Origin of the sequence: Pseudomonas sp. MYb541 (genome assembly GCF_037479595.1) — a bacterium.
GTDB lineage: Bacteria > Pseudomonadota > Gammaproteobacteria > Pseudomonadales > Pseudomonadaceae > Aquipseudomonas > Aquipseudomonas canadensis.
The window spans coordinates 1-57,671 of the sequence record NZ_JBBGYS010000041.1 but is presented as its reverse complement, the minus strand read 5'-3'; the positions used below and the strand labels follow the sequence as shown (position 1 = coordinate 57,671).

The following is a 57,671-nucleotide window of genomic DNA, read 5'->3' as shown; positions in this document are numbered from 1 at the left end:
AGGCCATAACCCTGTTCCGTAGGAAATAGAAAATCCCTGCCAGGCTTTACCGTGCTTGCTCGCCCACCATGCCAGGTAGGCGCCGCCCAACAAACCGAGCGATGCCAGTTCGTGCTTGTAGAAGGCTACTTCACTGATATCCCCGACTATCCAACGTAGCCAGGCAACAGGGTGGGGCAGGCTTGCGACCATCTCGGCGTAGCCTGGCCAGGACCATTGGTTGCTGAGCGCCACCCACAGCACCAGTAGCACACTCGCTAACCCCAGTATCACGACGGTGAGATCTGCCCTGGACCGGTTGGACCTTGTTTCGGTAATGAGTGTTTTCATAGCACACCCTCTGATCAGCGTGGAAGGGCAGGGTGTTGGGAGTAGCCGAGCATTTGATCGTAGAGATCATTGCGTCGATCACGCTGCAGGTCATTGAGGCTGTTCCAGATCGGAGCACTGCGGGCGCTGGTGATATCAATGTCGGCGAACAGGATTTCCTGACGATTGGCTGAAGCTACCGCGCCAATCGGCCAGCCGTTGGTTCCGGTAATCAACGAGCATCCGAGGTAACGTGCTTCCCGCTCTTCGCCAATGCGGCTGGCGGCAGCGATAAACACGTTATTGACGTGGGCGGCGGTCATCGTCAGGTACGACGCCATGCATTTGCCGGCGTCATCGAACAGGGGAGGGGGCGTCCACACCCAGTTGTTCAGGCTGCAAATAATATCGGCGCCCTGCTGGCTGAGAATACGTGGCACCTCCGGGAACCAGATATCCCAACAAATCAGCAGGCCAATACGGCCTATCGGGGTTTCAAATACTGGAAATCCGGTATCGCCAGGCGTGAACCAGAGCTTTTCCAGGTTCCATAGATGCGCCTTGCGGTATTTGCCGATAAACCCATCGGGGCCTAGCAACACAGCCGTATTGAACAACTGCATACCGTCTATTTCACACAGGCCTGCCACCAGGTACACCTGGTGCTTACAGGCAAAATCTATCCACGCCTGCACACTTTCGCCGCCTGGAACCAGTTCGGCATGATCAAAGGCGTCCTGGCGACTGCTGAAGAAATACCCGCAATTGGTAAGCTCGGGCAGTACGATCAGGTTCGCTCCACCGTTTGCGGCTTCGGTCGCCAGTGCAAGACTTTGACGCAGATTGTTGGCTCGGTTGTTCATGCCAACCTGAGGGTCCAGTTGGATGACTGCTACGCGTGCGGGGCTTGCTGGTTCGCTCATGGCGGTGACCTCTTATTGTTATACAACCGTGATTCGGTTGGGCGTTTATAAGAGGCGAGCAAGCGTTTAATTAAAAGTCAGGTGATTCCCGTTACGTTGTAGTCTCTTTCTTTTACGGTTCGGCTTTATAGGTTGGGTAGTCGTCCATAGTAAAACCTCCGTTGAAAGCGGCTTGCGTTCTATTACAAATGTTTATCACGGTATCGATTGCTCCCCTGAAGCAGGGCTCCGTCCAGCCCGCATCTACAGAGAAGGATTCACCACAGAGGTACAAGCCTGACTTGTGAGAAAAGTCTCGATTGTATTTCAGTAGTTTCATGGCGTCGTAATAAGTACCTGCACGATAAAGCTTTGCGCAGCCAAGCGAGTTTTTATCATTCATCCATCGTTGAACCACCGCGTGATTACGTCCGATGTAGGGTGATATTTTTTCTTTGATATTGGTAGATTTCAAAAGGATTCTGTCGAGGTCTTCGATGCATCTATCAACGAGTTCTTCATCGGTGAATACCGATAGCTTTGTGGCGTCGTCTTCCCATGTGTAGCTGAGAAGAATGCAGTCGTAGGTGTTGTTAGGGTTGTAGCGGTAGGTATATACATCATGAACCAAGCTATCCGTCACGATGGCTTGAGGGATTTTTTTATTGTGAGAGAGAAACGTTTTTTTGAGTGGTGCGTACACTTTACAGCTGGTTTCCCAGTGAGCTGTTTTGTAGGCTTCTATGATTTCAAAGGGGAGCATTTCCGGGTTGAAGTTTTCAATTGATATTTGCGTTTCGATCAGCCATGAAGGTAGTGTTATTACTACAGAGTCATAATCGATGAATTCTTTTTTTACGTTTTCTTTTTGTGTAACGTTCCAATCGAAATAGACGCGTGTTTTCCCGCTTTTCAGTTTCTTGATCTTTGTTACTGCACAATTGGTCATGAGCCCGGAATGACTTTTTATGAGATGCTCGTATAAAGACTCATGTGCTTCTTCGGGTTTGATGAAGAGTATGGATTCGGCCAGGGATCCAAGTCCGATGTAGTTGGGTTTTTTGAAAGCTAGACCTCTCGAATCCAAGAGCTCGGGATGGTCTAAGTAAGGCGACGCCATCGGTGTGCCGTCCGCGTTCACACGCCCGTGGATTAATTGCAGATGACTGCTGAATCCAAATATCGCCGTGCGCAGGGGGTAAAGTGAACATACGTCATAGAATGCTCCCCAACTGCCATCACCAATGCCGATGGAGTAGAAAACCGCGGATTCCTGTGCAGTCATGCCCATGCCACCGAAGTTTCCAGGGGCACTTGATTGCCAGCTATCGATGCTTGGCATTTTGACCAAGTCGCGGAAGGAAACACTTTCGTATTTTTTGACTATTAAATTCCATATGTTCTCCCAGCCTTCAGTACCGTAATGTTCGGAGACGATCAACGTCATGCGCTCGGCGAAGGCTTTCCATTTTGCGAAAACATTGCCCAGTGTTTGACCTGGAGGCGGTGTTTTTCCATCCGTGTTTTTCCAGATAAGCATGGTGGGTTCTGCGCTGTCATCGACGCTCCCTTCTCGTAGAAATATACCTGTGGATCGCACCGCAGGGCTGCCTGGATTGGGGAAGTCTGTGTGGCGCAATTCGAATTCGTTGGCGTAATAGGCCATGAGTGAACGCCCATCTTTAGGCGGTTCGTCTGATGTGTTGAAGAACGGCATTCTCATTGCGCCCATCTCGAAAGGCGGTCTGCCAACGGTGTGGGTATTGTTATTCCCAAGAGCGGTGAGGTGCCTGCCGCCAATACGCTTTGACTTTTCAATTAACGTAATATCTGTGAAGCCGCACCGGTGAAGTTCACGTGCCGTTGTTAAGCCTGTAATGCCAGCGCCAATAATGCATATTTTATGATGGGGCTCAGTAGCCTGGGCAATTCCATTGACCTGCTCCACGAGCGCGCGGTAGTCGAAACACAAATCAGGTGGATTGGGGAACCTGGCTGCCCATTTGCTCTTGTTGGATCGCTTTTTTCGATGGGGGTGTTGGGCTGTGTCTGCGGGGTAATTGAAGTTGGAACCGATGGTCATTCTGATATTCCCAGTTCAGAGTTAATGGACTCGGAACAGGATGGCCATGAGTGTTGCTAGCCAGAAATAGGCTAGCGTTGGATTTTGGCACAGTAAATTCGTATTTTTTCGTAGGGGCAGTGCAAGCGATTAAAGTGGGGAACATGCTCCCTCACTCTGAGCGACATTGTGTTAGCTCGGCTGCATACACTCCAGCGACCGATCCACCCTCACACTGGCCATGTCCACCAGGTGCATGACCGACAGCACCAACGTGCGTGAAGTCCCTTCCAGTTGATCCCCGGCCGTTTGCGCCGCAACGGCGGCACAACGCAACACGCTGCTGGCGTGGGCCAGGGCGTCTTCGAAGCTGAGGTCTGGGGTGGTGGTGAAGAATTGCAGTTCTGAAGCGGGTGGCGCGGGGACAGGTTTGTCCATGGGTTCAACTCCTAATCAACGTTAGAGAGCCGTTACCTTCGCTACTAAACGGGGCGGCGGCGGGGTGGCGGCCGTACGCAGGTTAGTAGACCGGTGATTAGGACCCGGCGCACGCGAAGGTGCCCTGCGCACGGCCACCATAACGCAGGGCCGAAAAAAGGCGCCTTGCATAAGGGGGCGCTTGGCGCCTAATCACATCGTGGGCTACTAAAACCGGTCACTGAATGGGCAGTGACCGACGAAGACTAGCCACGTGATTTGAGCGGCGCAAGCGGTTGGGATTCTCTCGGAGACGTCCTGCGAGTTAAAGGGAAATGTCATCGCAGCGACTCTTCCTACACTTGCCAAACCTACCCAATTCTGGGAAAACCCCACCCTTTGTACCGTCAACGAGCGCCCTATGAGCCCCGAAGAACTCCAAATCACTGACATCCGCCCCGGCACCGGCAAAGCCGTGGTCAAGGGCGCGTTGATCACCACCCAATACACCGGCACCCTGGAAGACGGCACGGTGTTCGATTCGTCCTGGGAGCGCGGCAAGCCGTTCCAGTGTGTGATCGGCACCGGGCGTGTGATCAAGGGCTGGGACCAGGGGTTGATGGGCATGCAGGTGGGCGGTGTGCGCACCCTGTTTGTGCCGGCGCATCTGGCCTATGGCGAGCGGTCGATGGGCGCGCATATCAAGCCCAACAGCAACCTGCGTTTTGAGATTGAGTTGCTGGAAGTGCTGACGCGGGACGATTGAGGACGATGGACATGGACGTTGATTCACACGGGTTGCCGGCGTGTTCCGTCGTGGGCATTCAGGTCGTTGAGCTGGGTGATCGCGATGAGGTCGAGTTGCAGCGGTTTTTCGAGCGGGCGCCGGATTACTTCATGGCGGTCAACGGCGAGCCGGCCACTGCGACTGAGGCGTATGAGGAATTGCAGGGACAGTTACCCGCAGGGTGGGCATGCCGCCGCCTGTATTGGCTGGGTTACCGCAATCAGGAAAACCAGCTGGTGGCGGTGGTGAACATTGCGGCGGACTTGCTGGCTGTTGGTGTTTGGCATATCGGGCTTTTGCTGGTGGATGCTCGCTTGCATGGCACCGGGCTGGCGCGGCAGTTGCACGCGGATCTTGAGGTTTGGGCCGCGGGCAACGGCGCTCAATGGCTGCGTTTGACGGTCGTCATTGGCAATGCCAAGGCCGAACGTTTCTGGCCTAAGCTTGGCTATGTGCAGGTACGCACCCGCGAAGGGATCACGATGGGGCGTCAGGTGAACAGCGTATCGATTCAGGTCAAGGCCCTGACAGGTGGGCAGGTGGGTGATTACCTGGCGTTGGTGCCGCGGGATCAAGTGGATGCAACTTCCTGAACCCATCCTGAAGAATCTTCTTATTCCCCATACGGAAACTTTCCTACGGTTTACTCTCTCATCATCGGGGCGTAAGCTTCGCGCGTTTTCATCAATAGCGGAGACCCTCAGTGGGTACTTGTTCGAGTGACAGTAGTCGGCCGGTTTCGGTAACCGGCACAGGCTTGGCAAGGTAACGCGCATTTTTCCGATGCCGTTGTCTCGCCACTAAAAGCGAGAAGCGGCATCCCGGCAGCGCCAGTCCTGGCACCTGCCCGAATCCCTCTCATCGACGCTGACCAGCACCCGCCTTACCTCGGGATGCTACGGACGCGCCTGTCTTTTACGACAGGCGGGCCAAGCTGGCTGTGCCTATAAAACGGGCGCGGTGCAGACGGCGGTACCTGCACGACGGTTTTTTCCTCGCGCAGGAGTAACACCATGAACCTGACTCTGTTGAAAGAGTTCTTTGCCGGCTTCCTGCGGACCCGGCACATCGCCCGGCATTTCCGCCGCCTGGCGATGCTCGACACCGTGACCGACGCCAGCGTCAGCCGCGAAGTCCCGCCGACCCTGGCGCAAACCCTGGTGGTCTCGGCCAACAGCAGTGCGGTGCAATTGCTCGGCACCCTGGGCAGCCATTCCGAGGGTTTGACGACTCAGGAAGCCGATGCCCTGCGCGTGCAATACGGCCTCAACGAAGTCGAGCATGAGCAACCGCTGCCATGGTGGGTGCACCTGTGGCACTGCTACAAAAACCCGTTCAACCTGCTGCTGACGTTGCTGGCGGTGATCTCCTGGCTGACCGAAGACATGAAGGCCGCCACGGTGATTTTCTCCATGGTGGTGCTGTCGACGCTGCTGCGTTTCTGGCAGGAGGCCAAGTCCAACAAGGCGGCCGATGCGCTGAAAGCCATGGTGAGCAACACCGCTACGGTGCTGCGCCGCGATGAAGCCAAGCGCATCGAACTGCCAATCAAACAACTGGTGCCGGGCGACCTGATCGTACTGTCCGCTGGGGACATGATCCCCGCCGATTGCCGCGTACTCAGCGCCAAGGACCTGTTTGTCAGCCAGGCGGCAATGACCGGTGAATCGATGCCGGTGGAGAAGTTCGCCCAGCAGCAGGACGCCAAGACCCGCAACCCGCTGGACCTGGAGAACATCCTGTTCATGGGCACCAACGTGGTGTCCGGCGCGGCGACGGCGGTGATCCTGACCACCGGCAACAGCACCTATTTCGGCGCCTTGGCCCAGCGCGTGACCGCGACTGATCGCGCCACCACCTCGTTCCAGCATGGCGTGAACAAGGTCAGCTGGCTGCTGATCCGCTTCATGTTCGTGATGGCGCCGCTGGTGCTGTTCATCAACGGTTTCACCAAGGGCGACTGGACCGAGGCACTGCTGTTCGCGCTATCGATTGCCGTGGGCCTGACCCCGGAAATGTTGCCGATGATTGTCACGTCCACCCTGGCCAAGGGCGCGGTGTTTCTGTCGCGTAAAAAAGTCATCGTCAAGCGCCTGGATGCGATCCAGAACTTCGGCGCCATGGACGTGCTGTGCACCGACAAGACCGGCACCCTGACGCAGGACAAGATTTTCCTGGCGCGTCATGTGGACGTGTGGGGTGAAGAATCCGATGACGTGCTGGAAATGGCCTACCTCAACAGCTACTACCAGACCGGCCTGAAAAACCTGCTGGACGTGGCGGTGCTGGAGCATGTGGAGGTACATCGCGAGCTGAAAGTCGGCACGGCGTTCCAGAAGGTCGATGAGATCCCGTTCGACTTCAACCGCCGCCGCATGTCCGTGGTGGTCGCCGAGCAGGGCCAGCCGCACCTGTTGATCTGCAAGGGTGCTGTGGAGGAGATTCTGTCGGTGTGCAACAACGTGCGCCATGGCGACGTCAATGAAGCACTGACCGATGACCTGTTGGCACGTATCCGTCAGGTCACCGCCGCGTTCAATGAAGAAGGCCTGCGCGTGGTCGCCGTGGCCGCGCAACCGATGGCGCCGGGGCGTGACACCTACAGCCTGGCGGATGAGAATAACCTCACGCTGATCGGTTACGTCGCGTTCCTCGACCCACCCAAGGAAAGCACCGCGCCTGCGCTCAAAGCCCTCAAGGCCCATGGCGTGGCAGTGAAAGTGCTGACCGGCGACAACGAACTGGTCACCGCCAAGATCTGCCGCGAAGTGGGCCTGGAGCAACAGGGTCTGCTGATGGGCAACGACATTGAGGACATGACCGACGCCGAACTGGCCAAGGCCGTGGAAACCACCAATGTGTTCGCCAAGCTGACGCCAAGCCACAAGGAACGCATCGTGCGCTTGCTCAAGGCCAATGGGCATGTGGTCGGCTTCATGGGCGACGGCATCAACGATGCGCCGGCGCTACGGACCGCCGATATCGGCATTTCGGTAGACAGCGCTGTGGATATCGCCAAGGAAGCTGCCGACATCATCCTGCTGGAAAAGAGCCTGATGATCCTGGAGGAGGGTGTGCTGGAAGGCCGGCGCACCTTCGCCAACATGCTCAAGTACATCAAGATGACTGCCAGCTCCAACTTCGGCAACGTGTTCTCGGTGCTGGTGGCCAGCGCGTTCATTCCGTTCCTGCCGATGCTGCCAATGCATCTGTTGGTGCAAAACCTGCTGTATGACATTTCGCAGATTGCGATCCCGTTCGATCACGTCGACGACGAGATGCTGAGTAAACCCCAGCGCTGGCAGCCAGGAGATGTCGGCCGTTTCATGCTGTTTTTCGGGCCGATCAGTTCGATCTTTGACATCACCACGTTCGCACTCATGTGGTACGTCTTTGACGCCAATACCCCCGACCACCAGACCCTGTTCCAGTCCGGCTGGTTCGTGGTGGGGTTGCTGACCCAGACGCTGATCGTGCACATGATCCGCACCCCGAAAATCCCGTTCCTGCAAAGCCGTGCGGCGATGCCGTTGATGGTGATGACCGGCGTGATCATGGCCGTGGGGATTTTCCTGCCGATGGGGCCGCTGGCGCATTACTTCAAGTTGCAGGCGCTGCCGTCGCTGTACTTCGTGTTCCTGCCGGTGATTCTGCTGGCGTACATGGCGCTGACCCAGGCGGTGAAGGGCTACTACATCCGTAAGTTTGGCTGGCAATGAACAGGGAAGATTTCCTATGCAAGCAATCAACAACATCAACCTTGAATCCCTGGTCGACACTCTGGTCAGCCTCACTGCGGCCTTTGTCCTCGGCGGCTTGATCGGTTTCGAACGTCAATACCGCCAGCGCACGGCGGGCCTGCGCACCAACGTGCTGGTGGCAGTGGGCGCGGCGATTTTCGTCGACATGGCTAGCCGACTCGGCGGCGCGGAAGGCGCGGTGCGGGTGGTGGCCTATGTAGTCTCGGGCATCGGCTTTCTCGGTGCCGGTGTGATCATGCGTGAAGAGGGCAACGTGCGTGGGCTCAATACGGCGGCTACCCTCTGGGCATCGGCGGCGGTGGGCGCCTGCGCGGGGGCCGACCTGGTGCTCGAAGCGCTGCTTGGCACGCTGTTTGTGCTTGCGGCCAACACCTTGCTGCGACCGATTGTCAACAACATCAACCGTCAGCCGTTGGACGTGGTGTCGGCAGAGGTCACCAACATCTTGTATGTGATCGCCCGGCGTACCCAGCAGAAAGCCGTACTGGCTTTGCTGGAAGCGGAGCTGGCACGTTGCAACTACCCGGCCAGCGATGTGGACGTGCGTCCCTTTGGCACGGAAGAAGTGGAGATCGAAGCCACCTTGGCCGTGACGTCGGTGGACGGTGACGAACTGGACGCGCTGGTGGCGCGAATTTCGATGTCGACCCTGGTGGTGCAAGCGTTCTGGAGCCCAAGTACTACCGAGTAATCCCCGGCTGTCTGGGATTGTCCCGCGCAAAGCTGACTATGCTTTTGCGAGGAAAAGTCCTACAAGCAATCGAGACTATCCCTTCATCTGATAAGCCACACCGTTGTTAACGTTGCGCCCTTGCGCCTTAGAAACCAAGGCGCATCTGACCGTATTGACAGTGTTTTATCAAAAGGAGGGGTCTGTCCTACCTGAAGTGTCATGCAGAGTAATCAGTACCGTTTGTCGGAACTGTTACTTTTCACAGGTAGATGGGTCCCGTGTGATATGTAAGCGTACTGATCCCTCGGGGGAGTCTTATGAGCAAAGCTTTAATTGTGGATGATCACCCTTTTATCCGTGCCACCGTGAAGTACCTGTTGAAGCAAGAAGGCTTTGTTGAAATCTATGAAGCGGGCAACGGCGCCGACGCCATGCAGTGCGCGCGTGAGCAGCGCCCGGACCTGATCATCCTCGACTTGGCCATGCCCAAGCTCGGCGGGCTGGAGGTGATCAGCCGGATCAAGTCGCTGGAGCTGCCTTGCAAGATCCTTGTGCTGACCTCCTACCTGGCGGTGTTCTTTTCCACCCGCTGCATGCGCGCCGGGGCCATGGGCTTCGTGGCCAAGACGGGTGAACTGGACGAGTTGCAAAAGGCGATCAGGGCGATCCGCTCCGGCTACAGCTGCTTCCCGAGCGTGGCCACCAGTTCAGTGCGCCGTGACGATTTGCAGACTACCGAGCAAGAACTGGTCGAAGCGCTGTCGGACCGCGAATTGACGGTGCTGCAAAAGCTGGCTCTGGGCCTGAGCAATAAGGAAATCGCCGAGGATATGCTGCTGAGCCACAAAACCATCAGCACCTACAAGACGCGACTCAAGGAGAAGCTGCGTATGTCTTCGGTAGTGCACCTGTCCAAGTTCGCCCAGCGCAATCGTCTGATCTGAAATGGCCACCTCCCGGCTGTTGAGATTCACGGCCATCCTGTTGATCGGGTTGTTTTCCCATGCAGCGATGGCCCTGGATGAGCCGCACTCCCTACGGCTCCTCGGTCACGCCACACTTGAGAACCCAGGCGTGGCGCTTGATGAAAGCGACTGGCGCTGGTTGCGCCAGCGGCGCACGTTGGTGATGGGGGTGTCGGCGCCGGACTACGCGCCTTTCGACCTTAGCAACAACAATGATTTTGAAGGTATCACCGCTGACTACGCGTGGTTGATCAGCCTTATCTTAAGCGTGCCCATTGAAGTTCGACGCTATGACACCCGCGATGAGGTGATCGAGGCACTCAAGCTGGGAGAAGTGGATTTAGTAGGGTCGGCCAATGGCTACGAAGCCGCCGACAAGGACCTGATACTGTCTCGTTCCTACGCCAATGATCAACCTGTGCTGGTAACCCGCGCGGGTGACAGTCATTTGCTGAGCGCCGACCTGGCCGGCAAACGCGTGGCGATGCTCTACCACTACATGCAGCCTGACGCGGTGCAAGCCTATTACCCAGCGGCACAACTGCTGTTGTACGGTTCGACCCACCAAGCCATCGGCGCCGTCGCTTTTGGCCAGGCGGATGTGTACCTGGGCGACGTCATCAGTACCCGTTATCTGATCCAAAAGAATCACCTCAATAATGTGCGCGTGGCCGACTTTTCCGGGCTGGAGGTCAACCCGTTCGGGTTCGCTTTCTCCGGGGATAACATCCGCCTGCTGAATATCATCAACGCAGCGCTGGCCGTGATCCCGGCCAACCAGCAAATGAGCATCCTGCGCCGCTGGAGTGCCGGAGACAGCGGCTTCCTGGAGGCCGACCGTTTGCGCCTGAGCGACAGTGAGCAGCGTTGGCTGGAGAAGCATCCTCGGGTAAAGGTCGCGGTGCTCGACAAGTTCATGCCGCTGTCATTCCTGAATGAGCAGGGGCAATTCGCAGGGCTGAGCGATGAGGTGTTGTCGCGGATCAGCTTGCGCACGGGTTTGAAGTTCGAGATGGTCCACAGCAATTCTTTACCTCGGCAAATTGACGAGGTCAGCAACGGGCAAGTGGACATGCTTGCGGTCATTACGCCTAGCGTCGAGCGTGCCGAAAAAGTCCGCTTCACCCGACCTTACCTGTCCAACCCCTATGTGCTGGTGGCGCGTGCCAGTGATGAACGGCTGCTCACCCTGGAAGACATGCCCGGAAAACGGCTGGCGTTCATTGGCGGCAACAGCCTCGGTGCACAGATAGCCCGGGACTATCCAGGTATCAAGTTTGTCGACGTCGAGAACCCCGAGGCCGCCATGGACCTGGTCGCCAAGGGGAGTGTCGATGCGACTATTGTTTCGTTGATCAGCGCACGCTACATGATTGCGCGCAATTATCGAGACCGTCTGCGTATCACCACCACGATCGGCACGGAACCGGCGCGCATTGCCTTCGGTGTCAACCGCAGCCAACTGGAGCTGTATTCGATCCTCGAGAAGGCGTTGTTGAGTATCACGCCTGAAGAAATGGACGAACTGACCAACCGTTGGCGCAGCGAGATCATCATCGAAGACAGCTACTGGAGCAGCCACCGCAATGTGATCATCCAGGGGTTTGGTCTGGCCGCGTTGCTGCTGCTGGTGACGCTGGGTTGGGGGCTCTACCTGCGTAACCTGATACGCAAGCGCGCCCAGGCAGAGCGAGCCTTGAGCGACCAGATGCGATTCATGAGCGTGCTGATCGACGGCACACCCCATCCGATTTACGTGCGCGATCGCCAGGGCCGGTTAATGGCCTGTAACAATGCTTACCTTGATGTGTTTGGCTTCAGGTTGGAGGACGTGATCGGCAAGACTGTGGTGCAAACCGACACGGGCAACCCGCCGCAGGCCCAGTCGTTCCATGCCGATTACCTGGACCTGATGGAGCGGGGCGAGCCGCAGATCCAGGATCGCGTACTCAAGGTGCCAGGTGGTGGTGTGTTGACCATTTACCAGTGGATGCTGCCGTACCGTGACAGTAATGGCAGCGTCGTGGGCATGATCGCCGGCTGGGTGGATGTCAGCGAGCGCCAGCGCCTGCTTGGCCAGTTGCAGGAAGCCAAGGAGGAAGCCGACGCCGCCAACCGTGCCAAGACAACCTTCCTGGCGACCATGAGCCATGAGATTCGCACACCGATGAATGCGGTGATCGGTATGATCGAGCTGGCCCAGAGAAACGCCGAGCAGGGCCGTGTCGATCAGGACGCGCTAGAGGTGGCGTCGATGGCGTCCCGGAGCATGCTGGAGTTGATCGGCGATATCCTCGACATTGCACGGATTGAAACCGGCCACCTGTCCTTGAGCCTGGAGCAGGCCAATCTCCATGAGTTGTTGGCCTCCGTGGCGCGCGTTTTCGAGGGGTTGGCTCGGGATAAGGGGCTGCAGCTGCAAGTCGAGCTTGATCCGCTGATCGATCGAACGGTGCTGATCGACCCTTTGCGTTTCAAGCAAGTGGTGTCCAACCTGCTGGGCAATGCCATCAAATTTACCGCCGCCGGGCAGGTGCGTATGGGCGCTCAGAGCACACCGGCGTTGGTCGGTGACCACTTGGACCTTCGGTTGTTTGTGGAAGATACGGGGATTGGCATCAGTGCCGAAGATCAGCAGCGCTTGTTCAACCCGTTTATCCAAGGCAGCAACAACGACCAATCGGCGCGCAGTGGCTCCGGCCTCGGGTTGGTGATCAGCCGCAACCTGTGCGAGATGATGGGCGGCGAATTGCATTTGACCAGTGTACAGGGCAAGGGAACGCGAGTGGACGTGACGTTGGCGCTGGCGCTGACCACCGAAACGACGGTTTCTTTACCTGTTCAACCTGCGCCTGCGACACCTGCATTGAACCTCCTGGTGGTCGATGATTACCCGGCCAATCGCTTGCTGTTGACTCGACAACTGAGCTTCCTGGGACATCACATCGTCACTGCCGAGGACGGCGCTGAGGGCTTTGCCCTGTGGCAGGCCGGGCAGTTTGATGGCGTCATCACCGACAGCAATATGCCAGTCATGGATGGCTACACATTGGCACGTGATATCCGTGCCCAGGAGCGTCAGCGTGGCCTGGTGCCGTGTCTGCTACTGGGGTTTACCGCCAACGCGCAACCGGAGGAGACCGAGCGCTGCCGGCAGGCGGGCATGGACGGTTGTCTCTTCAAACCGACCGGCCTGGATGATCTGCGCACGGCGTTGGCGTCGCGCACCGCGGCACCGAGGGTGAAAGAGGGCATGCCGGTATGTGACTTGAGTACGCTGGTCGCTCTGACAGGCGATGATACTGCCGGGCTCAATGAGTTGCTGACGCCATTGCTCAGTAGCCTCGCGATGGACCGCTTGCTGCTATCGGCGCTGCAAGAACACGCGGACTTTGGCAAGTTGCATGACCTGGCCCATCGCGTCAAAGGTGGGGCGCGCATGGTCAAGGCGGCGGCGCTGGTCGCTTGTTGTGAAGCGCTGGAGGGCGTGTGTGAAAGGGGGGACCGTGATGCGTTGGCGGATTCGGTTGAAGCCATTGGCCACGCCATTGATAGCTTGCATCATAGCTTGAGCACCCACATCAAGCAGGCTTGACTGAAGTGGATGGCTATTCGGTGGGTTTGGGAGAATTCCTACGTGGAACAGGAATAAACCTGATTTTGTCTTCGGGGTATGTCTGGAAAATGGGGCTCGCTCACTGACGAGCGCTGCCTGCCCAGGGATTCGCCATGCCAAATAAAGCACTGACCATCCTGATTGCCGATGAACAACACCTGCAACGTTTGTATATCGAGAAAATGCTCAATCGGTTGGGATACTTCAGGATCGTACCGGTGGAAACCGTTGAAGAGGCCCAGTTGCTCACCGCCATTCCGGCCCTGCCCTTTGATGTGCTGATCATCAATGCGGGCCTGACGGCTCATGCTTGCGGGTCTCAACTCCAGGCGCACCATGTGCTGGTCTACGATCACTTGGACCTGAGTACCCGCGCTGACGTAACGCCGGCGGTGCTGGTGCGGTTGCCCGGCGTGCCTGACAACGTCAACCTTGAACACTTCATGGACATCATTGACCCACCCGCAGCCACTGCCGGCCTGCGGGTGTTGCCGTGGTTGCGCGAGTTATCCCAGCCAGCAGCCGGGGTTTAATCCCATTTCGGTGCGATACCCTTGGGGCTGGTCAGGCGATGGCCGCGTTCCAGCTCGGCAATCTGTGCCATGTCGGCAGTACTCAAGGTCAGTTGCAGGGCCTTGAGGTTACTCTCCAGGTTGGTGCGCTTGGTTGACGACGGGATGACTGCGTAGCCCAATTGCATGGCCCAGGCCAGCGTCACTTGCGCTGGGGTCGCCTGATGGCGTTCGGCGATTTGCTGGATCACAGGGTCCTTGAGCACTTCGCCGTAGGCCAGGGTCATGTACGACGTGATCTGAATGCCGTTGGCGGTGGCGAAGTCCACGACCTTGCGGTTTTGCAGGTAGGGGTGCAGTTCGACCTGGTTGGTGGCGATGTTTTCGGCGCCAACGGCTGCAATCGCTTGTTTCATCAAGTCGACGGTGAAGTTGGAAATGCCGATCTGGCGGGTCAGTCCCAGGCGCTTGGCTTCCAGCAACTGGTCCATGAATTCGGCAACAGGCACCTGGTCTTCCGGCGAGGGCCAGTGGATCAGGGTCAAGTCCAGGTAGTCGGTCCTCAGTTTGCTCAGACTTTCGCGCAGGCTTGGAATCAGCTGGCCTTCGGCGAAGTTGGCGATCCAGATCTTGCTGGTGATAAACAACTGGTCACGTGGCACGCCGCTGTCGGCAATTGCCTGGCCGACGTCGGCTTCGTTCTCGTAGATCTGCGCGGTGTCGATCACACGGTAGCCCAGTTCCAGGCCGGTGCTCACCGAGTCGATCACCACCTGGCCTTGCAGGCGGAAGGTGCCGAGGCCGAAGGCCGGGATATTGTGAGTTGGGATAGACATCAGTAACTCCTGAAGGGGTATGAACAATGGAGTCGAGTATCCGCCTGTCGTTCCTTCGGAAAAACCGCCGAATCCGAAAAGGACTCTTTACCGCAGGTCACGAATTGCCAGCGCCTTGAACCGCTGTGTCAATGACAGAGCCACCTGACCGCTGCCCGTGTTGGGCACCACGTGGGTGAAGGGAATGTCGATCAGGCGGTTCTCGCGCACGGCGCGCAGCTTCGAAAGCACCGGGTCGGTGGTCAGCAACTGCCGCTTGCGGGTGGCCGGTGACCACAGGGCGTCGGCCAGCAGGATCACGTCCGGGTCCTTAGCCAACAGGGTTTCATTGCTGACGGTCACCCGTGACAACGGGATATCGGCCAGTACATTGCGTGCACCGGAAGCTGCCAGCAAGGTGGTGACAAAACCCCGTTCACCTTCGCTATCGAGTCCACCCACTTCACTGTCCAGGTAAAACACCGACAGCGGACGGGCATCCCCGATCAGCGCGTGGGCGTGTGCCAGGTCAGCATCCAACGCATCGCTCAGCATTTGAGCGCGCTGGGTTTTGTGCAGCAGGGCGCCGAGGGTAAACAGGTCCTGGCGAATATGTCCAAAATAATCCAGGGAGTGACCCGCGCAGGCGGACTCCAACAGGTACGACGCCACCCCGTTGCTTGCCAGACCGGTGCGCGATGTGACCCCATTACCGAACGCACTGGCAAAGCCGCCGACTACCAAGTCCGGATGCTGTGCATACAGCACTTCACTGGACGGGTATTTCGCCGCGATGACCGGCACGTCAAAGTACTCGCCATGCCGGTGTGCAATGCCGTTGTCGTCCAGGTACGCCACACCCACCAGCGTAGGACCGGCATCCAGCGCCAGCAGCAAATCGGCGGCGTGCTGGTTGAGTGCTACGATTCGCGACGGCGGTGACGGGGGCACGCTCCAATCCTGGGCGCAGTTGCGATAACTGTCTGCCAGCGCCGATGTGCCGCAGAACAGCGCGACTGGCAATAGCCAGGTTTTTTTCATGGTAGGTCCTTGATCAGCAGGTCTTGCACCACATCGCCACCCACCAGGTGCACATCCACCAGGCGCAGCACATCGGCCTTGTTGCGCACGCCATACCAGCAGCGCTCGGGATACACCGTGAGTACCGGCCCGAGGTTGCACGGGAACTGGCAATGGGTGCGCGTCAGCAGCACGCCACCGGGCACTTCGATATGCTCATGTTCCAGCAACCGGCGACGCAGGGTTTTCCACAGTTGCAAGGCGCCGCGCTGCGTACAGCGCGGGCCGGTGCACAGGAATACATGGCGGGCGTGGTCCGGCATACGGGACCAGTCGGGATGGAAGTCCACCCCGTCGATTTTGGTGATCTCAGTCATCAGAAACGATACGTGTAACGCACCTGCGACGTGAACGGGCGGCCGAGGTTATCGACGTTGCTGGCGCGGCTGGTGACGTAGTCGCGGTCGAACAGGTTTTCCACCAGCAGACTCAGGCGGTGCTGGTGGGCGTTGTCGAGGTAGCGATAGGCATCGGCGTCCACCACGGAGTAGTGGCCGTATTCGACTTTTTTCGAGCTAGTGATGTCGCGGATATAGCGGATCGCAGTACCTGCGCCCCATAAGCGGTTTTCCGATTCGAAACCGATCCGTGAACGGGCAAAAAAGCTCGGAATGTCGTTGATAGTGACACCGGTGCGGGACTCGGTGAGGTTGCGCGTCATGTCGGCTTGCAGGCTCCACTGGTCGTCGAGTGCAAGCTTGGCGTCGGCCTCGAAGCCGCGCATCTGGATCTGGCCCTGGCCGTTGACCCACTGCACATCGTCAAGCGTGATCAGGTCGGTGATCTTGCGTTTGAACAGCGTAACGCTGGCACTGAAATCACGTTCGGCCAGCAACCCTTTGTAATCGATACCCAGCTCGGCGTTGCGGCTTTTCTCCGGCTTGAGGTTGCGGTTGCCGATTTCGTCGCCTGGCTCGTTGACGAACAACTGCTCGGCGTTGGGCAGTTTGTAGGCCGTACCGTATTGGCCGCGCAGGGCCCAGTGGTCGTTGAGGTCGTAGAGCGAGGTGAGCATGCCGACGGTGGCGCTGTCGCCGCCGCTCATGGCTTCATGGCGCACGCCGATGCTGGGGTGCCAGTTGGGCAATGCGTCGATCTGCGGCCGCAATTGCGTATACAGCGCATGGGCCTGGGCCTTGTTGTCGTCGATCACGAGTACATCGTCCTGGCCCTTGAACCACTGGTTGTCGCTGCCCACCACCAGCACATGGCCGCCTGGCAATTCGGCCTTGCCTTCGGCCTGCACGCCCCAATCGGTAAAGCCCCAGTAGTCATTGTGATTGCGCACATTGCGGCCGCCATTCGCGGTGTTGTCGATCCGCGTGTAACGCGTGTCCCAGTCGTTGATATGGCCCTTGACGAAGTAGCTCAAGCGCTCGTTGATCGCCTGTTCGAAAGTGGCCGTGGCGATCTGTTGCACGCGGTCGTTAGTGGTCTTGTAGTTGTTCACCGGCCGTGCGAAATCAAGGTTGGCATCGGCATATTGGTAGAACAATTCCAGGCGCGAGTCATCGCCAAACGACTGGATGGCCTTGGTGCCTAAGGTGGTCACTTCGTACGAGCGTTTTTTGTCGCTGACGCGGCCGCTGTAGTCGCTGTTGCGAAACGGCTGGTAGCCTTCGGAGGCGTTGCGGCTGACATACGCCAACAGGCCGAGGTCTCCCCAGCCGTTGGTGAAGATCTTCTCGACCCGCGCATCGCCGGTGGTGCCGCCGAAGGTATCGACTCCCAGGTTCACTTCACCGGACGCCTGGCGGGTCTGCGGGCTGCGCGTGACGATGTTGATTACCCCCGATACCGCCTGGGTGCCGAACAGCAGGCTCTGGCCGCCCTTGAGCACTTCGATGCGCTCGATGGCGTTGGCCGGCAGCGTGTCGAGGTACAGGCCGCCATACAGGCGGTTGTTCAGGCGTACGCCGTCGAGCAGGATCAGCGTGTCATCGTTGCGCCCGCCCAGCAGGGAATAGGTGCCGTAGTCGAATGGGCCGTTTTTCGGCGCCACGTAGAGGCCGGGGATGAACATCTGCATCACCCGCGTCACGTCGGCGGCGGGGCCGGCGCGTTCGATCTGTTCGCGGGTGACGATCTCCACTTTGCTGCCGTACTGGGCCATGGCGGCGACGGTGGTGGATTCCACGGAGGGGGCGCAGATGATCTGCTGGTTGAGTACCAGGGTGTTGTCGTCGGCAAGCAACAGGGGGCTGAACAGCGAGCCGAACAAAGGGATCAGGGAACGTCGAATCATAGTCTTCTCGAAAGTATCTTCGCAGAAGCACGCAGGAGAAGGCATCGCGCACACGCCGACACCGGCCCATGCCCGCCCACCGCAGGAGTTTGCCTAACAGAAATTCCAGGCCGGTCTCCGGGCTCTCGCGTATGGATCCCTTCACCTTCCCATGGCGCGCAGGCCACAGTGGTGTGTCGAAGGGGTCACGCGAATACCGTTGCGGGGGCAGCACCGGACTGGCTCAAAGAGCGTACCGGTTTCCCGTTTCACCCCAAGCACGGCGGCAGGGGGCACCTGAAACAGGGCGGCATCTGAACATTCGCATGACCGTTCGTCAACTCCGTCATCCAGGATTCTCAGGCTTTACTTGCCAGCAAGGGGGCGGCGCGGCATCGGCACCGCCCAACTCAACACCCGCCTAGCGCTGAACAACAAATTCGAATCGAAGATCAAGTACCTTGGGACCCTGCGCGGTCGCTTCGGTTATGCGTTCGACCACGCCCTGGTCTACGGCACGGCTGGTCAGGCCTATGGCGAAACCAGCCAGAGCGTCGACATGTTCCCCGCAGGCAATACCCGGTTCAGCGGCGACCAGAGTCATTTCAAGATGGGTTATACGGTAGGAGCTGGTATCGAACAGGCCATCACCAAGAACCTGTCGTTCAAGACCGAATACCTGTACTACGACCTGGGTGAAGACAAGCTGAACGTCGCGGTGATTCCGGGCAGCGGTGGAGCAGGGACTGGGTATGATCCCAAGTTCAAGAACAATGGGCAGATGTTACGCGTCGGGTTGAACTGGAAGTTTTACTGACGTTGGAGCCTCAGGCGCAGAGGCTTTCAGCGTGCACCGGGCGCGCGGGGCGGTGTTGATGAAACTCGCCTTGTCGCTGCTTGCGGTTTTTTCGGGTATGGACCGCGTTCCAGATCGTGAAGTCGAACTGCGTGGCGGAAACGACATTTTCCTGGATCAGTGTGATGGGCGGCGGGGTGGCTGCATTTGAGTAGTGAGTATTCAGCGTGACCTCCAGTGTGTCCTTGTCTCGGTAACCGCTGAGTATGGGGATCAGCGTGAAGGCATGATCGACACCTTCGGACTCGCTCGGTGTGCCGGCGAACAGTACGATTCCGACGTAGACCTTGCGATCGTTCAAGCTGAACATGTACGGCCGGCACTGCGCGATGGACTCTCTCAGCAAAACTCTGAAAGGTGTACCCTCAAGGACACCCAGCGCCAGCAGCGAGTGGAGCTGGACGTCTGTTTCCAGCTGCAATATTTTCTTCATCGCGCCTGCATAGAACGCTGACCAGAAGAAAGGAATAACCAGGGCCGTCAGCCCGACCTGTATCAGGAAAACCCATAGCGTGCCGTTTTTTTCGTTGGCAATATCAAGTTGCACCAATAGCGTGCCCAAGTATCTGCTGTAGTCTGTTGCAATGACATGACCCATGATCGGGACCGCCTGCTTTGACACTGCCAGGACGGCTGCGGTCAGAAGGGTCGAGACGATCAGGCAAGCCATCCCCATTCTGGCCACCTGCAAATAGAGCAGTTGCCCTTGGAAACGGTGCAGGCGCACGTAAAAAAAGGGATGCCTGACGCAGACCATGTATCCGCTGACCAGTAATGGGACGATGATCAGCAAGCCCATGAATGATCAGCCTCCATTTTACGTACTTGGTGCAGGGCGTCCTTGTAACCCTGTGACTCCAAGACTTCGGCGGCATCCAAGCCGATGCCTGCGTATACGACTTTCCAGGTTTTACGGCACTTGACCTCTTTCACACGCTCCCACTCGTCCTGGGTCGGCTTCCCAAACAACAAATGCAATAACGACATGGCGACACCCTCGAAGAGAAGTAGCCATTTTTATAGCAAGGGAAAGGGACCCTAACCATTGATGGCCGCCTTGCCACTGTCGCCAGTTCCCGTAGGAAACGTCTCCATTTGTATGGCTGCCTAAAATGTCGGCGGTGTAATCACCCAGATCACCACGGTTTCTACCTTGCCAGGGTTGCCGTATCGATGGGGCTCACGGCTGGCGAAGCTGAAACTGTCACCGGCCTGCAGCAGGAAGTGTCGCTCACTCACCCACAACTCGAACTGGCCGCTCAGTACGTATCCCGCTTCTTCGCCTTCATGGCTGTAGTTCTGCTGGCTATACGTACCCGGCGGGAAGCTTGATTGGAGCATTTCCAGTTGGTGGTTGGGTAACGGCGTCAGCAATTGGTCGACGATGCCGTCCTCGTAGTGAATGCTCTGGCGGTTGCCTTTGCGCACGACATAGCCTTCGTCCTCGACAGCGGCTACGGTTTCGCTGGCGAAGAACCACTGGATGGTCACGCCCAGGCTGCGGGCAATATTGAACAATGCGGGAATCGATGGATACGCCAGGTTACGCTCCAACTGGCTGAGGTAGCCGGCCGTCAATTCGCTAGCCTGCGCCAGGGCCGTGAGGGTCAGGCCACGCGCCTTGCGCAGCCCACGAATGCGCGTGCCGAGAAACAGTTGCTGGGGATTGTCTGTCACAGGTTCCACGCCACTTTGAGTCCTTCGTAGATCGCTTCTTCGGCGGTGCGCGGGGCCAGGCAGTCGCCGATACGATCAAAGGGCACCAAGCCTTGCAGCTCCGCGCCCAGAGTGTCTACCGGCTGGTGGCCTTGGCACAACACCAGCGTGTCGATATTTTCCAGCAGCATCGGCTCGCCGCTGGCGGTGTGTTGCAAGTAGACCGTGGTGTCATCGCAGCCATAGAGGCGGGCGTAAGGGATGATCGGGATGCCCAGCCGATGCAGTTCGCCAGCCAATTGATCGCGTACATACAGTGGCAGGTTTTCCCCACAGTGGGTGCCATTGACCGCCAGTTGCACCTGATGGCCGGCGCGCATAAGGCGCTCGGCAATACCGGGGCCGATCCAGTCGCAACGCCAATCGACCACCACCACCGAGCGGCCCAACGTGACCTGCTCGCGCAGCACCTGCCAGGCATCCACCACCTGAAGCTCGCCACCCTGTTCGAAGGCTGGCCAATAAGGCTCGGCGCCGGTGGCAATGATGACGTGATCGGGCTGTTCCTGTTCCACCCATTTACGGTCAACCCGGGTATGGCGTACCACTCGTACCCCCGCCAGTTCCATTTCACGTTGCAGGTTGGTACTGGCCCCGCCGAATTCGCTGCGCCGTGGTAGCAGTTGGGCCAGCAACACTTGCCCGCCGAGTTGACCGCTGGCTTCGTACAGCGTTACCGCATGCCCGCGTTGCGCGGCGACTGCCGCTGCTTTCATGCCCGCCGGGCCACCGCCCACCACCATGATGCGTTTGGGCTTCACTGCCTGTTGCAACTCACCAAACACCAACTCGCGACCGGTCTCGGGATGCTGAATACAGGAGATCGGCAGCCCCTTGTGAAAATGACCGATGCAGGCTTGATTGCAGGCGATGCACGCCCGCACGTCTTCGGCACGGCCCTCAAGGGTCTTGGCCGGCATCTGCGGGTCGCAGATCAACGCACGCGTCATGCCGCAGACATCGGCCTGGCCCCGCGCCAATATCAGTTCGGCTTCCTGAGGCTGATTGATTCGCCCTGTGACGAATAGCGGAATCGACAGGCTGGCCTTGAACGTCGCCGCCTCGTTGGCGAGGTACGCGGCGGCAATCGCCATGGGTGGCACGATGTGGACTGCGCCGCCCAGGGACGCTGATGTGCCCGCGACGATATGCACGTAATCCAGCTGGGTTTGCAGGTGTTGAACGGCTTCAAGCGACTCGTTTTCAGTGAGGCCTTCGGCGTCGCGTTCATCGGCAGAAATGCGCAGCCCGATAATGAACTGTTCGTCGGTGGCGGCCCTTACGGCATAGATGACTTCCCTCAAGAACTTCAACCGATGTTCCAAAGAACCGTTGTAATCATCGGTACGCTGGTTTACCCGAGGATTGAGAAATTGCGCCGGCAGATAACCATGGCTGGCAACCACTTCCACCCCATCGATCCCGGCCTCATGCAAGCGCCTGGCAGCGCAGGCATAACCCGCGACGATCTCGTTGATCATCGCCTGGTCCAGCGCTCGTGGCATCACGCGAAAGCGTTCATTCGGCACCCCAGACGCCGAGTACGCCACGGCCAGCAGGCCATCGGCCGACTCCATGATTTCCCGGCCCGGATGGAAGATCTGCGACAGCACCACGGTGCCGTGGGCATGGCAGGTCTTGGCCAATTCGCGGTAGCCGTCAATGCAGCTGTCTTCGGTCGCCATCAGCACATGGGAGGTATAGCGCGCACTGTCATGCACCCCGGCCACCTGTAACACGATCAGCCCCACACCGCCTTCGGCGCGAGCACGGTGGTAGGCGATCAACTGCGCATTGACCCGGTTATCGGTAGGCATAGAGGTGTCATGCCCGCTGGACATGATGCGGTTTTTCAGGCGTTTGCCACGCAGCTCCAGCGGTTCGAACAGGTGGGGAAAGGTCGGGTGCGACATGGTGCGGATACTCCAGGCGCTGTTATTGTTATTTTTCTATAGGAGGCGAGCGTCAGTAAAAAATCAACTTGTTTTTTTACTATTGACTGGATTAGCGTCGCCCTCACCAACCCCGTGCCTGGAGAATAAAAATGACTCACTCCATCGAACAGCAGCTGCGTGAACAGCTCGCCGCGTGCTATCGATTGATCGCGCACTACCGCATGAGTGATCTGATTTTCACGCATATTTCGGTGCGCATCCCTGGGCCCGAGCATCACTTCCTGATCAATCCCTACGGGCTGATGTTCGACGAAATCACCGCCTCGAGCCTGGTGAAGATCGGCCTGGACGGTCACGCCGTGGAGCCCTCGGCTTATGCGGTCAACCCGGCGGGCTTCGTGATTCATAGTGCGATTCATGGCGCCCGCGAAGACGCTCAGTGCGTGCTGCACACCCACACCCGCGCAGGCTGTGCAGTGGCGGCCTTGGAGTGCGGCTTGTTACCGGTGAACCAGATCTCCATGGAGTTCTACGGCAAGGTGGCCTACCACGATTACGAAGGTGTGGCCCTGGACATGGATGAGCAGCAGCGGCTGGTGCGGGACCTGGGCGACAAGCCGGTGCTGATGCTGCGCAACCATGGTTTGCTGACGGTGGGTGAGACTGTCAGCCAGGCGTTCCTGCGCATGTATTACCTGGAGAAGGCCTGCGATATCCAGATTGCCGCCCAGGCGTGCGGCAAGCTGGTGCTGCCGTCTGACGAGGTCTGCGCCTACACCGAACAGCAATTCAACAACCCTGGCCGCCCGCTGGAAGAGGGTGAGTTGGTCGACCTGGACGCCATGCAACTGGCCTGGGCGGCGTTGCTGCGGATGCTGGATCGGGTGTCGCCGGGCTATCGCGACTGAGGTAGAGTCGTGATGCCGACTCAATCGTAGGAATTTGCCGCATGACCCAGGAATCCCGTTTTTCCCGGATGGAGCCGGAAGTGCGCAAGGCCAATCTGGTCCAGGCCACGCTCACGTGTCTCAAGCGTGATGGTTTCCAGGGTGCGTCGATCCGCAAGATCAGCGCCGAGGCCGGGGTGTCGGTGGGGCTGATCAGCCATCACTATTCGGGCAAGGATGAGCTGGTGGCGGAGGCCTACCGCACCATCACCGACCAGGTCATGAGCCTGCTGCGCGAAACCATGGCCAAGGCGCCGCCGAACCCCCGGGAGCGCCTGTCGGCGTTGTTCCGTGGTTCGTTTTCCGCCGAATTGCTCGACCCGCACCTGCTGGACGCCTGGCTGGTGTTCTGGGGCGCGGTCAAGACCGCGCCGGCGATCAACCTGGCTCACGAACACTCCTATGGCGAATACCGCACCATCATGCGTTCGGCGCTGACCGACATGGCCAAGGAGGAGGGCTGGAAGCACTTCGACGCCGATCTGGCCGCCATCGGCCTGAGCGCACTGCTCGACGGGTTGTGGCTGGAGTCGGGGCTCAACCCCGGCACGTTCACGCCGCAGCAGGGTATCCAGATCTGCGAAGCTTGGGTCGATGGCCTGCAGGCCGGTGGTCGCCAGCGTTATCAGCTCAAACCCTGAGTCTTCTGCAGCCGCCTGAACGCAAGGTTCAGGTCGGCCATTTCCCCTTCTGAAAATATTTGCGGTTTGCCGATTGCCTTCTTACTGAACACTTGTTTAGTATCGCCTCGTGTCGCACCCCTCAAGCCAACTAAAATAATTCGAGGAAGCCATGACTACCGATTCGCCCGTGCTTACTCATGTGCAAGCTGGCGTTGCCTGGATCACCCTCAATCGTGGCCCGCAGCGCAACGCCTTGGACATTCCCACCCTCAAGCACCTGCACGCCTTGCTCGACGCCTTCAACACCGACCCCGCTGTGCGCGTGGTGGTATTGACCGGCAACGGTCGCAGCTTTTGCGCCGGGGCCGACCTGGCCGAGTGGGCTGATGCCGAAGCCCGTGGCGCCCTCGAAACCTATGGCTGGACCGAAACCGCTCACGCCTTGATGACTCGCCTGCACACCCTCGACAAACCCACGATTGCCGCCATCAACGGCACCGCCGTCGGCGCGGGCATGGACCTGACCCTGTGCTGCGACTTGCGCGTCGCCACCCAATCGGCGCGCTTCAAAGCCGGCTACACAGGCATGGCCTACTCGCCCGACGCCGGTGCCAGTTGGCACTTGCCGCGCCTGATCGGCAGCGAACAAGCCAAGCGCCTGCTGTTCCTTGACGAACTGTGGAGCGCCGACCGCGCCCTGGCCGCCGGCCTTGTCGGAGAGGTGGTTGCGGATGATCAACTGCACGCCCACACCACCGAACTCGCCACGCGCCTGGCCAACGGTCCGACCTTCGCGTTCGCCCAGACCAAGACCCTGATCCGTGAAGGCGCCGACCGCAGCCTGCCCGAGCAATTGCAGGCCGAACTGGCCGCTGGCTTGTTGTGCGGACGCAGTGCCGATGGCGCCGAAGCCTTGCGCGCCTCCCTGGAAAAACGCCTCCCGAATTTCTCCGGCAAATAACAACACCCCGAACAGGTAGCGCCATGAATTTCCAACTCAGCCAAGAACAAGACATGTTGGTGGACGCGGTACGCAGTTTTGTTGCCAAGGAATTGTTGCCCCATGAAGAGGCGGTGGACCGTGCCGATGAGGTTTCGCCCGAGTTGGCTGCGCAGATTCGCGATAAGGCGATTGCCGCTGGGTTCTATGCCTTCAACATGCCGGAAGAAGTGGGCGGCGGTGGCCTGGACTACCTGTCCCAGGCGCTGATCGAGCGGGAGTTGTCCAAAGTCTCGTGGGCGCTGCATGTGTTTGTCGCGCGGCCGTCCAAGATCCTGATGGCGTGCACCGGCTCGCAGATTGGCGACTACCTGTTGCCCTGCGTGCAAGGCAAGAAAATCGACTGTTTTGCCTTGACCGAACCCGGCGCCGGTTCCGACGCCAATGCCATCAAGACCCGCGCCGTGCGCAGTGGCGATGACTTTGTGATCAACGGCAGCAAGCACTTCATCAGCCACGCCGGGCACGCCGATTTCGCCATCGTGTTTGCGGTCACTGATACCTACGAACACAACGGTCGACAGCGCAACGCGGTGACCTCGTTCCTGGTGGACCGGGGGACGCCGGGCATGACCATCCGCCGTGGTCCCAAGTGCGTGAGCAACCGGGGTTATCACACCTACGAAATGTTCTTTGACGACTGCCGCGTACCGGCCTCCAAGGTACTGGGCGAAGTGGGTAAAGGCTGGGAAGTAGCCAACGCCTGGCTCACCGCTGGTCGTGTGATGGTGGCCGCCAACTGCGTCGGCCAGGCCCAGCGCGCGCTGGATGTGTCGTTGCAATGGGCGGCGGACCGCAAACAGTTCGGCCAGCCGATCGGCAGCTACCAAGGCGTGAGTTTCAAGTTGGCCGACATGGCCACGCAGATTCGCGCCGCTGAACTGCTGACCCTGCACACCGCCTGGAAAATGGACCAAGGCAGCATGACCGACGGCGAGGCCGGCATGGCCAAGCTGTTTGCCAGTGAAACCCTGGGCAAGGTCGCTGACGAAGCCGTGCAGATTTTCGGCGGCATGGGCTTGATGGATGAAGGGCCGGTCGAGCGCATCTGGCGCAACGCACGGATCGAGCGGATCTGGGAAGGTACGTCGGAAATCCAGCGCCATATCATCGCCCGTGAACTGTTGCGGCCACTGTTGCGTTAAGCGGCGAGGAGAGCGTATGTCCCAGGCTATTCGCGACAACCTCAAGCGTTTGCTGGCGCCCCGGCACCTGGCATTCGTTGGCGGACGCAGCATGGCGCGCGCGCTCAAGCGCTGTGCCGACGGTGGTTTTACCGGGCCGATGTGGCTGGTCAACCCGCAATATGACAGCCTCGATGGCATCCCCTGTGTGCGCCGCGTGGCCGATTTACCGTGTGGGCCGGATGCGGTGTTTATCGCCACCAACCGTGAATTGACGCTGACCTGCGTCGCTGAACTGGCCGCTATGGGCACTGGTGGCGCGATTTGCTACGCCTCCGGTTTTGCCGAAACCGGTGCCAGCGGCGCCGCCATGCAGCAGCAGCTCTTAAAGGCGGCGGGCGACATGGCCTTGCTTGGCCCCAACTGCTACGGCCTGCTGGATTACCTGCACAGCTCGGCGTTGTGGCCGGTGGCCCACGGCGGCAAGTCGGTGGAGAAGGGCGTGGCGGTGCTCACCCAGAGCGGCAACTTCGCCTACAACCTGTCGATGAGCGACCGTTCGCTGCCGGTGGCCTACATGGCCTCGGTCGGTAACCAGGCGCAACTGGGCGTTGCCGAACTGATGGATGTGTTGCTCGATGAGCCGCGCGTCACCGCCATCGGCCTGCACCTGGAAGGCTTGAAGAATGTGCCGGGGTTTGCCCGGGCGGCGCACAAGGCGCTGGAGAAAGGCATTCCGATCATTGCGCTGAAAACCGGTGTGTCGCAGATTGGCGCCGAGCTGGCCTTGAGTCACACCAGTTCGTTGTCCGGCTCCGACGCGCTGTACGACAGCCTGTTTGCGCGACTGGGCGTGATTCGCGTCAGCGGGCCAGTGAGTTTTGTCGAAACCCTCAAGGCTGCCGCATGCGGCAATCTTCCGGCCGGCAATCGCTTGATTGCATTGGCCTGTTCGGGTGGCGATGCGGGGCTGATTGCCGATTATGCCGAACGCAATCATCTGGCCTTGCCGAAACTGGACGAAGGCCAACGCGCTGAACTGGCCCAGGTACTGCCCAGCTACGCGAACCTGGTCAACCCGCTGGATTTCACCACCGCCATCTGGGGCGACCGTGAAGCCCTCAACGCCATGCTCGACACCGCCCTGCGAACCGACGCCGATGCGGCCATGCTGGTGCTGGATTACCCGGCTGAATTCACCGGCGAGCGCAAGGAGTGCGACCTGCTGCTGGAGCTGTTCTGCGCCGCGCTCGGTCGCCATGGCAAGAGCGGATTTGTCACCTCGGCGTTTCCCGAACTGTTGCCGGCCCATGCCCGCGAGCGCCTGCATGCCCAGGGGATCGCTGCGCTGCAAGGCGTAGAAGATGCACTGGCCGCTTGGGGGCGGATTGCCGACTACTCGAACAACCGTCGCGTGTTGCTGGAGCGAGGCGAGTCGATCCTCGAGCCCTTGTGCCCAAAAGCCCTGGATGACAGCGGCGGGGCCCTGGACGAGTGGGCCTCCAAGCAAGCCCTGCGTGCATTCGGCCTGACCACACCGGCCGGCGTGCTGAGTACGCCGGGAAGGGCGCTCAACGATGCAGAGTTGCTGGGCTATCCCTTGGTGCTCAAGGCGGTCAGCGCACAGTTGCCGCATAAGACCGAGGCTGGTGCCGTGGTGCTGAACCTGCAAAACGGCATGGCCCTGACCAGCGCACTTGGGCAGATGCGCGAGCAAATCGCCGCTTATGCGCCCCATGTTGCCTTTGACCAATTGCTGCTGGAGTCCATGGCTACACCGCCATTGGCCGAGTTGATCGTGGGCATCAAGCGCGAAAACGACTTCGGCCTGGCCCTGGTCATCGGCGCCGGCGGCATCCTGGTGGAACTGCTCAAGGACAGTCGCAGCCTGTTGTTGCCGACCACCGACAGCGCGATCCGCAACGCCTTGCTCAGCCTGCGCAGTGCCGCGTTATTGCAGGGTTTTCGCGGGCGGGAAGTGGCGGATATGGATGCATTGGTCGCCGCGATCCGTGCCGTGGCGGACTACGCCTGCGCCAACGCCGGGCAGTTGCTGGAGCTGGATGTGAACCCATTGTTGGTCAATGCCCAGGGCGCCACGGCGGTCGATGCATTGATCCGTCTAGGAGATGAACATGCACGATAAAACCCTGACCGGCGGGCAGGCCCTGGTGCGGTTGCTGGCCAATTATGGCGTCGACACGGTGTTCGGTATCCCCGGCGTGCACACCCTGGAGCTGTATCGCGGCCTGCCCGGCAGCGGCATTCGCCATGTGCTCACACGGCATGAGCAAGGTGCCGGCTTTATGGCTGACGGCTACGCGCGAGTCAGCGGCAAGCCGGGGGTGTGTTTTGTGATCACCGGTCCCGGCGTGACCAATGCCGCCACCGCTATTGGCCAGGCGTACGCTGATTCGATTCCGATGCTGGTGATTTCCAGCGTCAACAGTACTGCCAGCCTCGGCAAAGGTTGGGGCATCCTGCATGAGACCCAGGACCAGCGCGCCATCACGGCGCCGATCACCGCGTTTTCGGCGGTGGCACTGAGCACCGAGGATTTGCCTGAATTGGTCGCCCGCGCCTACGCGGTGTTCGACAGCGAGCGACCCCGTCCGGTGCATATCTCGGTGCCGCTGGACGTGTTGGCCGCGCCGATCCAGCGGGACTGGAGCAGCGAGGTAGTGCGCCGCCCTGGTCGCGGCTTGCCGTCGGCTGAAGCCTTGGAGCAGGCCGTGGCCAAACTCGCGTCAGCCAAGCGGCCCATGATCATTGCCGGTGGCGGTGCATTGGCGGCGGGCGAGGCTTTGCAACGGTTGAGCGCCCAGTTGGCGGCGCCGTGCTTCACCAGCGTGGCCGGCAAGGGTTTGCTGCCCATCAGCGACCCGCTGAATGCAGGTTCCACCCTCTGCGTCGAACCTGGCTGGCAACTGATCAGCGAAGCGGATGTGGTGCTGGCGGTGGGCACGGAAATGGCCGACACCGACTATTGGCGTGAGCGTTTGCCCCTCAACGGCGAGCTGTTGCGGGTGGATATCGACGTGCGCAAGTTCAATGACTTCTATCCCTGTGCCGTGGCACTTAAAGGTGATGCACAGCAGACCGTGCTGGCCTTGCTGGAGCGCCTCCCGGCCACATCCCGCAACGCTGACGCCGCCATCGCGTCAGTGGCGGCATTGCTGCAGGCGGTCGAGTTGGGACACGGGCCGTTGCAGTCCATCCACCAAGCCATTCTCGACCGTATCGAAGCCGAACTTCCGGCCAATGCGTTCATCAGCAGCGACATGACCCAACTCGCCTACACCGGCAATTACGCCTACCGCAGCCGTGCGCCGCGCAGCTGGTTGCATCCCACCGGCTACGGCACCTTGGGTTACGGCTTGCCCGCAGGCATCGGCGCCAAGTTCGGCGCGCCACAACGGCCGGGTTTGGTGCTGGTGGGCGACGGTGGTTTCCTCTACACCGCCCAGGAACTGGCCACCGCCGTCGAGGAGCTGGACAGCCCGTTGGTGGTGCTGTTGTGGAACAACGACGCCCTCGGCCAGATCCGCGATGACATGCTCAACCTGGACATTGAACCCATCGGCGTGTTGCCGCGTAACCCGGATTTTGCACTGTTCGCCCAGGCGTTCGGTTGCGCCGTGAACCAGCCCCGCACCCTGGATGAATTGCAGACGGACCTGCGCAACGCTTTCAAACGCAATGGCGTGACCTTGATCGAGTTGAAACATGCCTGTGCCTGTTGACCTTTAGAGAGACAAGACCATGAGCGAAAACAACAACAAAATGACTCAAGCGATGCACCGCCGCGACTTCCTCAAACACAGCGCCGTGGCTGGCGCGGTGGCCGCGGCGTTTTCCATGGGCTTGCCGTTGCAGGCGTTTGCCGCAGACGCCACGCCCAAACCGGGCGGCGTGCTGCGCCTGGGCCTGGCCGGTGGCAGCACCACCGATTCCCGCGATCCGGGTTCCTGGGTCGATACCTTCACCTTTGTCGGTTTCTCGGCGGTGTACAACACCCTCACGGAAATCGCGGTGGACGGCAGCGCGATTCCCGAACTGGCCGAGCGCTTTGAGTCCACGCCGGATGCTCGGGTGTGGACCTTCCACCTGCGCCCTGGCGTAACCTTCCATAACGGTAAAGGTCTGACCGCCGAAGACGTGGTGGCCTCGATCAACCATCACCTGGACGCCAAGTCCACTTCGGCGGCCAAGACCGTGCTGGGTGATGTCGCCAGCGTGAGCGCCAAGGGCAGCGATGCGGTGGTGTTCGAACTGCATTCAGGCAATGCCGACTTCGCCTACGTCGTCGCCGATTACCACCTGGTGATCATGCCCGCCAAGGACGGCGTGGCTGAGTGGCAAGCCGGCGTGGGCACCAGTGGCTATCGCCTGAAAAGCTTCGAACCCGGCGTGCGGATGGACCTTGAACGCAACCCCGACTACTGGAAACCCGACCGCGCGCACTTCGCCAGTGCCGAATTGCTTGCCATCGCCGACGGCGCCGCGCGGGTCAATGCGCTGGTCACCGGCCAGGTGGATGTGATCAACAAGGTCGACCTGAAGACCGTGGCCTTGCTCAAGCGCAATCCAGCGCTGGTGATCGAGGAAACCAAAGGCGCCCAGCACTACACCTTCCCGATGCTGTGCGACAGCAACGAGTTCAAGAACAACGACATCCGCATGGCGATGAAGCACGCGATCAACCGTGAGACGCTGTTGGCTTCGGTACTGCACGGCTACGGCCTGGTGGGCAACGACCACCCGATCCAGCCCGGCAGTCGCTTTATCAACGCGGCACTGGAGCAGCGTGCCTACGACCCGGACAAGTCGCGCTTCTACCTGCGCAAGGCCGGTGTGGAGTCGCTCAAGGTGCGCCTGCAAGCTTCTGACGCGGCCTACACCGGTGCGGTGGACGCCTCGGTATTGTTCAAGGAGCAGGCACGCCAAGCGGGTATCGACATCGATGTAGTGCGTGAACCGGCCGATGGGTTCTTCTCCAACGTCTGGATGAAGCAGCCGTTCACCACTTCGTTCTGGTACAGCAGCCTGACCGCCGACCGCATGTTCAGCATCGGCTACGCCAAAGGCGCGGCGTGGAATGAAACCCACTGGGACAACCCGCGCTTCAACCAACTGCTCAACGCCGCCCGTGGCGAGATGAACGCGCCGTTGCGCCAGGAGATGTACAACGAAATGCAGGCGCTGTGCCGGGATGACGGCGGCGCGATTGTGCCGCTGTTTGCCAGCTCCGTGGCGGCGCGCTCGAACAAGGTCAACCACGGGCCGCTGACCGCGCCCTATGGTGAGTTGGATGGGCTGCGGCTGATCGAGCGGTGGTGGCAGGCCTAGAGATCCTCCAGACAATGAAGACCAAAAATGTGGGAGGGGGCTTGCCCCCGATGACGGTGTGTCAGTCACCGAATCGATTGCGGGTCCACCGCGATCGGGGGCAAGCCCCCTCCCACAGTCGAACGGTGATGGTTTCTGGAAGGTGTCGCTATGAATAGCCTGTTGAAGCTGGTCCTGCAACGCCTGGCCCTGGGTGTGCTGTCGTTGTTCGCCGTGTCGGTGATCATCTTTCTCGCCGTGGGCATGCTGCCGGGGGATATTGCCCAGGCCATGCTCGGCCAGTCCGCCACACCGGAAACCGTGGCGGCGTTTCGCGCGCAGTTGGGCCTGGATCTGCCGCCGTTCACGCGCTTTGCGCAATGGTTGCTGCGCCTGCTGCACGGCGACCTGGGGGCGTCGCTGGCCAATCAACGGCCCATCGCCGAGCTGATCGGCGCGCGATTGGGTAACACCCTGAGCCTGGCTGCATTGGCGGCGTTGGTTTCGGTGCCCACGGCGCTGGTGCTGGGCATGCTGGCAGCGCTGTACCGCAACAGCTGGTTCGATCGCCTGCTCAATACCTCGGCGTTGAGCGCCGTGTCGTTTCCGGAGTTCTTCGTCGCCTACCTGCTGATCCTGGTGTTCTCGGTGAAACTCGGCTGGTTCCCCAGCCTGTCCAACCTGGCGCCGGATGCCACCTTTGGCACGATCCTGGAACGCTCGGTACTGCCGGTGGCGACCCTGAGCCTGGTGGTGATCGCGCAGATGATGCGCATGACCCGCGCGTCCCTGATCAACCTGCTCGCCAGCCCCTATATCGAAATGGCTCGCCTGAAGGGCATCCGTCAGTCGCGGATTATCTGGCGGCATGCGTTGCCCAACGCGCTGGCGCCGATCGTCAACGTGATCGCGCTGAACCTGGCCTATCTGGTGGTGGGGGTGGTGGTAGTCGAAGTGGTGTTTGTCTATCCGGGCCTTGGCCAGTTGCTGGTGGACTCGGTATCCAAGCGCGACATCCCGGTGGTGCAGGCGTGCAGCCTGATCTTTGCCGCCACTTACATCCTGCTCAATACCGGGGCGGACGTGTTGTCCATCGCCAGCAACCCACGCCTGATGCATCCCAAGGGGTAGCCCATGAACCTGCTGAGCCAAGTGGCCCGTGCGCCGTTGAGCGCCAAGTTCGGCTTGCTGATTATTCTGTTGTATATCGCGGTGGCTGTGTTTGCGCCGTTGCTGGCGCCCTATGGCGAAACCCAGGTAGTGGGCGAGGGCTTTGCGCCCTGGAGCGGCCAGTTCCTGCTGGGCACCGATAACCTGGGGCGCGATATGTTCAGCCGCTTGGTGTACGGCGCGCGCAACACGCTGGGCATTGCTTTCCTGACGACTACGCTGGCGTTTTTGTTGGGTGGATTGAGTGGCTTGGTGGCGGCGATCAAGGGCGGTTGGATTGACCAGGGCTTGTCGCGGGTGGTGGATGTGCTGATGGCGATCCCGCAACTGATCTTCGCCTTGCTGATTCTCAGCGTAGTGGGCACCAACGCCACGTCGTTGGTGTTGGTGATTGCGTTGCTGGATTCCACACGGGTGTTTCGCCTGTCCCGTGCGGTGGCAATGACTGTGGTGGTGCAGGACTTTGTCGAAGCCGCCCGCCTGCGCGGCGAAGGCCTGTGGTGGCTGGTCACCCGCGAAGTGTTGCCCAACGCTGCCGCGCCGCTGATTGCCGAATTCGGCCTGCGCTTCTGTTTTGTGTTCCTGTTTATCAGCGCGTTGTCGTTCCTTGGCCTGGGCATTCAGCCGCCCACTGCCGACTGGGGCAGCATGGTGCGTGACAACGCGGTGTTGATCACCTTCGGCGACATCAGCCCGTTGCTGCCGGCCCTGGCGGTGGCGTTGATCACCGTCAGCGTGAATTTTGTCGTCGACTGGATGCTGCACAAATCCAGCGGCCTGAAGGAGTGTTGAAGGATGGACAAGCCATTGCTGGAAATCCGCAACCTGCAGATCGAAGGGCATTACGAAGACGCCTGGCACCCGCTGATCAAGGGCATCGACCTGACCTTGCAACGCGGTGAAGTGCTGGGTTTGATCGGCGAGTCGGGGGCGGGCAAATCCACCCTGGGGCTGGCGGCGATGGGGTATGCGCGGGACGGTTGCCGCATCATTGGCGGCTGGGTGTGTTTTGACGGCATCCAATTGCTGCAGGCCAAGCCCGAGGCGCTGCGCAAGCTGCGTGGCCTGCGCATTGCCTATGTGGCGCAGAGCGCGGCGGCGTCGTTCAACCCGGCGCATCGCCTGATCGATCAGCATGTGGAAACGGCGGTGATCAATGGCGGTATCGATCGCGCCCAGGCCGAGCGTGAAGCGGTGGAGTTGTATCGCGTGCTGCGCCTGCCCAACCCGGAAACCATCGGCCAGCGTTATCCTCATCAAGTCTCCGGCGGGCAGTTGCAGCGTGTCATGACCGCGATGGCCATGGCCAGCCACCCGGACCTGATCATCTTTGACGAGCCCACCACGGCCCTCGACGTGACCACCCAGATAGACGTGCTGGCCGCGATCCGCGATGCGGTGAAAACCTACGGCAGTGCCGCGCTGTACATCAGCCACGACCTGGCGGTGGTGGCGCAGATGGCCGACCGTATCATGGTGCTGCGCCACGGCAAGTTGGTAGAAGAGGCGGACACCCGCAGCATGCTCAGCCAGCCGCAGCAGGACTACACCAAATCCCTGTGGGCGGTGCGCAGTTTTCGCACCGAGCCCAAGGCCTGTCCGACGCAGGAACGGCCACTGCTGGAGGTGTGCCAAGTGAGCGCCAGTTATGGGCATCAGCCGGTGCTGCATGACGTGTCGATGAAGCTCTATCGCGGCCAGACCCTGGCAGTGATCGGTGAGTCGGGCAGCGGCAAGAGCTCCACAGCGCGGTTGATTACCGGACTGTTGCCGGCCACGGCGGGGCAGGTGCTGTACGACGGCGAGGCGTTGCCAGTCGACTTTCGTCAGCGCAGCAAGGAGCAATTGCGGCGGATCCAGATGATCTACCAGATCCCCGACACCGCGCTGAACCCGCGCCAGCGCATCGTCGACATCATTGGCCGGCCGCTGACGTTTTACCTGGGGCTCAAGGGCAAGGCGATGCGCGCTCGTGTCGCCGAGTTGCTGGAGATGATCGAGTTGGACCCGGCGGTGTTCATGGAGCGCCAACCGAGGGAACTGTCCGGTGGCCAGAAACAGCGTATCTGCATTGCCCGCGCCTTGGCAGCTGACCCGCAACTGATCATCTGTGATGAAGTCACATCGGCCCTCGATCAACTGGTGGCCGAGGGCGTGCTGAAGTTGCTCAACCGCATCCAGCAGCAACTGGGCGTGGGCTACCTGTTTATCACCCATGACGTCGCCACCGTGCGCGCCATCGCCGACGAAGTGGTGGTGATGCAGCGGGGCAGGGTGGTGGACCAGGGCACTCGCAGCGCGATTTTCACCCCGCCGTACCAGGACTACACCGGCCTGCTGTTTTCATCGGAGCCCGAGATGGACCCCGACTGGCTCGATCATTTGCTGGCCCAACGGGCGGCGCACACCGTTTGAGGAGTTTGTATGAAGGTTTTGATTGTTCACGCGCACCCCGAGCCGCAGTCATTCACCGCTGCCTTGCGCGATCAGGCGGTGGCCACGCTGGAAGGCCAGGGGCATGAGGTAAAGGTCAGCGATTTGTACGCCATGCAGTGGAACCCGGTGGCGTCGGCGGCGGACTTTTCGACGCGGGAAAATCCCGATTACCTGGTGTATGCCCTGGAGCAGCGGCTGGGGGTGAAGAAGCAGTCGATCGCCGCGGATATCCAGGGCGAGTTGGACAAGTTGTTGTGGGCAGATCTGCTGATCCTCAACTTTCCGATCTTCTGGTTCTCCGCACCGGCCATGCTCAAGGGCTGGATTGACCGGGTGCTGGTGTCGGGCGTGTGTTACGGCGGCAAGCGCTTTTACGATCAAGGCGGCCTGGCGGGCAAGCGGGCGATGGTCACGGTGACCCTGGGCGGGCGCGAGCATATGTTTGGTGCGGGCGCGATTCATGGACCGCTGGAGGACATGTTGCGGCCAATTCTGCGCGGGACGTTGGCGTATGTGGGGTATGACGTGCTGGCGCCGTTTGTGGCATGGCATGTGCCGTACATCAGCGCCGAGGCACGGCAGGATTTCCTGGTGGGGTATGCGCAACGGCTGCAAGGGTTGGCGGATGAGCAACCCTTGGTGTTTCCGAAGCTTGAGCAGTTTGATGAGGCGCTGTATCCCCTGTCGTGAGCCAAACACTGATCAAATGTGGGAGCTGGCTTGCCTGCGATAACGGTACATCAGCTACAGATTTGTAGCCTGACACTCCGCCATCGCAGGCAAGCCAGCTCCCACATTTCGATCTCGACCAGTCAGTTGGTTTTGTGTTGTTGCCGCAAACGCTCGGCAGCACGGCGCAGCAACTGCTCAGTGCCATCCCAGCCCAGGCAACCATCGGTCACTGACACGCCGTATTTCATCGACTCACTCAACGGCTGGCAGCCTTCGAACAGGTGGCTTTCGAGCATCATGCCGATCAGCGAGGTGTCGCCCTGCAACCGCTGTTCCAGCACTTCGTTGAACACCGCCGGTTGACGCAAAGGGTCTTTGCCGCTGTTGGCGTGGCTGCAATCGACCATGATCCGCGCCGCTACCTTGGACTTGGCCAGGTCGTGCTTCACCTGCGCCACGCTTTGCGCATCGTAGTTCGGCCCACGGTGCCCGCCGCGCAGCACCAAGTGCGTGTCGGGGTTGCCTGGGGTCTGGATGATCGCCGGGTGGCCCTGGCTGTCGACGCCGAAGTGACGGTGCGGGTGGGATGCCGAGCGCATCGCGTCACAGGCAATCGCGACGCCGCCGTCGGTGCCGTTCTTGAAGCCCACGGGCATGCCCAGGCCGCTGGCCATTTCGCGGTGGATCTGCGATTCGGTGGTGCGCGCGCCAATCGCGACCCAGCTGAGCAGGTCATCGAAGTAGCCGGCTGCCATAGGTTGCAGCAGCTCAGTGGCGACCGGCAGGCCCAGGCGCAGCATTTCGCGCATCAGTTCGCGGGACAGGGTGAGGCCGGCGGCCATGTCATCGCTGCCGTCCAAATGAGGGTCGTAGGCCAGGCCTTTCCAGCCGATGGTGGTGCGCGGTTTTTCGACGTAGGCGCGGATCACCAGCAGCATCTGGTCGCTGACTTCCAGCGCGAGTTTCTTCAGGTTGCGTGCGTATTCCATGGCCGACTCAGGGTCGTGAATCGAGCACGGGCCGACAATCACCAGCAAGCGGGAATCTTCGCCATTGAGGATAGCGCGCACGGCTTGGCGATGGGCGTGGACTTGTTCGTTGAGGAACGGGCTGAGAGGCAGTTGGTGCTTGAGCTCAAGGGAGCTGGGCAGGCGCTGGGTCAGGGCTTCATTGGCGCTGGTCAGTGCAGAAATCGGCAGAGCGGCGGTGGCAGAGTTCATGTTCAAGGCTTCCTGGGCAAGCGGCGGGCTGTTCCCGCGCGCTCTGCCCTACTGGGGTGTTCGACAATTGACCGTATTGGCTACGTGTGTTGGCTTGCCACCAAGAGGTGACCGATCGGAGGCGGCAGGCTGTCCCGAGCGGAGCTGGCTAAATCGCCATGCAGTGGAAGTGTCGTAGCGGTAATAGGTGGCGTAGTTCATGTCGTGTGTCCTTTAAGTGTTCTTCAAAAAGTTTTAGAGGCTGAAAAAACAAAACCCCCGGTCGGGGAGCCGACCGGGGGTTAGATTTCTCTGGTAGGCGACCCCTTGAGTAGTGGGCGCCGAGTTCAGGTATCAGGCGCGCCAGTGGCTAAACCAATACCCAAAATAAAAGCTGACCAGTGCGCTCGAACCGTTCACACGGGTAGCCGACACCGAGCGCGGGGCGCTGGCAGCAGAGCAAACCTGAGTGTGGGTGAGTTGCAACATGGTGTGTCTCCAAATGATGGGCAGAGCTTACTCGACGCGCACGGGTGGTTTCAATCAGAAATTTCTATCGTCGTGGGGGACTTACGGCTATGGGAGAGTGCCGATATGCTGATCATACTCTGACAATGCTGGAACGCGACCATGACCGCCTTGACCATTGCTGCTGCACAATCCGTTTCTATCGCGGGCAATCTGCCGGCCAATATTGAGCGGCACCTGGTGTTCATGCGTGCGGCGGCGAAGCAGGGTGTGCAGTTGCTGGTGTTTCCAGAGCTTTCGTTGACAGGTTATGAACCGTCCCTGGCGGCCGGGTTAGCGATTGAGCCAGGCGACAGGGTCTTGACGCCGCTGCGCGAAATGGCGCGGGAGCTGCGGTTGACGGCGGTGGTGGGCATGCCTATCCGCCTGGCGCCTGGCTTGGGCGTGTTGATCGGCGCACTGGTGCTGGGGGTGGATGGCTCGCTGGCGATCTACACCAAACAGCATCTGCACCCTGGCGAAGAGGTTGCGTTTGTCCCAGGGCAGGGCGGTTCGGCCTTGGAGTGGGGGGATGATCGGATAGCTTTGGCGGTATGCGCGGACTTCTCCCATGCCAGCCATCCACGTCGGGCGGCTGAGGCGGGTGCTACGATTTATGCCGCTGGTGTGCTGATCAGCGAGGGCGGCTACGCGACCGATAGCACATTGCTCCAAGGCTATGCGGTCGAACATGGGCTGCTGGTGTTGATGGCCAACCATGGTGGTCCATCCGGTGGTTATGTCTGCGCTGGTCGCAGCGCTATCTGGGCGGCTGATGGCGGTTTAGTCGCCGCCGCCTCCGGTGTCGGCGACTCGCTGGTGATTGCCCGTCGTGAGGGTGGGCAGTGGGCTGGGCAAGTGGTGGCTGTCTAAAATGGCGTTCCAACTGCGCGCGGCAACTGATCGGGACCTGCCATTCGCCCGAAGCCTGACCTTCGAGGCCATGAGCCGCTATTACCAGCAATACGACCTGATGTGGTCTAACGATGGCTTCGACGTCGCTTGGGGCGGCCGTGAAAACTGGCTGATCTGCAATGACGACGTGGTGATGGGCTTTGTCAGCCTGAGCCGCGATAGCCGCGCGCTCTATATCCGCGAGCTGCACATGCTCGAGACCTGTCGCGGACTTGGCGCAGGCAGCTGGGTGCTGGAGCAGATGGCGTCCAAGGCGCAGGCGTTGGGTCTGTTGCGTTTGACCGTATTCAAGACCAATCCGGCCAGGAGGCTTTATCAGCGCAGGGGCTTGAGCATTGTCGGTGAGGAGGATTGCTTCTGGCGCATGGAGCGTGCCTGCCCATCCAGCTAATTTCTGTGGCCCATTCCAATACGCGCATACTGGTCAAGGCTAATGCACAAGGGAAATACGAAAGTGGGGGACGGGCACCTAGGGCGGGAGAAAGTCCTGGCGGACTACCGCGCCATGTTCAAGGAGGACCAAGACGCGATCCGCCGTTTGACCTCGACCCTGGCCGAGCATTCTTTTGCGCATAACGGAAAAACCAAGCCGCAGCCCCAGGATTCCTGACCCGCTGCCCAGTAAATAGAGCCGTCCACTTCTCGGTGGGCGGCTACTGTGTGTTCAAACACTATATATATGACGCTTGCAGCTAGGTCTGCGCCTTGGTTTTTTGCTAAGGTGTTCAGCAACCTATAAGACCATATCGCGAGGTGTCTGCTTGATTAGGGTGCTAGTAGTCGATGACCATGATCTCGTTCGTACAGGCATTACACGAATGCTGGCTGACATCGATGGCCTGCAAGTAGTCGGCCAGGCCGAGTCCGGGGAAGAGTCCCTGATCAAGGCTCGGGAGTTGAAACCCGATGTGGTGCTGATGGACGTCAAGATGCCCGGTATAGGCGGTCTTGGTGCCACGACCAAATTGTTGCGCAGCCATCCGGACATCAAAGTGGTGGTGGTCACTGTGTGTGAAGAAGACCCGTTCCCGACGCGCTTGTTGCAGGCTGGGGCGGCGGGTTACCTGACCAAGGGCGCAGGCCTGGCGGAGATGGTGCAAGCCATTCGCCTGGTGTTTGCCGGCCAGCGTTACATCAGCCCACAGATTGCCCAGCAATTGGCCATCAAATCCTTCCAGCCCGTCAGCGACTCACCGTTCGATGCGCTGTCGGAGCGGGAAATCCAGATTGCCTTGATGATCGTCGGCTGCCAGAAGGTGCAGAGCATCTCTGACAAACTGTGCCTGTCGCCCAAGACCGTCAACACCTACCGTTATCGCATTTTCGAGAAGCTCGCCATCAGCAGTGATGTTGAATTGACCCTGCTCGCGGTGCGCCACGGCATGGTGGACGCCAGCGCCTGACATGACCACGCCGTTTGATCCCAGTGCCTTTCTCTCGACCTGCAGCGGCCGTCCCGGCGTGTACCGCATGTTCGACAGCGAGGCGCGCCTGCTTTATGTCGGCAAAGCCAAGAACCTGAAGAACCGTCTGGCGAGCTACTTTCGCAAGAGCGGTCTCGCGCCGAAAACCGCTGCGCTGGTGGCGCGTATCGCTCAGGTCGAAACCACCATCACCGCCAATGAAACCGAAGCGCTGCTGCTTGAGCAGACGCTGATCAAGGAGTGGCGGCCGCCCTACAACATCCTGCTGCGAGACGATAAATCCTACCCCTATGTGTTTTTATCCGATGGCAACTTCCCACGGCTGAGCATTCACCGTGGCGCGAAGAAGCAGAAGGGCAAGTATTTCGGACCCTATCCCAGTGCGGGCGCGATCCGCGAGAGCCTGAGCCTGCTGCAAAAGACATTTTTTGTGCGCCAGTGCGAAGACAGTTTCTACAAGAACCGCACACGGCCTTGCCTGCAATACCAGATCAAGCGTTGCAAGGCGCCTTGTGTGGGCCTGGTCGAACCGGCGGAGTACGCCGAGGATGTACGCCATTCGGTGATGTTCCTTGAAGGCCGCAGTAATGCCTTGACCGATGAGCTCTCCGGCGCCATGGAGCAGGCCGCCAGCACCCTGGACTTCGAGCGCGCCGCCGAGCTGCGTGACCAGATTTCGCTGCTGCGCCGCGTCCAGGACCAGCAGAGCATGGAAGGCGGCACCGGCGACGTCGACGTGATTGCGGCCTTCGTCAACCCGGGCGGCGCCTGTGTGCACCTGATCAGCGTGCGTGGCGGGCGGGTATTGGGCAGCAAGAACTTCTTCCCGCAGACCGGTATAGATGAGGAAGTGGCCGAAGTCATGGCAGCTTTCCTTGGCCAGTACTACGTCAGCAGTCCCGAGCGCGATTTGCCGTCGGAGCTGATCGTCAACGTGGTGCATGAAGATTTCCCCACGCTGATCGAGGCGATCCACGAACTGCGCGGCCGCGAGTTGGATATCAGCCACCGTGTACGCGGCACCCGCGCGCGCTGGCAACAACTGGCCGTAACCAATGCCGAACAGGCTCTGGGGGCGCGCCTGGCCAATCGACAGCACGTCGCCGCGCGCTTCGACGCCCTGGCCGAAGTCCTCAATCTGGACGAGCCGCCGCAGCGCCTGGAGTGCTATGACATCAGCCACTCCAGCGGCGAAGCCACCGTGGCGTCCTGTGTGGTGTTCGGGCCGGAAGGGCCGATCAAATCCGATTATCGGCGTTATAACATCGAAGGCGTCACCGCCGGCGATGACTATGCCGCCATGCACCAGGCCCTGACACGGCGCTTCAGCAAACTGAAGGACGGCGAGGGCAAACTGCCGGATATCCTGTTGGTGGACGGCGGCAAGGGGCAGTTGTCCATGGCCCGCGACGTGCTCAACGAGCTGGCGGTGCCGGATCTGATCCTGCTCGGCGTGGCCAAGGGCGCCACGCGCAAGGCCGGTTTCGAGACGTTGTACTTGAATGATGCCGCTCATGAGTTCACCTTGAAGGGCGACTCACCTGCGCTGCACCTGATCCAACAGATCCGTGACGAAGCCCACCGTTTCGCCATTACCGGCCACCGTGCCCGGCGCGGCAAAACCCGACGAACCTCAACCCTGGAAGGGGTGGCGGGGGTCGGGCCGACACGGCGACGCGACTTGCTTAAACATTTTGGTGGCTTGCAAGAGCTATCCCGTGCCAGCATTGACGAAATAGCCAAAGCACCCGGTATCAGTAAAAAGCTCGCTGAGTTGATTTATGCGAATCTGCACAGCGAATAGAATGCCTTTCCACCTCGTAGCCAGTTGTGCCGATGAATATCCCTAATCTGATCACCGTTCTACGCGTCCTGCTTATCCCGATTTTCATTCTGTTGTTCTATTTGCCGTACGAATGGAGCTATGCGGCCTCCAGTTCCGTGTTCGCCTTCGCGGCCGCCACCGACTGGCTCGACGGCTACCTGGCCCGTCGCCTGGAGCAGAGCACGCCGTTCGGCGCGTTCCTGGACCCGGTGGCCGACAAGCTCATGGTGGCTGTCGCGTTGGTTCTACTGGTGCAAGAACACGGCAACCTGTGGCTGACCTTGCCAGCCGCCGTGATCATCGGTCGCGAGATCGTCGTCTCGGCCCTGCGTGAATGGATGGCCGAAATCGGCGCCCGCGCTCACGTGGCCGTGTCCAACATGGGCAAGTGGAAAACCGCCGCGCAAATGCTTGCGCTGGTTATCCTACTGGCCAACCCGTCGGACTTCTCCTTCTGGGTCCTGACTGGCTACGCCTTGCTGCTGATCGCCGCTGGCCTGACCTTGTGGTCCATGCTCCAGTATTTACGCGCGGCCTGGCCGCATCTGCGCACTACCGTTGAAAAGAAATAAAACTTTTTTGAATCAAAGGGTTGACGGGTTCTGATAATTCTATAGAATGCGCATCACCAAGACGCGGGAATAGCTCAGTTGGTAGAGCACGACCTTGCCAAGGTCGGGGTCGCGAGTTCGAGTCTCGTTTCCCGCTCCAAATATCGATCTACAGAGTTCCATGGAAGTCTGTAGGTTATTGAAAATAGACGCTTAGGCGTCTTTTTTCGTTCCAGTGCGATTCACCAGAATCCGCCTCCAGCCACGTTTCTTAAGTACAGTTTTGAGTACATAGAATCCGGGCAGCGAGCACAACGGTTTTTGGGGGGAACGCCCCGGTCCGGCATCGATATACATCTCCTCGACCCTACGAGACGGGAGATGTACTCATGGCCTTGACCGATACCGCCGTTCGCCAGGCGAAACCTTCCGGTAAAAATTACACCCTCAAAGACTCGGGTGGGCTTGCGCTGTTCGTGGGTCTCAAGGGTGCCAAGCAATGGTACTTCCGCTTCTATTGGCTGGGCAAGCAAGCGCGTATTTCACTGGGCGTTTACCCGGCAGTCAGTCTCAAAGACGCGCGCACGGCGCGGGACGAAGCGCGTGCGTTGGTCGCCCAAGGCGTTCCTTCATGAGGCGAATGGAGATGTGGGCTTCTTGCCCATAACATCCAAATACATAACGTTTATCGTCGAAATGGGCTCGTCATTTTTCGTGACTGTTAGGTTTTTCGGAGGTGGCTGTCGGAAGTGGTTGGCCGAGGTGTAAGAGTGGTCTTTCTATGTCGCCGAAAAATCGACGCGCGAATGAGGGGAGCCCCGGACAATCTGGTTGCCATACTTCCGCTTGGCGGTAGGAAGGCGTGAGTCCTGTCAATGCTTCAGCAGGGACTTGCACGGAACCATCTGCTTCATCTCGCCCAAGAAAAGCTAGCGGAGGGTCTGCTTGCGCTTGTCTAGGCCTTGGCATCACCAAATGTCAGCTGCATGCTCGGCTCTCAACAGGAACGGCCATTGTTCCAGATCTTGCCGGGCAGAGCCCGGCACTACTTCAAGGAATTGCTCAGAGCTTCCTTAGCCGACGTAGAGTCAGGTTGAGATATGTCAAGATTTGTGGGCATGCGGATCAAATTCCAGCGTCATTTGCGCGAACGCTTGGACTTGCGTTCAGGAGCACTCTGCACATCGTGTTCGCTTCGATACACTTCGGCAAAAATGTCCGTGATCGCGCGCAGCGGCCTGCGTTGTTTGAGCGCTTTGACCCGTTGACCCAGGCGAATCAACTCTTCACTTGGCGTTGCCCACTGCTCCTCTGGCATCGACGCCGACCAGGCTTGCATGGCTTCAGGCAATTTTTTGCGGCCGACCCTGGCGATGCGTTTCACTTCCCATTCGACGAGGCGGTTGGGCAATGTCCAGCACGTCATGACGTGGTAGAGGTACCAGAAAAAAGCGTACACCCAGCCGACTTCCTTTTCACGGATCCTGCGGTGCAGGCGTGCGCGGGCATTGCGGAAGGTGTGCATGCCCTCATGGGGCGGATCGTCGGGGCCTTGCAGGTCCATGGGGTCCTGGATGCTCTTGAGGTCATGGATCTCGTATTCCATGTAGGCGCGAACGGCCTCCCAATGGGCAATCGCCAGCTGCATGCCACCACACATGAACTCAACGCGGACCAGTTCACCTTCATGATGAAACCCCATGCCCATGCCGTACTGGCGGGTCACACCATACTGTGTCGCACCTTGTGCCTGCACGACCCAGGCGGAAAGTGATTCCCAGGGTACAAACAGTGGAACCTCCGCCCCTCTGGGCATGAAGCAGACTTCGCGGCGTTGGCGGTTGAAGCGGGTAGGAATGACTTTTGTGTATTTACTGTGGGCGTTGAGCCACACGGCGAGGCAGACGCCCAGGTTGCACAAATACGCCCAGAAGGCAGGTTCACAAGCAGCTAGAAAGACACCTTGCATCGCATCCCGAATATCATCCCAACCATAGCCGAAGCTTGCACCAAAAAGAGCAATAACAATCGGGGCACCCAAAAGCATGAAGAACGTAGTGGTAAAAGGAATACCCAATGTCATCTGCCATGAAAATACTTGGGGCTTACCGCCGCCAAAGTCCAGGTACGTGTCGTTCAGATCACTCACGTAAGGGCTGTAGGGCGATGCCTCGGTAGGCAGCGGTGGCGGTGCCAAGTACGTGGTGTAGCCAGAGGGAAACTGTTCGATGTCTCCCGCGCGGTGCACTTTCATTACCGCCGGATCGATAGGGGGGATATCAAGGGGTTTAGACATGCGCAACCAACTCCTGCGTCATTTGCGCGAGCGCTTGGATTTGCGTTCAGGAGCACTCTGCACATCCTGTTCGCTTCGATACACCTCGGCAAAAATCTCGGTGATCGCGCGCAGCGGCCTGCGTTGTTTGAGCGCTTTGACCCGTTGACCCAGGCGAATCAGCTCTTCACTTGGCGTTGCCCACTGATCCTCAGGGATCGACGCCGACCAGGCTTGCATGGCTTCAGGCAATTTTTTGCGGCCGACCCTGGCGATGCGTTTCACTTCCCATTCGACGAGGCGGTTGGGCAATGTCCAGCACGTCATGACGTGGTAGAGGTACCAGAAAAAAGCGTACACCCAGCCGACTTCCTTTTCACGGATCCTACGGTGCAGGCGTGCGCGGGCATTGCGGAAGGTGTGCATGCCCTCATGGGGCGGATCGTCGGGGCCTTGCAGGTCCATGGGGTCCTGGATGCTCTTGAGGTCATGGATCTCGTATTCCATGTAGGCGCGAACGGCCTCCCAATGGGCAATCGCCAGCTGCATGCCACCACACATGAACTCAACGCGGACCAGTTCACCTTCATGATGAAACCCCATGCCCATGCCGTACTGGCGGGTCACACCATACTGTGTCGCGCCTTGTGCCTGCACGACCCAGGCGGAAAGTGATTCCCAGGGTACAAACAGTGGAACCTCCGCCCCTCTGGGCATGAAGCAGACTTCGCGGCGTTGGCGGTTGAAGCGGGTGGGAATGACTTCTGTGTATTGGTTGTGGACATAGAGCCATACGAAGAGACCGATGCTCATGCCACACAAATACATCCAGATAACAGGTTCTCGAGCAGTAAGGAAAAGACCTTCACTGAGTTCCACGATTTCAGCCAATCCAAACCCACTGGCCGCAGCGATCAGTCCGACAATCAGGGGGATACCGAAGATCATCAAGAACGCAGTGGTAAAAGGACCACCCAATGTCATCTGCCATGAAAATACTTGAGGCTTGCCGCCACCAAAGTCCAGGTACGTGTCGTTCAGATCACTCACATAAGGGCTGTAGGGCGATGCCTCGGTAGGCAACGGTAGCGGTGCCAAGTACGTGGTGTAGCCAGAGGGAAACGGTTCGATGTCTCCCGCGCGGTGCACTTTCATTGCCGCCGGATCGATCGGGGGGATATCAAGGGGTTCAGACATGCGCAACCAACTCCAGCATCAGAGGCTCTACTGGCAGCAGCAGTGCGTGGGGGAGGGATGTGGCTCGATCAACCGAAGGGAAGGCGCCACTGCCCCTTGGGTCAAAACGAATGTAGTGGGTTTTTTGTTGCGGCAGCCCGCTGGAATCAGGGCTTTGAATGGCCACAACCAGCATCAACTCCTCACCGATTTTATTTTGAATTTGCTTGTCGGGCTTGGGGTACCCGACGCAGAGAATGATCTGATTGTCGTCCACGCGGCGTAGTCTGGCGTCGACGGCCTCGCTAAGAGGCTCCAAGCGTTCGCTGGACAGGAACCTGTCTACGCGAGTCTTATCAATGCGGTACGCGCCGATGTGCAACTGATGGCTGGGATTGGCTCCCAGCGGCGCCAGAAATGCGGCTGTATCCAGCCCGGGTAACAGCAAATGGATATCGCCGATGTTGGCTCTCAACAGGAGGTTTTTCCACCAGGCGTCGTATTCGACACGTCCGACCTGCACAGACGGTGCCTGTACTATCGCGATCAAGGCGTTTTGGTATTCAGCCAGACTCAGCGATTGGCGTTTACTCGCGTCTAGCCCCCACGGGGTACTTTGTAACCATTGGTCATAGGCACTGGTGTTGTAGTAGTTGTAAGCATAGTTGCCGCCAAACTCCAATGCCGTAAACAGTGCGCCGGCCAGGTTCGCGCGGAAAAAAACGCGTGATAGCCGGACACCGGAGGCGGCCCATGCAGTGGTTCTGGCAGCCCCTTGCTCGGCCGCAAGTACGGTAGACGTTGCGTAAAGCGTGTTACCCAGGCCATACATATTGCTTGCCAGCAAACCGCCTGAACCCACCATCGATAGAATCGCCCCGGCTTGAGCCTCGTCGTTGCCGCTGCGGACGGCTTGCTCCCAATTGCCTTGATGGCTTTTGAGGCTGAGACCGGCAGCGACCCCCCCGAATAAATAAGTCACCACTCCCAAACCGATGTGCAACTTTCCCATCTGAACCTGTACATGGGCGACTGCGTGATTCTGCAACCCTTTGGCCAACACTGAGCTGCGAGCGGTCAGTGCTGTATCGAATACACCTTGAGCGGCAGCGAAACCTGCGGTAGCAGTAGCAATTGCTGCGCTGAGAACAGGTAACAGCATGCGCTTGTTCTTGGTTTGACTTCTGGTGTCAGCCACCACTTGCCGCAGATTCAAAGCCTGTACAACAAACAACAACAACGCCGCCCCATCCCCCATCAGATTCAGTTTTGGTGCGGTCTTTGCTCCGTTCCTGAAGTTCCTCATCAACCCTGATATTTCTTGCTGGCTCGCCGGAGGAAATACAACCGTTATGCCCGCGCGTACGGGCGTTGCCCCGTACACCCGGACGCTGTTGTCGGGTAAGGCGCCAATAGGGCTGAGTGCACCGGCCAGGCGAGCTTCGGTGCGTGCCAACTGCTGGCGGGCGCTCTCTATTTCACCCTGTAGCCGTTGAGCTTCAGATGACCGGTGCCCTGCCGTCTGTTTTACCTTGTTGCGCTTGCGATTGAGTTTTTGCAGGTGTTCTTTTTCGTTGAACAAATCCTTGAGTGTTCTTTTAAGCGCGGTTTTCTCGTCATCCGTTGCGACGGTAAAGGTCACGCCCTCACGTTTTGCCGCATCCAGAATTCGGGTCGGTAGAGCCTTGGGTAAACGACGAAAGAGCTGATCAAGATCAGGCATCGGCTGTCCCTTGAGCACCTGATCAAAGTCAGCCAACACATTTTCAATGCCACGATTGAGCGCCGGGCTCATGGTCTGCTGTGCGGCGTCGGCGACCGCACGGGTGTCTTCCGGGAGCATGTCGAGGGCCGGCAAACGGGGACTCTCGATTTCCTGAAGCTTTTTCACAAGCTCGAGCGCGCTGTTGAACAGCGTCATACCAGCCGCCGGCGCGAATGCATACTGGGCCCAGACAGCCGTCTGTTCACTGTAGGGCAGGGCATAAAACATGGGGCGGCTGAACTGCGGTTCTTTTTCCAGGTACTGGAGAATCAGATTGCAGGCTTCATCACTTCGGCAAATATCCCTCAGGCAGGCGTATTCGGTCGCAAAGGCTTGGCCAACCTGTTTGGTATTCTGCGGGTCGTAGTACCAGGCACTTTTATGAAAACGCCCGGCGCACAGCATGGCTGTTCGATCAGCCGTAATATTGTCCAGTAGCGTGTTCCAACGCTTGAGTGATGGGCGGTGCTCGGACAGCGCGTCTTCCATCGCTTTACGGTCGATCAGCTCATTGATACCGCGTTGGCCCATCTTGGCGCCATTGAGGGCATCCTTGATTCGGCGGTCCTGCTCTTTACCGAGTTTAAGCAGGGCTTCGAAATGTTTCTCGACGAAGTCTTGTGGCGCTCCGTTGAAGTGTTCCCGCGTGTAATAGCGACGATCAATGTCTTCGATGCTCCGACTCAATGCCGTGTGGTCGGGTGCGGGCGAAAGGAAGCGCTCTATTTGCATCGCCTCGTCCTGTGCCTGCTGTTGCAATCGGGTAAGTTCTGGCGGTACAGGACTTCCTTGCGGCGGAGTGGGCAACCCGCCTTTGTTGAGGTACTCGACTAGGAGTTGGCGTGTTGTACCTTGTTCAGGTTCCTTCATTTTATCCAGGTCGCCGAGCATCAGTTTGATGGCCGGGTCATCACTGGCGTCAGCCAGTGCGCCGATATCCTTTCGGGTCAATAGAGTCAACGATTCGATATAGCAGGCAAGCAGATAGTCACGCTCGTTGGCACGGTCTTGCGATCCGCCTTTGGCCCATGTATCGATCCAATCGACCACTTGATCCTGATAGTTGGCAAGATCGCGAAGGACGCCAATATGATCCTCTACCACCAAATACAATACGTCTTGCCGGTACTCCTCCTCGATGCAACTGCTCAGAGGGCTCATCGACGATTCACGAAAGCGTTGCGGCATTTCCCACAAATAGGGGATACGTTCATGTTCGGGGTAGCTGTAGACCTGGACCTTGGGAGAGAGCGGAGTTTTTATTTCCGGCTGGCCTCGTTTGCGCCGTTCAAGGTTGTCAGCCTCATCCCGTGCTTTTGCCGCCGCCTCATCCTGTGCAATTTGCTCACTCTGAATGCGAGCGGTGGCGACCTCGGCTAACCAGCGTTCGGCCAAAGCAGGCGTCAATAAGCTGGGACCTCCTGTTTCACAATTGGCCTGCCCCAGATCGACTGCTTGCATGAAGTGCTTGCGTTCGGATTGGCTCTTGAGTACCTGACCACATTTTTTTGCGGTCCACTGTATTTCGGAATAGCTGACATAGAGCGTACTGCGTTTGGAATACGCCAAAACAGGTTTTTTGATGGGCTGTTCCCGACTATCATTTTGGACTTCTCTCCCTTGCCAGAGCATCGCGCTGACCACGCCATCAATGAGCCGATATTCCGATAGTTCACCATTTTGACTGTCGATCACATAGAGCCAACCATCGCGCAGCAGACGAATGCCAAGCGGGCGAGTACCGAGCTTGTACGGGACAGCGATCTCGCTCGACGGATCCAAAGCAGTGCCATCGACCAATCCATAGCGTAACGGCACCAATTGAATTTTGCCCTTCATCAGCGGGCAGGTGCCCGTGGAGCTCTTTGCATCATCGCGGCTGACGTTGACGTTGTTAGGGTTTTTTCCTGCAGGTGTCGAGGTGCTCATACCGGGTTCCTTTGCAGGCTTTCAGCCCTTTCCTTGGCGACATTGGCGATGTATTCGATGCGTTGGGTCGACGTCTTTTCTGATGAGGTCTCAAGCAGTGTGTTGAGATCGGGATGCTGCTCAAGCGCTTGCTCGCCGAGGAAGCCGTGAATATTGGCGTAGAGCGTTATATCGAGTTCGGTGTTGAACCCACGAGCGTAGGCGGTCGATGCAAGCGCATGCAGATGTTCCCAGCGCTGCAGTGGGGTCGCATGAGCCTGATAGTTTGGGAAGTATTCGTGCATGTGTCGGTCGAGGCGCATGACTACATTGCGAAAATTCACCTCATCTAAAAGGCTGAGTTGCTCATCGTTCAATCGATAGCGTTTGCCGTGATCGGTCTTCGGTGCATCGCCCGGGCGCTGGTTCAGGTGCCAGCAGCCGAGTGCGGCATCAGTGGTGACGATTTGTGTGCAAGGGCCGAACAAGGTTGGATCCTTGATGCTTTTGGCATGCACGAGCAGGGCGTGGGTGACGGCGGGATCGGCGATGCGTAACAACACTTCTTCGCCTTGCGGGTGCAATACGCTGGTGAGCCAACGCAAGTGCGTGACCATGTGATCCCACGAGTGGTCGCTGAATACCAGATAACCCCACTCCTTGCGGGAGGCGTTCAGGAACTGGGTCAGGACAGGATCGCTTTGCGTTTTTATCTGCACCAGGCATGGGGAAATATCGAGCAGTTCAGCCCAGCGAGTGCCGAGGTACAGAGGTTCGAACACAGGACTTTGCGCCCACTGGTACAGGTGCTGCGCAAGTTTTTCGACGCTCACGCCATCCAGCAGCAAACCCACCGTGCCATTCCACGGCAGGCCTTGAGGTAATCCATTTTCCAGCGGCCATTGGGCGTTAGGCATTGTTTTGCGCCTCCAGTTTGGCGGCTTCGCATATCGCACAAATAGGCTTCTTCTGCATCAACGCCTGCCGTTGCGCGGGCACCAACAATTGCCCGGCCTTGTCCGTATCCGCCTGTTTCAACTGCCCCGGCAACAACGGCGCAGCCCCCGTCCCACTTCCAGGACTCCCCCCTGAGTTCACATTGATCACCGGCCCACTCGTTGTCACGCCGCTGCCATCAATCTTTATAAAGCTCCCACCGGCCTTGAGCGTCAGCTCGCTGCCAGCTTCCAGCACCACCTTCAATCCACTGCTCAGATGAATCTCCTGGCCGGCTTCGATGAATTGCCCGATACCGATCTTGATGTGTTGGTTCACCGCCACCGTCAGGTGGTCATCCGCCCGAGCTTCCACTTTACGATCGGCGTAGACGGTATGGTGTTCCTCGGCCTTGAAGTCGCTGTAGGCGTTGGCTTCAACGGTGTCGTGGCGTTCATTACCAACACGGATTTTTTGGTCGTGTTCGATATTTTCATCCCAGTCGCGCTGGGCGTGCAGGAAGATTTGTTCCTGGCCTTTTCTGTCTTCGATGCGCAGTTCGTTGAACCCGCCGCCACCGGGCGTGCTCAGGGACTTGAAGGTGCTGCGCGTTTTGTTGGCCGGCAGTTCATAGGGAACGACGTTTTCTTTGTGGTACAGGCAGCCGCTGATCAAGGGTTGGTCGGGGTCGCCTTCAAGGAAGGTCACCAACACCTCCATGCCGATACGCGGGATGGCGATGCCACCGTAATGTGCGCCGGCCCAGGCGGAGGAGACGCGTAGCCAGCAGCTGGTTTTGTCGTCAGACAAACCTTCCCGATCCCACAAGAATTGCACTTTGACGCGACCGTATTGATCGCAGTGGATTTCTTCGCCTTTGGGGCCGGTGACTACAGCGCTTTGGGCGCCGAGGATGCGCGGTTTGGGGTGGTTCAGCGTTGGGCGATTTGGCACGTCCCAGGGGGTGGCGAGGAAGCGGTTGCGATAGCCCTGGTGAAAGTCGTCCTTGAGCGTGGTGGTGTCGCTGGTTACTGACTCTTCCAGCACGTGGGGCTGTTTGCCTTCGTGGAAGACTTCGGTGAGCAGCCATAGGTCGTTCCAGCGGGCTTTGGTGTGCTGGGTCAGGGGTAGGAAGTGGCCGCTGACCAACAGCGGTTGGTCGCTTTTGCCTTCAGCGAGCTGATAGTCGCTGCGATGGCGTTCGAGGGCGCGTTTGGCCAGGTGCTTGCCGCGTTCGCGGTCGATGAAGCGGCCTGGGTAATCGTAGTCTTCGAGGTCGGGTACGCTTTTCTTCAACCCCATCACTCACCACCTGGAGTCGGCCCATGAGCCGATACCTGAATTCCTGTCTTATCGATGCTGGTGAAGAATGTTGCCTCGCAAGGAAGGGGGGCTGGTAATGACGATGGCTGCTTTTGTTGATAAGAGAGTAAAGCGCTGATGAAATTTCCTTCCCAGTGGTCCCGGCAGTTCGATGGGGCGACGATCGAGCGCCAAATGGTTGGCGAATCCGGGGCCGAGGTTTTTCGCGTCCGCGGTGCCGATGCGCAGGACCTGTTCGTGAAGGCCGAGCCTATTGGCGTACACAGCGAGCTGCCGCAAGAGATTGAGCGACTGGGTTGGATGAACGGGCTGAACTTGCCTGGGCCGACAGTGCTTGATGCCACGACGGAAAGTGATCGGCATTGGTTGCTGATGACGGCTGTTCCCGGAAAGGATCTGTCCGATTGCGCCAGCGTGTCTCCATCCGAGATCATCAGCATCCTCGCAACGGCCTTGCGCGCGCTGCATCAGGTGCCTGTTGAGCTATGTCCCTTTGATCACTCGTTGGAGCAGCGCATAGCCATCGCCAGGAGCCGAATGCTTGCTGGCCTCGTTGACGAGGACGATTTTGACGATGATCGAACAGGCCGGACTGCCGCCGATGCCTTTGCAGAATTGTTGGAGTCACGTCCCAAGGTCCAAGATCTTGCGGTCACCCACGGCGATGCCTGCCTGCCCAACTTCATGATGGAAGGCAGCCGTTTTACCGGCTACATCGACTGCGGTCGGCTCGGTATCAGTGACATCTATCAGGATCTTGCGCTGGCCGCCCGAAGTATTGAGCGTAACTGTGGAGCCGCCTGGGTCGCTCCGTTTTTCAGGGCCTATGGCGTGGAGCCGGATCATCGACGCATAGCGTTCTACTGTTTGCTGGATGAGTTTTATTGACCGCATGAACAGCTGGGTCGCATGCCCCTGAGGCTCGGCCGATAGACAGGGTAGCGATCAGGATGCATAAGAAGTTTGTGATGTTTGTCGTTGCGGGAATCTGCGCAGTGCTGCTGGGCTTGACTGTTTTCATTCTGCAGAATCTGTCCGATATGGCGTTCAGCAATGCCCGGGTTTCGACGCTGACGTTTCGCTCAGGAGGGGCGCAGTTGGTTGGGACGCTGGCATTGCCTCCCGATGTGCAAGCGGGGCCCATCGTCCTGATCATTCATGGGGATGGGCCCATGGACCGTTTTGCGTCCGACGGCTATTTCCCGCTCATCAACAGTTTGCTCGACGCCGGAATAGGCGTTTTCACGTGGGACAAACAGGGGGTCGGGCAGAGCACGGGGAATTGGCTCAACCAGTCGATGTCGGATCGAGCCACGGAAGCCCTGGCTGCACTTGCCCTGGTGCGCGAGCAAAAGGGCGTTGTAGCCGATAAGGTCGGGTTTCTGGGTTTTTCCCAAGGCGGCTGGGTGATTCCACGCGCCGCCAGTGAAGGAGACCCCGGCTTTTCGGTGATTGTCGGCGCAGCCGTGAACTGGCGCCGACAAGGCATGTACTACACGCGGGTACGAATGGCAGATGAAGGGCGGACCCAGGATGAAATCGACGCAGCCGTGAAGGCCGAATATGCGAAGAACGACCGGGTTTTCGGCGCGTCGGATCAAACCTACAACCCTGACCTTTTTCCCCGCATGGACGCGGCCCATTTCAACTTCGTCCAGAAAAACTACAACGAAGATGTGACGGCGGCATTGAAGACCACGAGGGGGCCGGTATTGGCGATCTGGGGTGCGCTGGACTTGAACGTCGATACTGCCGAGGACTCGCGTCTCTACCGGGATCTATTTGCAGGCGTCAGGCAAAGACAAACGGTAGTGATCCCCGACGCCACTCACAGCTTGTTAAGGGCTAGCCTGTTCAATTATCAATTGGTAACGCAGTGGCCCGTATGGAAAGAGTATCTGTTCGCAGGGCTGGGGCGTCATGCTTATGCGCCCGGCTCCCTGGCATTGATCACCCGCTGGATCAAGTCTTCATCCGCAGCCGAGTTGAGTGGCGTTGAGCGCGGTGGCCAAGGGCGAAATGTACGTCGCTGTACACTCTCTGTGCGCTGTCCTGCTTGGGCGTGTAGAGTGACCGGCAATTCCCAGGTAAAGGTGACCCAAGGATGTCGCAACCCGCAAAACCGCGAGGCAAGAACCAGGACACAGGCTGGCGCGGCTCGGTCGATGTGTGGCTGGACGCCGCCTACGCGGCCCTGAAAGAGTCCGGTATCGACGCCGTGCGCGTGATGCCCCTGGCCAAGCAGCTTGGCTTGTCACGCACCAGTTTCTATTGGTTTTTCGAAGATCGGGAGCAACTGCTTGCTGCGTTGTTGACCCGATGGCGCGACAAGAACACCGGCAACCTGGTGCACCAGTGCGACCGCTATGCCGAGAGTATTTCCGAGGCTATTCTCAACGTCTTCGAGTGCTGGTTGAACCCGGAGCTGTTCGACTCACAATTCGAATTTGCCGTACGCAGTTGGGCGATGCAATCGGCGGAAGTCGCGGCAGAAATCGCGCAGGCTGATGACACCCGCATCAATGCCCTGACCGGGATGTTCCGACGTTTTGGCTACGATGAAGAGGCGGCTGATGTGCGTGCGCGGACCATCTACCTGACGCAGATCGGCTATATCTCGATGAACACCACCGAAGAGGTGGTGGTGCGGTTCCGGCGTATTCCCCAGTATGTCAGCGTGTTCACCGGCAAGGCCTTGAAGCGGCGCGAACTGGACCGCTTCTATGGGGCGTTTGGCTATGCCGAAACCACACCGGGGGTGTTTGAGCGTTTTTAAAGGTCCTTGACCAACCGCAACGCATCGTAGATCGCCGCATGGGTATTGCGTGCGGCCACTGCATCGCCGATCCGGAACAGTTGGAAGCAACCTTCAGGGTTGGTCACGATGTTCTGCGCGTTCCCTGCAATCAAATCCTGCTGCTCAACCGCGCCGCCATTACTGGAATGCTTGCGCAAGTCGAAGTACAGGTCATCCAGGGGAATCGTGCCATGGTTGACCACCACCTGGTCGACCACCCGTTGCTTGTGCACCGCGCCGTAGTCACTGCCAAAGCGGGCGAGCAAGCGACCGTCGCGTTTCTCCACCGACTCGACCCGATAGGTCACGGTAAAGGTCACATCCAGGTCCTGCAGGCTGCGCATGTAGGGCACCAGGTTCATGGCCATGACTTCAGGGGCGAACGCACGGTCCGGGGTGACGATTTCGACGCTGGCGCCACTTTGCGCAATCACCTCGGCGGCTTGCAGCGCTGCATGGTCGCCGGCATCGTCGAAGATCAACACATGGCGCCCCGGTTTGACGTCGCCGGAAATAATGTCCCAGGTCGACACCACCCATTCATTGCCCTGAGCCAGCACCTCTGTGTGCGGCATGCCGCCGGTAGCGACGATCACCACGTCCGGCTCATGGGCCAGCACCGTCTCGGCCTCGGCCCAGGTGTTGAAGTGGAATTTCACGCCAAGGCGTTCGCACTGGGCCATGCGCCAATCGATGATGCCGATCATCTCGCGACGCCGCTCACTCAGGGCGGTCAGGCGGATTTGCCCGCCGGGCCGGTCCGCCGCTTCCAGTACTGTCACATCATGCCCGCGCTCGCCGGCAACCCTGGCCGCTTCCAGCCCGGCCGGGCCCGTGCCGATGATCAGCACTTTGCGCTTCACCGCTGCCTTGGGGATGTCATGGGGCATGCTGGTTTCACGGCCGGTGGCCGCGTTGTGGATACAGTAGGCGGCGCCGCCCTGGTAGATCCGGTCTAGGCAGTAGTTGGCGCCGACGCAGGGGCGGATGTCTTCTTCACGGCGCTCGATGATCTTGCGAACGATATGCGGGTCGGTCATATGGGCGCGGGTCATACCGACCATGTCCACCTTGCCCGACGCAATGGCGTAGCGCGCGGTGGCGACGTCCGGGATTTTCGCCGCATGGAAGGTGGGGAAGCCGGTGGACGCACGGATTTCGCCGGCAAAATCCAGGTGCGGCGAGTTGCGCATGCCCTGGATCGGAATCACGTCGGTCAGCCCTGCGTCGGTATCGATATGCCCACGTACCACGTTGAGAAAGTCCACCAGCCCACTGTCCTTGAGCATGTGCGAAACCTGCAGGCCTTCGCTGGCGGTGAATCCACCGGGCACGGTTTCGTCGCCGGTGTAGCGCACGCCTAGCAGGAATTCTTCACCGACGCGCTGGCGAATGCCGCGCAGGACGTCGAAGGTAAAGCGCATGCGGTTTTCCAACGAACCACCGTAAGGGCTGTCCAGTTCGTTGGTCAGCGGTGACCAGAACTGGTCCATCAAATGGCCGTAGGCTTGCAGTTCCAGGCCATCCAACCCGGCGGCTTTCATGCGCTCGGCGGCGTCGACGTAGTCCTTGATGATCCGCTCGATGTCCCAGTCTTCCATCTTCTTCGGGAAGGAGCGGTGTGACGCTTCACGACGGTGTGACGGCGAGACCACCGGCAGCCAGTCGGCCTTGTCCCAGCGTGTGCGCCGGCCCAGGTGCGTCAGCTGGATCATCACCGCCGCGCCGTGTTCGTGGCACTCATCGGTCAGGTCTTTCAACCAGCCGACCACTTCATCTTTGTACGCCAGCACATTATTGAACACCGGCGGGCTGTCCCGCGATACGGCGGCGGAGCCTGCAGTCATGGTCAAGGCCACGCCGGCCTTGGCGCGTTCGACGTGGTAGGCGCGGTACAACGCCTGCGGCATGCCGTCCACCGGATAGGCCGGTTCGTGGGCCGTAGTCATGATCCGATTGCGCAGGGTCAGGTGCTTGATTTTGTAGGGCTGCAGCAGGGGATCGCTGGACATTACTCTGTGCTCCGTAGTGGGCATCATCAGGCTCGGCGATCTGAAATTAGGATAAATGTACATGTGTGTCAATAATGCTCTACATGCATGTACATTTTTATTGCGATGCGCTGAAGTCGTCGCTAAGATCGGCGTCATCCCTTAGGAGGACGTCTGATGAATGCTCATGTGCACTGTCGGAAAAAAGCCTGTGCCTACCTGTTCGGCCTTGCGCTGGGCGCCAGTGCGGCGGTGACCCACGCAGAGGAGAAACCACCGGTCCGCATCGGTTGGGTGAACTGGTCCGACACGGAAATCACCGTCAAGCTCGCCAGTACGGCCTTGCAGGAACACCTCAAGCAACCGGTCAAGCTGGTGATGGCCGACATCGGCATCCAGTTCCAGGCGCTGGCCAACGGCAATATCGACCTGATCCCGATGGTCTGGCTGCCCAGCACTCACAAGGCGTTCTACGACAAGTACAAAGACCGGCTTGAAGACCTTGGCGTGCTGTATGAAGGGCGAATCGGCATGGCTGTACCCACTTCGGTGCCGGTCGCGGAAGTCTCCAGCGTGGAAGACCTGAACAAACCCGGGATCCGCGAGAAGTTCGACGGCAAGATCTTTACCTCCGAAGTCGGCAACGGCCAGTACAAGCTCACCGTCAAGGCGATTGAGGATTACAAGCTGACGGGCTACAAACTGGTGGGGTCTTCGGAAAGCGGCATGCTCAACGAGCTGGACCGCAATCTCAAGCGTGACAAGTGGTCATTGGTCAACGCCTGGAGCCCGCACTGGATGTTCTCCAAATGGTCGCTGCGTTATCTGGATGATCCCAAGCAGGTTTTCGGCGGCGCGGAGCAGATCCACGCCATGGCCCGTAAAGGCTTCAGCCAGGAACACCCCGAGGTGGCGTACTTCTTTGCGCATTTCTCGATCCCTCAGGCCGACCTCGAAGCGCTGATGATGCAGGCGCGGGAGAGTACGGCAGACAAGGCGGTGGCGGCGTATTACGCGGCGAACAAGGTGCGTTTTGAGGGGATGTTCAATCCGGGATTGGTTGCCCGGTAGGCATAGCCTTCTGCTCAAGGTTTCCGAGCGATTGTGGTGAGCGGGCTTATTGTGGTGGGGGGGGGGGGCCCCCCCCCCCCCAAAAAAAAAAAAAAAAAAAAAACCCCCCCCGCCGCGC

The 57,671-nt window shown here is 59.3% G+C and carries 46 protein-coding genes, 1 tRNA gene, 3 pseudogenes and 1 riboswitch (1 of these 51 running past the window's edge); of the genes and pseudogenes, 31 read left to right on the top strand and 19 right to left on the bottom strand.

Features of this window, described 5'->3' with window-relative positions:
- From WH299_RS22945 to WH299_RS22930, 4 genes are all read right to left on the bottom strand, one after another.
- On the bottom strand, window positions 1-330 hold the 5' end (the start) of the coding sequence (locus WH299_RS22945; RefSeq protein WP_339551374.1) for a hypothetical protein. 843 nt of this gene lie to the left of the window's left edge; the window shows 330 of its 1,173 coding nt (coding positions 1-330); it begins with the start codon at window positions 328-330; its stop codon lies beyond the left edge, outside the window.
- A 14-nt stretch (window positions 331-344) separates the two neighbouring features.
- Window positions 345-1,232: a nitrilase family protein gene (locus WH299_RS22940; RefSeq protein ID WP_126571232.1), complete on the bottom strand. Its 888-nt coding sequence runs from the start codon at window positions 1,230-1,232 to the stop codon at window positions 345-347.
- A gap of 112 nt (window positions 1,233-1,344) precedes the next feature.
- Entirely contained in the window at window positions 1,345-3,294 is a 1,950-nt protein-coding gene (locus WH299_RS22935; protein ID WP_339551373.1) for a flavin monoamine oxidase family protein, read from the bottom strand.
- 171 nt (window positions 3,295-3,465) lie between these two features.
- Entirely contained in the window at window positions 3,466-3,711 is a 246-nt protein-coding gene (locus WH299_RS22930; protein WP_122724317.1) for a DUF6124 family protein, read from the bottom strand.
- Between the two features lie 400 nt (window positions 3,712-4,111).
- Between WH299_RS22930 and WH299_RS22925 the strand changes: the two genes are divergently transcribed.
- From WH299_RS22925 to WH299_RS22895, 7 genes are all read left to right on the top strand, one after another.
- Window positions 4,112-4,456 carry an FKBP-type peptidyl-prolyl cis-trans isomerase gene (locus WH299_RS22925; RefSeq protein ID WP_092249737.1) on the top strand — a complete coding sequence of 115 codons (345 nt, stop codon included), beginning with the start codon at window positions 4,112-4,114 and terminating at the stop codon, window positions 4,454-4,456.
- Between the two features lie 11 nt (window positions 4,457-4,467).
- Entirely contained in the window at window positions 4,468-5,070 is a 603-nt protein-coding gene (locus tag WH299_RS22920) for a GNAT family N-acetyltransferase (protein WP_339551372.1), read from the top strand.
- A 420-nt stretch (window positions 5,071-5,490) separates the two neighbouring features.
- Window positions 5,491-8,196, top strand: a complete 2,706-nt coding sequence (gene mgtA, locus WH299_RS22915) for a magnesium-translocating P-type ATPase (RefSeq protein WP_126571228.1) — start codon at window positions 5,491-5,493, stop codon at window positions 8,194-8,196.
- Window positions 8,197-8,212: 16 nt separating this feature from the next.
- Window positions 8,213-8,929 (top strand): MgtC/SapB family protein, encoded by a 717-nt coding sequence (locus WH299_RS22910; protein WP_010211291.1) that lies wholly within the window; start codon window positions 8,213-8,215, stop codon window positions 8,927-8,929.
- Between the two features lie 299 nt (window positions 8,930-9,228).
- On the top strand, window positions 9,229-9,855 hold the full coding sequence (locus tag WH299_RS22905) for a response regulator transcription factor (RefSeq protein WP_126571227.1): 627 nt from the start codon (window positions 9,229-9,231) through the stop codon (window positions 9,853-9,855).
- Window position 9,856: 1 nt separating this feature from the next.
- Window positions 9,857-13,471, top strand: a complete 3,615-nt coding sequence (locus WH299_RS22900; protein ID WP_339551371.1) for a transporter substrate-binding domain-containing protein — start codon at window positions 9,857-9,859, stop codon at window positions 13,469-13,471.
- Between the two features lie 134 nt (window positions 13,472-13,605).
- A complete protein-coding gene (locus WH299_RS22895; RefSeq protein WP_123474198.1) occupies window positions 13,606-14,025 on the top strand; it encodes a chemotaxis protein CheY in 420 nt (139 codons plus the stop codon).
- Here WH299_RS22895 and dkgB read toward each other — a convergent pair.
- The 4 genes from dkgB to WH299_RS22875 form a co-directional block, all read right to left on the bottom strand.
- Window positions 14,022-14,840 (bottom strand): 2,5-didehydrogluconate reductase DkgB, encoded by an 819-nt coding sequence (dkgB, locus tag WH299_RS22890; RefSeq protein ID WP_122724325.1) that lies wholly within the window; start codon window positions 14,838-14,840, stop codon window positions 14,022-14,024. The two genes, WH299_RS22895 and dkgB, sit on opposite strands and share 4 nt — an antisense overlap.
- An 87-nt stretch (window positions 14,841-14,927) precedes the next feature.
- Complete coding sequence (locus tag WH299_RS22885; protein ID WP_339551370.1) at window positions 14,928-15,860, bottom strand: ABC transporter substrate-binding protein; 933 nt, start codon at window positions 15,858-15,860, stop codon at window positions 14,928-14,930.
- Window positions 15,857-16,216 (bottom strand): (2Fe-2S) ferredoxin domain-containing protein, encoded by a 360-nt coding sequence (locus WH299_RS22880; protein WP_122684258.1) that lies wholly within the window; start codon window positions 16,214-16,216, stop codon window positions 15,857-15,859. Before WH299_RS22880 ends, WH299_RS22885 begins: the two co-directional genes overlap by 4 nt.
- A complete protein-coding gene (locus WH299_RS22875; protein WP_323624489.1) occupies window positions 16,216-18,144 on the bottom strand; it encodes a TonB-dependent receptor plug domain-containing protein in 1,929 nt (642 codons plus the stop codon). Before WH299_RS22875 ends, WH299_RS22880 begins: the two co-directional genes overlap by 1 nt.
- A 91-nt stretch (window positions 18,145-18,235) precedes the next feature.
- Window positions 18,236-18,439: riboswitch (cobalamin riboswitch) on the bottom strand.
- 54 nt (window positions 18,440-18,493) lie between these two features.
- Between WH299_RS22875 and WH299_RS22870 the strand changes: the two genes are divergently transcribed.
- Window positions 18,494-18,940 (top strand): outer membrane protein, encoded by a 447-nt coding sequence (locus WH299_RS22870; RefSeq protein WP_339551369.1) that lies wholly within the window; start codon window positions 18,494-18,496, stop codon window positions 18,938-18,940.
- Window positions 18,941-18,950: 10 nt separating this feature from the next.
- Here WH299_RS22870 and WH299_RS22865 read toward each other — a convergent pair whose 3' ends face one another.
- The 4 genes from WH299_RS22865 to WH299_RS22850 all read right to left on the bottom strand — a co-directional run bounded on the left by WH299_RS22865 (window position 18,951) and on the right by WH299_RS22850 (window position 22,608).
- On the bottom strand, window positions 18,951-19,778 hold the full coding sequence (locus WH299_RS22865; protein WP_339551368.1) for a hypothetical protein: 828 nt from the start codon (window positions 19,776-19,778) through the stop codon (window positions 18,951-18,953).
- Window positions 19,766-19,966, bottom strand: coding sequence for a hypothetical protein (locus WH299_RS22860; RefSeq protein ID WP_122724334.1), 201 nt, complete (start codon window positions 19,964-19,966; stop codon window positions 19,766-19,768). The genes WH299_RS22865 and WH299_RS22860 overlap by 13 nt, the downstream gene beginning before the upstream one ends.
- A 120-nt stretch (window positions 19,967-20,086) precedes the next feature.
- The gene (locus WH299_RS22855) at window positions 20,087-20,665 is read right to left on the bottom strand and encodes a helix-turn-helix domain-containing protein (RefSeq protein WP_016977386.1); all 579 of its coding nucleotides are present in this window, start codon (window positions 20,663-20,665) and stop codon (window positions 20,087-20,089) included.
- Window positions 20,653-22,608: an oxidoreductase gene (locus WH299_RS22850; protein WP_339551367.1), complete on the bottom strand. Its 1,956-nt coding sequence runs from the start codon at window positions 22,606-22,608 to the stop codon at window positions 20,653-20,655. The genes WH299_RS22855 and WH299_RS22850 overlap by 13 nt, the downstream gene beginning before the upstream one ends.
- Before the next feature lie 131 nt (window positions 22,609-22,739).
- Here WH299_RS22850 and WH299_RS22845 point away from each other — a divergent pair, with 131 nt between their 5' ends.
- The 11 genes from WH299_RS22845 to WH299_RS22795 all read left to right on the top strand — a co-directional run bounded on the left by WH299_RS22845 (window position 22,740) and on the right by WH299_RS22795 (window position 35,908).
- Entirely contained in the window at window positions 22,740-23,498 is a 759-nt protein-coding gene (locus tag WH299_RS22845; protein WP_028619638.1) for a class II aldolase/adducin family protein, read from the top strand.
- Between the two features lie 41 nt (window positions 23,499-23,539).
- Window positions 23,540-24,178 (top strand): TetR family transcriptional regulator C-terminal domain-containing protein, encoded by a 639-nt coding sequence (locus WH299_RS22840; protein ID WP_339551366.1) that lies wholly within the window; start codon window positions 23,540-23,542, stop codon window positions 24,176-24,178.
- Between the two features lie 151 nt (window positions 24,179-24,329).
- Complete coding sequence (locus tag WH299_RS22835; protein WP_122724339.1) at window positions 24,330-25,121, top strand: enoyl-CoA hydratase-related protein; 792 nt, start codon at window positions 24,330-24,332, stop codon at window positions 25,119-25,121.
- Between the two features lie 23 nt (window positions 25,122-25,144).
- Entirely contained in the window at window positions 25,145-26,305 is a 1,161-nt protein-coding gene (locus WH299_RS22830; RefSeq protein WP_122724341.1) for an acyl-CoA dehydrogenase family protein, read from the top strand.
- Between the two features lie 16 nt (window positions 26,306-26,321).
- Window positions 26,322-28,430, top strand: a complete 2,109-nt coding sequence (locus tag WH299_RS22825; RefSeq protein WP_339551365.1) for an acetate--CoA ligase family protein — start codon at window positions 26,322-26,324, stop codon at window positions 28,428-28,430.
- Window positions 28,420-30,027, top strand: a complete 1,608-nt coding sequence (locus WH299_RS22820; RefSeq protein WP_123474188.1) for a 5-guanidino-2-oxopentanoate decarboxylase — start codon at window positions 28,420-28,422, stop codon at window positions 30,025-30,027. The genes WH299_RS22825 and WH299_RS22820 overlap by 11 nt, the downstream gene beginning before the upstream one ends.
- A 19-nt stretch (window positions 30,028-30,046) precedes the next feature.
- Window positions 30,047-31,633, top strand: coding sequence for an ABC transporter substrate-binding protein (locus WH299_RS22815; RefSeq protein ID WP_339551364.1), 1,587 nt, complete (start codon window positions 30,047-30,049; stop codon window positions 31,631-31,633).
- 150 nt (window positions 31,634-31,783) lie between these two features.
- A complete protein-coding gene (locus tag WH299_RS22810) occupies window positions 31,784-32,743 on the top strand; it encodes an ABC transporter permease (protein ID WP_122724351.1) in 960 nt (319 codons plus the stop codon).
- A 3-nt stretch (window positions 32,744-32,746) separates the two neighbouring features.
- Entirely contained in the window at window positions 32,747-33,574 is an 828-nt protein-coding gene (locus tag WH299_RS22805) for an ABC transporter permease (RefSeq protein WP_028619646.1), read from the top strand.
- A 3-nt stretch (window positions 33,575-33,577) separates the two neighbouring features.
- Entirely contained in the window at window positions 33,578-35,197 is a 1,620-nt protein-coding gene (locus WH299_RS22800) for an ABC transporter ATP-binding protein (protein WP_339551363.1), read from the top strand.
- A gap of 9 nt (window positions 35,198-35,206) precedes the next feature.
- Window positions 35,207-35,908 carry an NAD(P)H-dependent oxidoreductase gene (locus tag WH299_RS22795; protein ID WP_122724357.1) on the top strand — a complete coding sequence of 234 codons (702 nt, stop codon included), beginning with the start codon at window positions 35,207-35,209 and terminating at the stop codon, window positions 35,906-35,908.
- A gap of 122 nt (window positions 35,909-36,030) precedes the next feature.
- Here the strand turns inward: WH299_RS22795 and WH299_RS22790 are convergent, their stop codons facing one another.
- Window positions 36,031-37,110: a 3-deoxy-7-phosphoheptulonate synthase gene (locus WH299_RS22790; protein WP_123474183.1), complete on the bottom strand. Its 1,080-nt coding sequence runs from the start codon at window positions 37,108-37,110 to the stop codon at window positions 36,031-36,033.
- Window positions 37,111-37,719: 609 nt separating this feature from the next.
- On the opposite strand from WH299_RS22790, the gene WH299_RS22785 reads away from it, so the two are divergent.
- The 8 genes and pseudogenes from WH299_RS22785 to WH299_RS22750 form a co-directional block, all read left to right on the top strand.
- A complete protein-coding gene (locus WH299_RS22785; protein WP_339551362.1) occupies window positions 37,720-38,469 on the top strand; it encodes a carbon-nitrogen hydrolase family protein in 750 nt (249 codons plus the stop codon).
- A 1-nt stretch (window position 38,470) separates the two neighbouring features.
- Window positions 38,471-38,902 (top strand): GNAT family N-acetyltransferase, encoded by a 432-nt coding sequence (locus WH299_RS22780; RefSeq protein ID WP_123474181.1) that lies wholly within the window; start codon window positions 38,471-38,473, stop codon window positions 38,900-38,902.
- 32 nt (window positions 38,903-38,934) lie between these two features.
- A pseudogene (locus WH299_RS22775) lies at window positions 38,935-39,121 on the top strand (transcriptional regulator); the annotation flags it as partial.
- A gap of 151 nt (window positions 39,122-39,272) precedes the next feature.
- Entirely contained in the window at window positions 39,273-39,914 is a 642-nt protein-coding gene (gene gacA, locus WH299_RS22770) for a response regulator transcription factor GacA (RefSeq protein WP_016977368.1), read from the top strand.
- Window position 39,915: 1 nt separating this feature from the next.
- Window positions 39,916-41,739, top strand: coding sequence for an excinuclease ABC subunit UvrC (uvrC, locus tag WH299_RS22765; protein ID WP_122724365.1), 1,824 nt, complete (start codon window positions 39,916-39,918; stop codon window positions 41,737-41,739).
- 32 nt (window positions 41,740-41,771) lie between these two features.
- A complete protein-coding gene (pgsA, locus tag WH299_RS22760; RefSeq protein ID WP_003232771.1) occupies window positions 41,772-42,332 on the top strand; it encodes a CDP-diacylglycerol--glycerol-3-phosphate 3-phosphatidyltransferase in 561 nt (186 codons plus the stop codon).
- Window positions 42,333-42,395: 63 nt separating this feature from the next.
- Window positions 42,396-42,471, top strand: a tRNA-Gly gene (locus tag WH299_RS22755).
- A gap of 229 nt (window positions 42,472-42,700) precedes the next feature.
- Window positions 42,701-42,937, top strand: a pseudogene (locus WH299_RS22750) (Arm DNA-binding domain-containing protein); the annotation flags it as partial.
- A gap of 512 nt (window positions 42,938-43,449) precedes the next feature.
- Here WH299_RS22750 and WH299_RS22745 read toward each other — a convergent pair.
- From WH299_RS22745 to tssI, 5 genes and pseudogenes are all read right to left on the bottom strand, one after another.
- Window positions 43,450-44,607 (bottom strand): hypothetical protein, encoded by a 1,158-nt coding sequence (locus tag WH299_RS22745; RefSeq protein ID WP_339551361.1) that lies wholly within the window; start codon window positions 44,605-44,607, stop codon window positions 43,450-43,452.
- Between the two features lie 18 nt (window positions 44,608-44,625).
- Entirely contained in the window at window positions 44,626-45,783 is a 1,158-nt protein-coding gene (locus tag WH299_RS22740; protein ID WP_339551359.1) for a hypothetical protein, read from the bottom strand.
- The gene (locus WH299_RS22735; RefSeq protein WP_339551358.1) at window positions 45,776-49,456 is read right to left on the bottom strand and encodes a toxin VasX; all 3,681 of its coding nucleotides are present in this window, start codon (window positions 49,454-49,456) and stop codon (window positions 45,776-45,778) included. The genes WH299_RS22740 and WH299_RS22735 overlap by 8 nt, the downstream gene beginning before the upstream one ends.
- Window positions 49,453-50,289, bottom strand: a complete 837-nt coding sequence (locus WH299_RS22730) for a DUF4123 domain-containing protein (protein ID WP_339551357.1) — start codon at window positions 50,287-50,289, stop codon at window positions 49,453-49,455. The genes WH299_RS22735 and WH299_RS22730 overlap by 4 nt, the downstream gene beginning before the upstream one ends.
- Window positions 50,290-50,344: 55 nt before the next feature.
- Window positions 50,345-51,652, bottom strand: a pseudogene (gene tssI / locus WH299_RS22725) (type VI secretion system tip protein TssI/VgrG); the annotation flags it as partial.
- Window positions 51,653-51,811: 159 nt separating this feature from the next.
- Here tssI and WH299_RS22720 point away from each other — a divergent pair.
- The 3 genes from WH299_RS22720 to WH299_RS22710 all read left to right on the top strand — a co-directional run bounded on the left by WH299_RS22720 (window position 51,812) and on the right by WH299_RS22710 (window position 54,470).
- Window positions 51,812-52,582: an APH(3') family aminoglycoside O-phosphotransferase gene (locus WH299_RS22720; protein WP_339551355.1), complete on the top strand. Its 771-nt coding sequence runs from the start codon at window positions 51,812-51,814 to the stop codon at window positions 52,580-52,582.
- A gap of 62 nt (window positions 52,583-52,644) precedes the next feature.
- Window positions 52,645-53,892, top strand: a complete 1,248-nt coding sequence (locus WH299_RS22715; RefSeq protein WP_339551353.1) for an alpha/beta hydrolase family protein — start codon at window positions 52,645-52,647, stop codon at window positions 53,890-53,892.
- Window positions 53,799-54,470 (top strand): TetR/AcrR family transcriptional regulator, encoded by a 672-nt coding sequence (locus WH299_RS22710; RefSeq protein WP_068933995.1) that lies wholly within the window; start codon window positions 53,799-53,801, stop codon window positions 54,468-54,470. The genes WH299_RS22715 and WH299_RS22710 overlap by 94 nt, the downstream gene beginning before the upstream one ends.
- Here the strand turns inward: WH299_RS22710 and WH299_RS22705 are convergent.
- The gene (locus WH299_RS22705; RefSeq protein WP_339551351.1) at window positions 54,467-56,503 is read right to left on the bottom strand and encodes an NADH:flavin oxidoreductase; all 2,037 of its coding nucleotides are present in this window, start codon (window positions 56,501-56,503) and stop codon (window positions 54,467-54,469) included. The genes WH299_RS22710 and WH299_RS22705 overlap by 4 nt on opposite strands.
- Window positions 56,504-56,659: 156 nt before the next feature.
- On the opposite strand from WH299_RS22705, the gene WH299_RS22700 reads away from it, so the two are divergent.
- On the top strand, window positions 56,660-57,553 hold the full coding sequence (locus tag WH299_RS22700) for a glycine betaine ABC transporter substrate-binding protein (RefSeq protein WP_123474142.1): 894 nt from the start codon (window positions 56,660-56,662) through the stop codon (window positions 57,551-57,553).
- Window positions 57,554-57,671: the final 118 nt, after the last annotated feature.

Excerpts from the sequence above, each read along its gene's own strand:
- WH299_RS22940 (WP_126571232.1), bottom strand. The coding sequence starts at position 1,232 with ATGAGCGAACCAGCAAGCCCCGCACGCGTAGCAGTCATCCAACTGGAC.
- WH299_RS22935 (WP_339551373.1), bottom strand. The coding sequence starts at position 3,294 with ATGACCATCGGTTCCAACTTCAATTACCCCGCAGACACAGCCCAACAC.
- WH299_RS22930 (WP_122724317.1), bottom strand. The coding sequence starts at position 3,711 with ATGGACAAACCTGTCCCCGCGCCACCCGCTTCAGAACTGCAATTCTTC.
- WH299_RS22925 (WP_092249737.1), top strand. The coding sequence starts at position 4,112 with ATGAGCCCCGAAGAACTCCAAATCACTGACATCCGCCCCGGCACCGGC.
- WH299_RS22920 (WP_339551372.1), top strand. The coding sequence starts at position 4,468 with ATGGACGTTGATTCACACGGGTTGCCGGCGTGTTCCGTCGTGGGCATT.
- mgtA (WP_126571228.1), top strand. The coding sequence starts at position 5,491 with ATGAACCTGACTCTGTTGAAAGAGTTCTTTGCCGGCTTCCTGCGGACC.
- WH299_RS22910 (WP_010211291.1), top strand. The coding sequence starts at position 8,213 with ATGCAAGCAATCAACAACATCAACCTTGAATCCCTGGTCGACACTCTG.
- WH299_RS22905 (WP_126571227.1), top strand. The coding sequence starts at position 9,229 with ATGAGCAAAGCTTTAATTGTGGATGATCACCCTTTTATCCGTGCCACC.
- WH299_RS22900 (WP_339551371.1), top strand. The coding sequence starts at position 9,857 with ATGGCCACCTCCCGGCTGTTGAGATTCACGGCCATCCTGTTGATCGGG.
- WH299_RS22895 (WP_123474198.1), top strand. The coding sequence starts at position 13,606 with ATGCCAAATAAAGCACTGACCATCCTGATTGCCGATGAACAACACCTG.
- dkgB (WP_122724325.1), bottom strand. The coding sequence starts at position 14,840 with ATGTCTATCCCAACTCACAATATCCCGGCCTTCGGCCTCGGCACCTTC.
- WH299_RS22885 (WP_339551370.1), bottom strand. The coding sequence starts at position 15,860 with ATGAAAAAAACCTGGCTATTGCCAGTCGCGCTGTTCTGCGGCACATCG.
- WH299_RS22880 (WP_122684258.1), bottom strand. The coding sequence starts at position 16,216 with ATGACTGAGATCACCAAAATCGACGGGGTGGACTTCCATCCCGACTGG.
- WH299_RS22875 (WP_323624489.1), bottom strand. The coding sequence starts at position 18,144 with ATGATTCGACGTTCCCTGATCCCTTTGTTCGGCTCGCTGTTCAGCCCC.
- WH299_RS22865 (WP_339551368.1), bottom strand. The coding sequence starts at position 19,778 with ATGGGCTTGCTGATCATCGTCCCATTACTGGTCAGCGGATACATGGTC.
- WH299_RS22860 (WP_122724334.1), bottom strand. The coding sequence starts at position 19,966 with ATGTCGTTATTGCATTTGTTGTTTGGGAAGCCGACCCAGGACGAGTGG.
- WH299_RS22850 (WP_339551367.1), bottom strand. The coding sequence starts at position 22,608 with ATGTCGCACCCGACCTTTCCCCACCTGTTCGAACCGCTGGAGCTGCGT.
- WH299_RS22845 (WP_028619638.1), top strand. The coding sequence starts at position 22,740 with ATGACTCACTCCATCGAACAGCAGCTGCGTGAACAGCTCGCCGCGTGC.
- WH299_RS22840 (WP_339551366.1), top strand. The coding sequence starts at position 23,540 with ATGACCCAGGAATCCCGTTTTTCCCGGATGGAGCCGGAAGTGCGCAAG.
- WH299_RS22835 (WP_122724339.1), top strand. The coding sequence starts at position 24,330 with ATGACTACCGATTCGCCCGTGCTTACTCATGTGCAAGCTGGCGTTGCC.
- WH299_RS22830 (WP_122724341.1), top strand. The coding sequence starts at position 25,145 with ATGAATTTCCAACTCAGCCAAGAACAAGACATGTTGGTGGACGCGGTA.
- WH299_RS22825 (WP_339551365.1), top strand. The coding sequence starts at position 26,322 with ATGTCCCAGGCTATTCGCGACAACCTCAAGCGTTTGCTGGCGCCCCGG.
- WH299_RS22820 (WP_123474188.1), top strand. The coding sequence starts at position 28,420 with ATGCACGATAAAACCCTGACCGGCGGGCAGGCCCTGGTGCGGTTGCTG.
- WH299_RS22815 (WP_339551364.1), top strand. The coding sequence starts at position 30,047 with ATGAGCGAAAACAACAACAAAATGACTCAAGCGATGCACCGCCGCGAC.
- WH299_RS22810 (WP_122724351.1), top strand. The coding sequence starts at position 31,784 with ATGAATAGCCTGTTGAAGCTGGTCCTGCAACGCCTGGCCCTGGGTGTG.
- WH299_RS22805 (WP_028619646.1), top strand. The coding sequence starts at position 32,747 with ATGAACCTGCTGAGCCAAGTGGCCCGTGCGCCGTTGAGCGCCAAGTTC.
- WH299_RS22800 (WP_339551363.1), top strand. The coding sequence starts at position 33,578 with ATGGACAAGCCATTGCTGGAAATCCGCAACCTGCAGATCGAAGGGCAT.
- WH299_RS22795 (WP_122724357.1), top strand. The coding sequence starts at position 35,207 with ATGAAGGTTTTGATTGTTCACGCGCACCCCGAGCCGCAGTCATTCACC.
- WH299_RS22790 (WP_123474183.1), bottom strand. The coding sequence starts at position 37,110 with ATGAACTCTGCCACCGCCGCTCTGCCGATTTCTGCACTGACCAGCGCC.
- WH299_RS22785 (WP_339551362.1), top strand. The coding sequence starts at position 37,720 with ATGACCGCCTTGACCATTGCTGCTGCACAATCCGTTTCTATCGCGGGC.
- WH299_RS22780 (WP_123474181.1), top strand. The coding sequence starts at position 38,471 with ATGGCGTTCCAACTGCGCGCGGCAACTGATCGGGACCTGCCATTCGCC.
- uvrC (WP_122724365.1), top strand. The coding sequence starts at position 39,916 with ATGACCACGCCGTTTGATCCCAGTGCCTTTCTCTCGACCTGCAGCGGC.
- pgsA (WP_003232771.1), top strand. The coding sequence starts at position 41,772 with ATGAATATCCCTAATCTGATCACCGTTCTACGCGTCCTGCTTATCCCG.
- WH299_RS22745 (WP_339551361.1), bottom strand. The coding sequence starts at position 44,607 with ATGTCTAAACCCCTTGATATCCCCCCTATCGATCCGGCGGTAATGAAA.
- WH299_RS22740 (WP_339551359.1), bottom strand. The coding sequence starts at position 45,783 with ATGTCTGAACCCCTTGATATCCCCCCGATCGATCCGGCGGCAATGAAA.
- WH299_RS22735 (WP_339551358.1), bottom strand. The coding sequence starts at position 49,456 with ATGAGCACCTCGACACCTGCAGGAAAAAACCCTAACAACGTCAACGTC.
- WH299_RS22720 (WP_339551355.1), top strand. The coding sequence starts at position 51,812 with ATGAAATTTCCTTCCCAGTGGTCCCGGCAGTTCGATGGGGCGACGATC.
- WH299_RS22715 (WP_339551353.1), top strand. The coding sequence starts at position 52,645 with ATGCATAAGAAGTTTGTGATGTTTGTCGTTGCGGGAATCTGCGCAGTG.
- WH299_RS22710 (WP_068933995.1), top strand. The coding sequence starts at position 53,799 with ATGTCGCAACCCGCAAAACCGCGAGGCAAGAACCAGGACACAGGCTGG.
- WH299_RS22705 (WP_339551351.1), bottom strand. The coding sequence starts at position 56,503 with ATGTCCAGCGATCCCCTGCTGCAGCCCTACAAAATCAAGCACCTGACC.
- WH299_RS22700 (WP_123474142.1), top strand. The coding sequence starts at position 56,660 with ATGAATGCTCATGTGCACTGTCGGAAAAAAGCCTGTGCCTACCTGTTC.